This window comes from Agrobacterium sp. CCNWLW32, from assembly GCF_037083425.1.
GTDB classification, from domain to species: Bacteria; Pseudomonadota; Alphaproteobacteria; order Rhizobiales; family Rhizobiaceae; genus Agrobacterium; species Agrobacterium radiobacter.
Genome location: NZ_JBAOJM010000002.1, coordinates 110,612 through 168,282, shown reverse-complemented (window position 1 = coordinate 168,282; position 57,671 = coordinate 110,612). Strand labels below are relative to the sequence as shown.

The following is a 57,671-nucleotide window of genomic DNA, read 5'->3' as shown; positions in this document are numbered from 1 at the left end:
TCTGGTATTGTCGGATATGGCGGCGCCCACCACCGGGCACCAGAAGACCGACCATATCCGCACCATGCATCTGTGTGAAGTCGCTGCCGATTTCGCCGTTCAGGTGCTGGCGGAAGGCGGCCATTTCCTTGCCAAGACCTTCCAGGGCGGCACGGAAAAGCAGTTGCTGGACATGCTGAAGAAGAACTTCAAGCAGGTGTTGCACGTCAAGCCGGCGTCCTCACGCTCGGAATCGGTGGAAATGTTCCTGCTTGCCAAGCACTTCAAGGGCCGCAAGAACGAGCCGGTTGACGCATCCGAAGCCGACGAGGCGGCGGAAGACTGATTACTCCGCCGGTTGCGAGACCTTGCCGCGGTGGCCGGAGACGGCCGCCCCGGCATTGCCGTTCATGCGGATGATCGGCACGATGGCGAACAGCGATACCAGCGCCACGATGGTGAAGGCGACGTGGAAATCGGCAAGCTGCAGATGCGAGCCTGACATCATGCTGCTGACTTCCAGAATGGAGGCGGCGAAAGCCACGCCCAGCGCCAGGCTGATCTGCTGCAGTACAGACGCCATCGAGGTCGCCTGACTGGCCTGGCTGTCCTCGATATCGGAATAGCTGAGCGCGTTTGACCCCGTGAAGAAGAAGGAACGGGCAAACCCCGCCGTGACAAGGAAGATCATGATCAGCGGATAGGGCGTTTCCGGCGTGAAGAAGCTGTTGGCAAGCGTTGTGAAGGCGCCGACGATGCCGGCCCCAATCAGCGTCGATCGGAAGCCTGTCGCCGCAAAGACCCGCTTGGCCATGAATTTCGTGGTGATCGCACCGATTGCGCCTGCAAAGGTGATCATGCCTGACTGGAACGGGTTCAACCCGAAACCGATCTGCAGCATCAGTGGCATCAGGAAGGGAATGGCGCCCGTGGAAATGCGGAAAACGGTGCCGCCGACGGAAGCCGCCCGGAAGGTCGCGTTCTGGAATATGCGGAAATCCAGAATGGGGGCAGGGTGGCGTGCGGCGTGGCGCATGTAAAGAAAACCGCAGATGAAACCGATGATCGTCGAGGCGATGCCGATGGCGGGCGGCAGGGCCGGAAGGCTGACGACCGAGAGGCCGAATACGACCCCGGAAGCGGCGATGCCTGAGAGCACGAACCCTTTGCCGTCCATCGGCGGTGGGTTGGTGGTTTCGATTTCCGGCAGGAAGATCGTCGAGAGCCAGATGCCGATGACGCCGATGGGCACGTTGATCAGGAAAATCCAGTGCCATGAAAAATAGGTGGTGATGAAGCCGCCGATGGGCGGGCCGGTCAGCGGTCCCACAAGTCCGGGTATCGTCAGCAGCGCCATGGCTGAGACGAGCTCGCTGCGCTTGGTCGTGCGCAGCAGCACGAGGCGGCCGACGGGCGTCATCATCGCACCGCCCATGCCCTGCAGGAAACGCGAAAGCACGAATTCGAACACCGACGAGGACACCGCGCAGCAGATCGACCCCACGACAAAGACGCCGATGGCGAAACGGAAGATTTTCTTCGCGCCGTATTTGTCGGCCATCCAGCCGCTGATGGGAATGAAGATCGCCAGCGCCACCATATAGGCGGTCAGCGCGAGCTTGAGCGTGATCGGCCCAACATTAAGGTCGGCTGCAATCGCCGGAAGCGAGGTGGCGATGACGGTGGAGTCCATCTGCTCCATGAAGAGAGCGACTGCCAGGATGAGGGGAATGATGCGGTTCATGAGGCTGCCTGCGGCTTTCCGCTGCGACAAAGGATATCGCCGTTCCTCCTACGCCTGATGAGCGGGCTTGCCAACACGTTAATTATCAATTTCTCAAGTTCCGATCAAACCTGCGTGAGGCCGGTTTTCTTGCAACTTTCTCGCTCTATTGTCCGTTGGGTGAGTTCAGTTGGCGATCACGGCCAGTTGGCGATATCGGGAGAAAGATGATGACCCAATCCTTGAGCATGAGCAGACGCGGCCTCATCGGTGCGGCCGGTGCAAGCGTTCTCGGCGCGCCGCTTTTGATGGCGCGCAGCGCAAATGCCCAGACCAACCAGCCGCAGACCTCCATGGAGATCAAACACGCCATGCCGCCGGAAACCAACCGCTTCAAGCTCGGCAATTTCGAAGTGCTCGTGGTGAAGGACGGCTCGCGCGCCGCACCCAATCCCGGCGAGACCTTCGGCACGGATCAGTCTGCGGAAACGGTCGGCAAATTGCTGGAAGACAATTTTCTGCCGAAGGAGCAATTCGTCAATTCCTTCTCGCCGGTTCTCATCAATACAGGCACGGACCTCGTGCTGTTCGACACCGGTTTTGGTGAGGCCGGTCGCGGCGCCGGCAATGGCCGCCTGACCGAGGGCATGGCGGCGGCCGGTTATTCGCCTGAAGATGTAACCGTGGTGGTGCTGACCCATATGCATGGCGACCACATAGGCGGGCTGATGGAAAAGGGCGCGCCTGCGTTCTCCAAGGCGCGTTATGTTTTCGGACAGGCGGAATATGATTTCTGGGCGGACGAGAAGCGTGTCGGCACACCTGCCGAGGGCGGCCATAAGGGTGTTCTGGCCAGCGTCAAGCCGCTGGCGGAAAAGGCGACCTTCATTGGCGATGGCGCCAATGTGGTGTCGGGCATCACCGGCATTGCGGCTTTCGGCCATTCGCCTGGCCATATGATCTTCCGTGTCGAATCGGAAGGCAAGCAGCTGATCCTGACGGCGGACACGGCCAATCATTTTGTCCTGTCACTGCAAAGGCCGGACTGGGAGGTCAAGTTCGACATGGACAAGGCGGCGGCGGCCGCGACCCGCAAGAAAGTCTATGACATGATCGCTACCGACCGGCTGCCCTTCCTTGGGTATCACATGCCTTTTCCGGCTGTCGGTTACGCGGAAAAGCTGGAGACGGGTTACCGTTTCGTGCCGAAATCCTATCAGTTCGATATCTGATATCTGCTGCAATGCAGCAACAGAGGGGACCCGGAAGGCAATTCCGGGTTTTTTCTATTCCCTTCCTGTCATGAACGTGTTACCAGCCCTCGCCAACTTCCAAGCAATCCTTGCAGGGCGCCGGGGTGAACTTTTCGTTCCGGAACGGCCACGCATTTTCATTATGAAGGAATTTGGTCATGGCACGCATCATTCAAACACCCACTGGTTTGGACGCTCTCACATTTGACGATGTGTTGCTGCAACCCGGACATTCCGAGGTTATGCCGGGACAGACGAATATCGCCACCCGCATCGCCCGCGATATCGATCTCAACCTTCCAATCCTCTCTTCCGCCATGGACACGGTGACCGAAGGCCGTCTCGCTATCGCCATGGCCCAGGCCGGCGGCATCGGCGTTATCCACCGCAACCTCACCCCCATCGAACAGGCTGAAGAAGTTCGGCAGGTGAAGAAGTTCGAAAGCGGCATGGTCGTCAACCCGGTCACGATAGGCCCGGATGCGACGCTTGCAGAAGCGCAGGCGCTGATGAAGGCGCATGGCATTTCCGGTATTCCGGTGGTTGAAAATGGCGGCTCCGGCGGCCACAAGAACGGCCGCCTCGTCGGCATTCTGACGAATCGCGACGTGCGCTTCGCTTCCGATCCGCAGCAGAAAATCTATGAACTGATGACCCGCGAAAATCTGGTCACGGTCAAGGAAAGCAGCGTCGATCAGCAGGAAGCGCGCCGCCTGCTGCACAAGCACCGCATTGAAAAGTTGCTGGTGGTGGATGGAAAAGGCAATTGCGTCGGCCTCATCACCGTCAAGGATATCGAGAAATCGCAGCTTAATCCCAATGCCACCAAGGATGCACAGGGCCGTCTTCGCGCCGCCGCCGCCATCAGCGTTGGTGCCGATGCCATCGAGCGCGCCGAGCGCCTCATCGATGCTGGTGTAGACCTTCTGGTCGTCGATACCGCACACGGCCATTCGCAGCGCGTGCTCGATGCCGTTTCGGTGGTCAAGAAGATGTCGAACTCGGTTCGCATCATCGCCGGCAATGTCGCAACCGCTGACGGCACCAAGGCGCTGATCGATGCCGGCGCCGATGGCGTCAAGGTCGGTATCGGCCCCGGTTCCATCTGCACCACCCGCATCGTCGCCGGCGTCGGCGTTCCGCAGCTTGCCGCGATCATGTCGTCGGTCGAGGTGGCCAATGCGGCTGACATTCCTGTCATCGCCGATGGCGGCATCAAGTTCTCGGGCGATCTGGCCAAGGCGATCGCCGCCGGTGCCTCCGCCGTCATGATCGGCTCGCTTTTGGCCGGTACGGATGAAAGCCCGGGCGAGGTGTTCCTCTACCAGGGCCGTTCCTTCAAGGCCTATCGCGGCATGGGTTCCGTTGGCGCCATGGCGCGCGGCTCGGCAGACCGTTATTTCCAGGCGGAAGTGCGCGATACGCTGAAGCTCGTTCCCGAGGGCATCGAAGGCCAGGTTCCCTATAAGGGTCCGGTTTCCGGCGTGCTGCACCAGCTGGCTGGTGGCCTCAAGGCCGCCATGGGTTATGTCGGCGGCAGCAACATCAAGGAATTCCAGGAGCGCGCCACCTTCGTTCGCATCTCCAGCGCGGGCCTGCGCGAAAGCCATGCTCATGACGTGACGATCACCCGCGAAAGCCCGAACTATCCCGGCGCGGTTTGATCTTTCGAGCCGAATCCGTAAAAAGATAGGCTAGTTATTTGGCGCTCCCCGATCTCAAGCCGGATCGGGGAGCGTTTTCACGATTGGGGGAGAAAGCATGTCACCAACGACCGCAATGTTCTGGCCGATGATCGCCCATGTCTTTCTCGTCTTCTTGCTTTACGGCCTGCTGATCATCCGGCGCAACAAATACACCTTCAAGGATCGCGAATCGGCGATCAAGCTGCGTGATCACGGCGAGGAGGCGCACGAAAGCCGTTTGGTGAACCGCAATATCGCCAACCAGTTCGAGCTGCCGGTCCTGTTCCACATCGCCTGCCTGCTGCTTTACATCACGGATGCGGATAATGTCGTCACCGTTGTTCTGGCGTGGCTGTTCGTGCTCTCGCGCTACGTCCATTCCTATGTCCACGTCACCAGCAATCGCCTGCGTCAGCGCGGGGCATTGTTCGGCATCGGCTTTGCACTGGTCGTCTGCCTGTGGGCATGGCTCGCCATATGGTTGGCGCTGGAATAAATCAGCACCGTGAGGTTGCCTCATAAGTGAGACAATCCCGCCTTGCAAAATACTCCGATTTGCGATGGGTCAATTCCATGACGCCGCATCCCCGTTAATCTCTGCCTGCCGTCGAGGATTTCAGGCGAGCAGAGATTAGGGAGTATGTCATGGCTAAGACAATGAAGGCGGCGGTTGTCCGCGCATTTGGAAAACCGCTGACCATCGAGGAAGTGGCGATACCGGATCCCGGTCCCGGTGAAATTCTCATCAACTACAAGGCGACGGGCATTTGCCACACCGACCTGCACGCAGCAACGGGCGACTGGCCGGTCAAGCCCAACCCGCCCTTCATTCCCGGCCATGAAGGTGTCGGTTATGTCGCCAAGATCGGCGCAGGCGTCACCGGCATCAAGGAAGGCGACCGCGCCGGCACACCGTGGCTCTACACCGCCTGCGGATGCTGCATTCCCTGCCGTACCGGCTGGGAGACCCTTTGCCCAAGCCAGAAGAATTCGGGTTATTCCGTTAATGGCAGCTTTGCCGAATATGGCCTTGCCGATCCGAAATTCGTCGGCCGCCTGCCGGATAATCTAGAATTCGGTCCCGCCGCACCCGTGCTCTGCGCCGGTGTCACCGTCTACAAGGGTCTGAAGGAAACCGAAGTCAGGCCCGGTGAGTGGGTGGTCATTTCAGGCATTGGCGGGCTTGGCCACATGGCCGTGCAATATGCGAAGGCGATGGGCATGCATGTCGTTGCTGCCGATATTTTCGCCGAAAAGCTGGCGCTTGCGAAAAAACTCGGAGCCGATGTCGTCGTCAATGGCCGTGCGCCTGACGCAGTTGAGCAGGTGCAGAAGGCAACCGGCGGTGTCCATGGCGCGCTGGTGACGGCGGTTTCGCCCAAGGCCATGGAGCAGGCCTACGGTTTCCTCCGCTCCAAGGGGACGATGGCGCTTGTCGGCCTGCCGCCGGGCTTTATCTCCATTCCGGTTTTCGACACGGTGCTGAAGCGCATCACGGTGCGCGGCTCCATCGTCGGCACACGGCAGGATCTGGAGGAGGCGCTGACCTTTGCCGGAGAAGGCAAGGTCGCCGCCCACTTCTCGTGGGACAAGCTCGAAAACATCAACGATATCTTCCATCGCATGGAAGAGGGCAAGATCGACGGCCGCATCGTCGTGGACCTCGCCGCCTGATGTGAAAATGCGGCCGCGGCGCTCACGCAAATGTGTGACGCCGCTTCCGCCCGCATCGTTCCCCGCAGGGCGATCTGCGCTATCCTTCCGCATCCGTGCGTTCAAGGAGGATAGAGCGATGGACAAGCCCAAGATTACGCAGGCCATGATCGACGCTTATGATGAATATACCCATCTCAGCCTCGACCGCCGCAAATTCATGGAAAAGCTCACCGTGCTGGCCGGCTCCGGTGCGGCCGCCGCGGCAATCGCCCCGCTGCTTTCCGCCAACAGCGCCCGTGCGGCAATCGTAGCACCCGATGATGCGGGGATCGTCGCGGAAGAGGTGACATATCCCGGCCCCGCCGGCGAGATGAAGGGTTACCTCGTTACACCGAAATCGGCGTCTGGCCCCATCGGCTCGGTCATTGTCATCCATGAGAACCGCGGTCTGAACGACCATATCCGTGACGTGGCCAGACGGGTGGCGCTTGCCGGTTTCCGGGCGCTTGCGGTCGATTTCCTCTCCCCGCAGGGCGGCACGCCCGCTGACGAGGAGAAGGCACGGCAGATGTTCAGCGGTCTCGACATGGATGCGACCGTCGCCAACGCCGAAGCGGGCCGGGTATGGCTTGCGGCAAGGCAGGGGGCGAATGGCAAGGTCGGCGCGGTCGGTTTCTGCTGGGGCGGCGGGCTGGTCAATCGTTTCGCGACCAAGTCGGCAGGTTTGAATGCCGGCGTCGCCTATTATGGTCAGCAGGCGCCGGCGGCCGATGTGCCTGCCATCAAGGCGCCACTGCTTTTGCACTATGCGGGTCTCGACGAGCGCATCAATGCCGGCATCGACGCCTACAGGAAGGCGCTGGAGGAAAACGGCAAGACCTTCGAAATCTTCGTTTATGACGGCGTCAACCACGCCTTCAACAATGACACTTCCTCGGCGCGTTACGACAAGGCGGCTGCCGATCTTGCCTGGGGCCGGACGACGGATTTCTTCAAGAAATATCTGGTGTGATGGGGTTTCGAGGTTGCCACTCGGTTCTTATCACCGTTGGCGAAAGGCTCTGGATGTTGTCAATTGACAGTGGATCGAAGGCCTATGCGGCTTCACCCCCTCTGCCCTGCCGGGCATCTCCCCCTCAAGGGGGGAGATCAATCTGCGGCGATGTTTCGTCCATCTTGAAGCTTGAGAATGAAGCGACAAGAGGGCTTCTTGCCGATCTCCCCCCTTGAGGGGGAGATGCCCGGCAGGGCAGAGGGGGGTAAAGCCCGATACCCTCGATCCGCTGATCTAAACGCCACCAGCCCCGCGCTTCAAATGCTCGTCAAGCCTTGGCATTATCTCCACGAAATTGCAGGGCAGGTGGCGATAATCGAGCTGAGCCTTGAGGATGCCGTCCCACGCATCCTTGCACGCCCCCGGAGAGCCGGGCAGCACAAAGATGAAGGTCGCGTTCGCCACGCCGCCGGTCGCGCGTGACTGGATGGTGGCGGTGCCGATCTTGTCATAGGAGATACGGTGAAAGAGGGCGGAAAACCCGTCCATGCGCTTTTCGAACAGCGGTTCCAGCGCTTCTGGCGTCACATCGCGGCCGGTAAAGCCGGTGCCGCCCGTCGTGATGACCACATCCACGCCTTCAGAGAGCGTCCACTCGCGCACGGTGCCGGCAATCGCTTCCTTGTCATCAGGCACGATGGCGCGGGCGGCAAGCCTGTGGCCCGCATCTTCCAGCCTTGCGACGAGCGTATCGCCGGATTTGTCATTCTCCAGCGTGCGGCTGTCCGAAACGGTCAAAACCGCAATGCCCAAGGGGATGAAGGGTCGTTCGCCTGCCATAGCCTAATCCTCAAATGGTCCGAGTCGCCTGAAAGTACCAGCCGGGGCGTTTCTTTCGAAGCGATGTTTGCGCTATCAGGGCCGCTTCAAGGGAATGAAAAATCCCGAAACAGGTTGCACCCGAACCAGACATGCGGACAAGCGCAGCACCTTCCTGCGAGAGTAACCCGGCAATCTCCCCAATTTCCGGAAGCAGCGCCTGTGCTGGTGGTTGCAGATCGTTACGGCTCCGGGCGAGAAAATCCATCCAGCCAATTGTCGCATGGGCGGGCAGGGGCGGATTGGCCTTGTTCCGCAATCGCCGGAAAATCTCCGGTGTAGAGACGGCCTTCAGCGGATTGGCCAGAACCAGGAACAGTTCCGGCAAATTGGTGACCGGTTCAATGTCCTCGCCAATGCCGCGCGCGATCAGGGGTCGGCTCTCAAGGCACATCGGCACATCCGCTCCAAGCTTCAGGGCCATGGAGGAAAGCGCATCCGGTGCCGCCCCGGCGCGCCAGTGCCGCAAAAGCCCTCGCAGCGTCGCCGCCGCGTCCGCCGAACCGCCGCCGATGCCCGATGCCACCGGCAGGTTCTTTTCAAGGTGAATGGCGACCGGGCGTGCTGGCTGACCCGTCGACGCAAGTCTATCGCGCAACAAATCTCTGGCGCGGGTGACGAGATTGTCGCCGCCATCCCCGGCGCGCAGAAGATCGCCGAAGGGGCCTGAGATGGAGAAACTATCGGCATCGGCGTCGCGGATGCGGATCGTATCGCCGGCTTCGGTGAAGGTCACCAGCGTTTCAAGCAGATGATAACCATCCGCTCTCTGGCCGGTCACATGCAGCGCCAGATTGATCTTGGCCGGGGCCGCCTCGATTGTCTCAGCCGCCCCGGTGATGCCCTGCGTCGGCATATGGCGTCAGGATTTCTTGTCCGGAGCAGGGGCCGCCGGGGCAGGAGGAGCCGGCGGTTGCGGCGCTGCATCCTTCTTGGCGGTATTTTCGGCGTCCTTCTCCACCGGCGGCAGGCCGTTGGCGATCTTTTCCTTCACCTTGGCCTTGTCCACATCATCATTGTCGCCGATCAGCGCGCGGTTCCATTGATAGACCGCCTCGATCTTGCGACCCACGCGCCAATAGGCGTCGCCAAGGTGGTCGTTAATGGTCGGATCGCCGGCCTTGAGCTCGATTGCCCGTTCCAGCTCGGTTACCGCCTCATCGAAAGCGCCGAGGCGATAATGCGCCCAGCCGAGCGAATCGACGATATAGCCGTCATTCGGCCGAAGCTCGACCGCGCGGCTGATCATCTTCATGGCTTCATCGAGATTGATGCCCTTGTCCACCCAGGAATACCCCAGATAGTTCAGAACCTGCGGCTGCTCGGGGTTCAGCTCCAGCGCCCGCTTGAAATTCGGTTCGGCCTTGTCCCATTCCTTCAGCCGCTCATAGGCGATGCCGCGCTGGAAGAAGACCGTCCAGTCGGATTTCTGCGGCACGGAGCCGATCACCTCGATGGCCTTGTCGTAGTTTTCGGCCATTGCCCTGTAGTCCTTGGCATCGGAAAGCACGCTGCCATAGGCGAGATAGGAACGGATGTCCTTCGGATCGGATTCGAGGAGGGATTTGAGATGCTTGCGCGCCTCATCCACCTTGCCCGTCTGCGCAAGCGTCAATCCGAGCTGCAGCTCGGAGATGCGATACATCGGGGAATCTTTCGGCACCTCGCGGTAGAACGCAATGGCGCGGTCAGGCTGTTTCAGGGCTTCAGAAAGGCCGCCGAGAAGGATGAGCGTATCCGGGCTCTTGGGATCGAGCGCGCGCGACGTCTGCAGATAAAGCGTCACTATCTCTTCGGCGCCTTCGCGGTTCAACGCGCCGGCGATGGAGAACATGACGCTGGCCGCACCTTCCACGGCATTGGTGATCTGCTGCTCCGGCTTTTCACCATTTTCGATGGACTGGCGAAGTGCTTTCAGCGGCGCGTAGTTCGGCGCGAAAGTGTCGCCGACCGCAATCGCGTCCAGCGCCTTCTGCTTGTTGCCGGCGGAAGCTTCGAGCCGGGCAAGCGCCATGACCGCCCGCATATAGGTGTCGGAGGCGGTTGCCCCGCCTTCGCGGTCCGTCACCGCTTCGTTCAGGCTCTTGCGGGCGGCTTCAGTATTGCCGGAAACAAGGGCGATGGCCGCCGCATTGTATTTCTGGAAGATCGAAATCCAGCCCGGGCCCTTCATATTGTTGACGAGCGCCAGCGCTTCCTTCGGCTTGCCGGAACCGGCACGCGCCCAGGCGGTCAAAAGCGTATTGACCATGCGGTCGAGATCGTTCGGACCGGTATATTTCAGGATCTTCTCGGCCTTGGCGAATTCCTTGTCCTTGATGGCGTCCAGACCGCGCACGATGGTCGTGACACGCTCCACCGAGGTATCGTCCTTCATCGAATCGGCGATCTTGGCGCCGGCTTCGAAATTGCCGCTCAGAAGTTCGGCGATCATCAGCCGCTGGCGGATTTCCGTATTGGCCGGATCGAATTCAAGCGCCTTCTTGTAGAGCGAAATCGCGGTCGGATAGTCCTGATCGACATCGGCATTGCGCCCGGCGAGGAAGGCGCCGGAGAAGGTATTTACCTTGCCGGGATCGAACGTAACGGCTTTGTCTTCCGGTTTCGCCTTCGTCTCCGCAAAGCCGGGGCTTGCACCCGCGCCGATTGCGAGAGCAGCGGCGAGAGCCGCGCTGCAGAGAAGACGGAGTGCTGGTTTACGCCGCATGAGGGAACCTTTGCCTTTGTGCAGAAGCACGGAAAAATCAGTTTCCATTGTTGGTCACGATAGAATGGCTTTTTTGAAGCAACGCCGCAAGAAATTATGGCCCCGGCCACAATCACACCTTGCGGAGAAGCTGGCCCGGAACCTCGGGCGGATGGTCTTTTCCATCCGCCGTTCGCCCGGCCTCTAGCGTCAGTTCAGACGCTCGATGCAGAAGTCGATCACTTCCAGAAGCGCGTCTTTCCACGGGCTCTGCGGCAGCGGCGCGAGCGCGTCACGGGCAATGGTGCCATAATGCGTGGCGCGGCCGATCGTATCGCCAAGACCGTTATATTTGGTGATCAGGCCAAGCGCCTTTTCGAGGTTCTCGTCGCTGCTTTCGCCTTTTTCAATGGCGGTGCGCCAGAAGGCGCGCTCATCCTGCGTGCCGCGGCGATAGGACAGTATGACCGGCAGCGTGATCTTGCCTTCGCGGAAATCGTCGCCGGTATTCTTGCCGAGATCGGCGGACTTTCCACCGTAATCCAGCACGTCGTCAACGAGCTGGAAGGCGAGGCCGAGATTCATGCCGTAGGATTTCAGCGCGCTGCGGGTCGCCTTGTCGGTTTTGGCGACGATGGGGCCGACTTCCGCCGCCGCCGCGAAAAGGGCGGCCGTCTTGGCGCGAATCACCTGCAGATAATCGTCTTCGGTCGTTTCCATGTTCTTGGCGACCGAAAGCTGCAGCACTTCGCCCTCGGCGATGACGGAGGCGGCGGTGGACAGCACGTCGAGCGCATCGAGAGAGCCGACATCCACCATCATGCGAAACGCCTGGCCGAGCAGGAAGTCGCCGACGAGAACGCTCGCCTGGTTGCCCCAGATGGTGCGGGCTGTGGATTTGCCGCGGCGCAGATCGCTCTCATCGACCACATCGTCATGCAGAAGCGTCGCCGTATGCATGAATTCCACGCTGGTGGCGAGCTTGATGTGGTTGTCGCCCTCGTAACCGAACATCGAGGCCGAGGCGAGCGTCAGCATCGGCCTCAGGCGCTTGCCGCCGGAGGAGATGAGATGATTGGCCACTTCGGGTATCATCTGGACATCGGAACCGGCCTTGGAAAGGATAAGCTGGTTCACCCGTTCCATGTCGGGGCGGGTCAGGTCGACAAGCGGCTTGACGGATGCGAGTTTGTTTTTGCTTTCTTCAAGCGGTATGACGACGCCCAAGGGACAGGACTCCAGTTCGAATTTGAATTCGACAATAAAAACTGACGCCTTGCGCGGCAAGGGGCGAATTGCCGCTAGCCATTCAAAAAGATGGGAATTTAGGGCTTATCCATGCGTGAACTGATCCGTACCAACGATGCAGTGCTTCTGTCCTTCGCTGAAAGCCTGATGAAGGATGCCGGCATCCACTGCCTCATTGCCGATCAGGCGATGAGTATTCTGGAGGGATCGCTCGGCCTTTTGCCCCGTCGGTTTCTGGTGGAGGAAGATCGGGCGGACCAGGCCCGCCGCATTCTCATCGATGCCGGGCTGGGCGACGAGTTGCGCAACGAAGAGGCTTGAACGGCGGTGGGCGGCGGCATTTCCGAAACGATCGATGCCTTTCACCGGGGCCGGTTTCACATCATCCAGCCGAAGGGCAGGGGGCACCGGGCCGGAATGGACGCCATGCTTCTGGCGTCACTGGTGGCGGACGATCGCGCCTGCCGGATCGCCGATCTCGGCGCGGGTGCGGGAGCTGCCGGCATGGCAGTTGCGGCGCGGCTCGAAAAGGCCGAGGTGACGCTCTACGAACGCGCGCCGGAAATGGTGCAATTTGCCCATCGCAGTCTCGAATTGCCCGAAAACGCTGCTTTTTCCGCCCGTGTCAGCGTGCGCGAGGCCGATGTGACCCTGCGAGCGAAAGCACGCATTGAGGCGGGATTGCCCGATGACTATTTCCATCACGTCATCATGAACCCGCCCTATAATGACGCAGGCGACCGCCGCACGCCGGATGCCCTGAAGGCCGAGGCCCACGCCATGACGGAGGGTCTGTTTGAAGACTGGATCAGGACCGCGGGTGCGATCATGGTTTCGGGCGGGCAGCTTTCCCTGATTTCAAGGCCGCAATCGGTGGCGGAGATCATCGCCGCCTGCGGCAGCCGTTTCGGCGGCATCGAAATCACCCTCATCCATCCGCGTGCCCGTGAGGACGCGGTGCGCATGCTCGTCACCGCCATCAAGGGTTCGCGTGCGCGGCTGTCCTTCCGCGCACCGCTCATCATGCATGAAAACGGCAGTCACGCCTTCACCCCCTTCGTGGATGACCTGAACAATGGCCGCGCCGCCTATTCGCGTAATGTAAGGGCAATCCGGCCGGCGCCATAAATATCGGGGTTCCGCCAGCCGCAAACCATTGTGTTTTGCGGGGCGATACATACATCCGTGACGAACGGATAAATGCTGCGAGGATTGAATAGTGGGTTTTTTGAAGTATCTGGTGCCGAAACGCTTTCGTAAAAAAGAGCTCGTCATCCCGGTGGTGCGCATGCATGGCGCGATCATGGCCGGCGGCAACCAGTTCCGCCCCGCGCTCAATCTCGCCTCCTACGCCCCCCTTCTGGAGAAGGCCTTCGCCGTCAAGGATGCGCCGGCCGTCGCCATTTCTCTCAACTCGCCCGGCGGTTCGCCGGTGCAGGCAAGGATGATCTATAACCGCATCCGCCAGCTTGCCGAGGAGAAGGAAAAGAAGGTTCTGATCTTCGTGGAGGACGTTGCAGCCTCCGGCGGTTACATGATCGCGCTTGCCGGCGACGAGATCATCGCCGATCCCACCTCCATCGTCGGTTCGATCGGTGTCGTTTCCGGTGGTTTCGGTTTTCCGGAAATGCTGAAGAAGCTCGGCGTGGAGCGCCGTGTCTATACGGCCGGCGAGAACAAGGTCATCCTTGATCCCTTCCAGCCGGAAAAGGAAGGCGATATCGACTACCTGAAGTCGCTTCAGGTCGAAATCCACAATGTTTTCATCGACATGGTCAAGATGCGCCGCGGCTCGAAGCTGAAGGACGATGAGGCGATCTTCTCCGGCCTGTTCTGGACCGGCATGCGTGGTCTCGACCTCGGCCTGATCGACGGGCTGGGCGACATGCGCGAGATTCTGCGCCGCCGTTACGGTGAAAAGGTCAAGCTCCAGCTCGTTAGCGGCGGGCGCTCGCTGTTCGGCAAAAAAGTGCCGGGCGTGAATACGGCCCTCGGCCTCAATGCCGAAAGGCTCGCGGCAGGCGCCGTCTCGGGGCTTGCGGAAGTTGCCGAAGAAAAGGCATTGTGGTCGCGTTTCGGTCTATGATGTCGCGGGAATAGAGCCTTATGGCGCAGCTTATTACAATCATTCTTCTGGTGGTGGGATCCGTCATCCTTTACCGCCGCTTCGTCCGCGATGCGGAAAAGCTTTCCGCGAAATCGAAACAGCGCGAGAAGGAACGCGAGACCGGCGCCATCGGCACGCTGATCAAGGACCCGGAAACCGGCGAATACCGCGTGAAGCGCGAGGATGAGACGTAAGGCGGCGTCGAAGCGCATAAATCCTTGACCCCTTCGCCATGCCGTGGCACCAGTCCGCATCCGAAGTAAGTAAGTGCTTACTTCTCCTCCTAACGCCGCGATGACTGCAATGACCGATATTCCAGACCATATGAACCCCAAGCGTTCCTTTCAGGCGCTTATCCTGACGCTGCACAACTACTGGGCCGACAAGGGCTGCGCGGTGCTGCAGCCCTACGATATGGAAGTGGGCGCGGGCACGTTTCATCCGGCGACGACGCTCCGCGCGCTTGGTCCGAAGCCGTGGAAGGCTGCTTATGTGCAGCCGTCGCGCCGCCCGTCCGACGGCCGTTACGGCGAAAACCCCAACCGCCTGCAGCACTATTACCAGTATCAGGTCATCCTGAAACCCAACCCGTCCAATCTGCAGGAACTCTATCTCGGTTCGCTGAAGGCGATCGGCCTCGATCCGCTGCTGCATGACGTGCGCTTTGTCGAAGACGACTGGGAAAGCCCGACGCTCGGCGCCTGGGGTCTCGGTTGGGAATGCTGGTGCGACGGCATGGAAGTGTCGCAGTTCACCTACTTCCAGCAGGTCTGCGGCATCGAATGCTCGCCGGTTACGGGCGAGCTGACCTATGGTCTGGAACGCCTCGCCATGTATGTTCAGGGCGTCGACAATGTCTACGACCTGAATTTTAACGGCCGCGAGGGTGAAGAGAAGATTTCATATGGCGATGTCTTCCTGCAGGCCGAGCAAGAATATTCCCGCCATAATTTCGAATTTGCCGATACGGCCATGCTGCATCGCCATTTCATCGACGCCGAAAAGGAATGCCTGGCGCTTCTCGCCGCCGGTGCGCCCGGTGATAACGACAATCAGCGCCTGCATAAATGCGTATTCCCGGCCTATGACCAGTGCATCAAGGCAAGCCATGTCTTCAATCTTCTGGATGCACGCGGCGTGATCTCGGTGACGGAACGCCAGAGCTATATTCTGCGCGTGCGCACGCTGGCGAAAGCCTGCGGCGAGGCCTTCCTGCTGACGGATGCGGGCGGGCTGAACTGGAGCCGGGCTGCCTGATTTTTGGTGGTAAGCTGTTGTCCAAAGTTTTGATGAATTTGAAAGGCCGTTCTTGACGGCCTTTTATTTTGTGTGGATTGGTATGCTGAATAAAGCGATGGGTTTAACCGTGAATAATATTAGAAATTTCTGTTTTTTATTTGTGCTTACACTCGGATCCATTCTCGGCAACAGCGCGGCTGCGGAAACGACGGACTGGATGAGCGGCAACGATGCCTTTGCCCGTGCCGACAAGCTGCGTTCTTTCGGAATGATCGTCACCCGCATGGAGTGCAAGGATAGCGGCCAGCGCTCTCTCGATGTGGGCAGCGCGCTCGTCCGCATGCACTACACGCGCAATACGAAAATGCTCGACTGGGTCATAGACGGCTGGAATCATCTGGAGGGAAACAAGGAGTATTGGGCCGAGCGAGGCTACAGGCTTGCCTCCTATACTCTTTTTGTACGCAAGGTATCCGGTCTGAAATTATATTGTACCGTCTTTTATAAATAACGGGTGTTTGCTTACCGCAGCGTGTCGCTTCCGGCAAAAACGGACAGAATGAGCGAAGCCCCATGACTTTGCGGTAATGAGCGGCTATCGTGCGCGCAACGAAGCTGGGAATCGCAATTCATGTTCATCACGCTGGCAATCATCGCGGCAATCGCGCTTTATGTCGTCTTCATCTATAACGGTCTGGTCAAGGCGCGGCAGATGAAGGAAGAGGCGTGGTCGGGCATCGACGTGCAGCTGAAGCGCCGAGCCGATCTCATTCCCAACCTCATCGAGACCGTGAAGGGTTACGCGGCGCATGAAAAAAGCACCTTCGAAGAGGTGATCGCCATGCGCAACCGGGCGCAGGCCGTGCCGGCGGGGGATGTTGAAGGTCGTGCCCAGGCCGAAGGGCTGCTGTCGCAGGCGCTCGGCAAGCTCTTTGCGCTGGCCGAAGCCTATCCCGATCTCAAGGCCAATACGAACTTTCTGGAATTGCAGCGGTCGCTGGAAACCATCGAAGGTGAACTCCAGATGTCGCGCCGTTATTACAATGGCGCTGCCCGCGATCTCAACGTCAAGGTGGAAAGCTTCCCGTCCAATCTGGTTGCAGGCCAGTTCGGATTTTCCAAGGCGCCCTATTTCGAGATCGAGAACCCGGCCGACCGCGCCGTGCCGACCGTGAAATTCTAAGCGCATTGCTTCTTCGGCGGCTTAAAACCTCCCGTTCAAATTCCGATAATCCGGCTCTTCGCCGCATTCTTTGACAAGACGACAATCATGATCGAACTGACCATTACACCGCCCGGCCACCCGCTTTCCGGCAAGGTCGAGCCGCCCGGCTCCAAATCCATCACCAACCGCGCGCTTCTGCTGGCTGGCCTCGCCAAGGGCAAAAGCCGGCTGACCGGTGCGCTGAAAAGCGATGACACGCTTTATATGGCCGAAGCCCTGCGCGAGATGGGCGTCAAGGTAACCGAACCGGATGCCACCACCTTCGTGGTGGAAGGCACCGGTGTTTTGCAGCAGCCGGAAAAGCCGCTTTTCCTTGGCAATGCCGGCACCGCCACGCGGTTCCTCACTGCGGCGGCAGCACTTGTGGATGGCGCCGTCATCATCGATGGCGACGAGCACATGCGCAAACGCCCGATCATGCCGCTGGTGGAAGCCCTGCGCTCCCTCGGCGTCGAAGCGGAAGCGCCGACCGGCTGCCCGCCCGTCACCGTCTGCGGCAAGGGCACAGGGTTCCCGAAAGGCAGCGTCACCATCGACGCCAACCTCTCCAGCCAGTATGTGTCGGCACTTCTGATGGCTGCTGCCTGCGGCGACAAGCCTGTCGATATCATTCTCAAAGGCGAGGAAATCGGCGCGAAGGGCTATATCGATCTCACTACATCCGCCATGGAAGCTTTCGGCGCGAAGATTGAGCGGGTCAGCAACGCCATCTGGCGCGTGCATCCGACGGGTTACACGGCAACCGATTTCCACATCGAGCCGGATGCCTCCGCCGCCACCTATCTCTGGGGCGCGGAACTTCTGACCGGCGGTGCCATCGATATCGGCACGCCCGCCGACAAATTCACCCAGCCGGATGCCAAGGCCTATGAGGTCATGGCAAAGTTCCCGCATCTGCCCGCCGAAATCGACGGCTCGCAGATGCAGGACGCTATTCCCACCATCGCGGTTCTGGCCGCCTTCAACGAGACGCCAGTGCGTTTCGTCGGCATCGCCAATCTGCGCGTCAAGGAATGCGACCGCATCCGCGCTGTCTCGCTCGGCCTCAATGAAATCCGCGACGGTCTGGCGCATGAAGAAGGCGACGACCTGATCGTGCATTCCGATCCGGCTCTCGCGGGCCAGACGGTCGATGCTTCCATCGATACCTTTGCCGACCACCGCATCGCCATGAGCTTTGCGCTCGCGGCGCTGAAGATCGGTGGTATCGCCATCCAGAACCCCGCCTGCGTGGGCAAAACCTATCCCGCCTACTGGAAAGCGCTCGCCTCGCTGGGCGTCGACTATACCGAAAAGGAAAGCGCTGCCGAGCCGCAGCACTGAAGCCATTGAGGAGGGACCGCCCGTGAAGACCATCGCCGCAAGACTTCTCGCGTTGTTCGTCTTCCTGGGCGCGGCCTTCCCGGCTTTTGCGGAGGAATTCATCCGCTCCTACCATTCCGTCATCGAGGTGGCGGCGGATGGCAAGCTGGCGGTGACGGAAACCATCACCGCCCGCGCCGAGGGCCGGAACATCAAGCGCGGCATCTTCCGCGATTTCCCGCTTTATGCGTTGGATGCGAACAACCGCCGCACCAAGGTGGATTTCAACGTCGTTTCGGTGGAGCGCGATGGCGCGCCTGAAAACTGGCGCACCGAAAATATCGATGGCGGCATCCGCATCTATACCGGCAGCGCCGACCGCTTTCTGCCGACTGGTGAGCATATCTTCCAGATCACCTATACCACCGCCCGGCAGATCCGTTATTTCAGCGATTATGACGAGCTGACCTGGAACGTCACCGGTAATGGCTGGCAATTCCCCATGGGCGAGATTTCCGCGACCATCACTCTGCCGCAGGGGGTCAAGGCCACGGATACCGCCGTCTTCACCGGCCCGCTTGGCGCCAAGGGCAAGGATGCGCGGATTCTGAACGAAGGCAACGAGGTGTTCTTCGCCTCCACCCGCCCGTTTTCGGTGGGCGAGGGCATGACGGTTGCCGTCAAGCTGCCCAAGGGCGCCATCGCCGCACCTGATACCTCGCAGGAGGCAGGCTGGTGGCTGCGGGATAATCTCGCCATTCTGCTTTCGGGCGGCGGGCTTTTCGCCGTGCTCCTCTATTATCTGAGGGCCTGGTTCGCCGTCGGCCGTGATCCCGCAAAAGGCGTAGTCGTGCCGCGCTGGGATGCGCCGGAGGGGCTTTCCCCGGCTCTGGTCAACTATGTCGATAACCGCGGTTTTTCCGGCGCGGGCTGGACGGCGCTCTCCGCCTCGGCCCTTGATCTTGCGGTGAAGGGTTTCGTCGTTCTGGAAGACCTGAAGAACGCCATCGTCATCAGGCGCACGGAAAAGGCAACCGCTGCCGATCTGCCGACCGGGCAGAAGACGCTGCTTGCCTCCATCGGCGGTGCGGGGGAGACGCTGACCATCGACAAGGCCCATGGTGCGGAGGTCGAAAAGGTCGGAACGCAGTTCCGCGCGGCGATAGAGAAAGAACATCGCGGCAAATATTACCGCAGCAACGCCGGTTACACCGTGTTCGGCATCTTCTTCAGCATCGCCATCATCGTTGCGACGCTGGTGTTCGGCGATCTCGATGAAAGCGCCATTGCCGCCGTTCTGGTTTTCGGCTTTTTCGCCTTCTTCTTCAGCATCCTGTCGATCGGCATCGGCCGGCAGTTCTCGCGTGGCGCACCGCTGCGCAAACGCATCGGCGGCATCGTCATGCTGGCCTTTGCCGGTTTTGTGGCCTTTTCCGCCATCGGCGGCATTGCCACGCAAATCCTGCTGGATGTGACACATGACGCCAAGTCGCTGGCGCTGGCCGCCATTGGCGGCATCGTGCTCACCAATGCGCTTTTCCTGTTTTTGATGGGCGCGCCGACGCCGCTTGGCCGCAAGCTGATGGATGGCATCGAAGGTCTCAGAACCTATCTGACGCTGGCGGAAAAGGACCGGATGAATACCGCGGGTGCCCCCGCCATGTCGCCGCAGCATTTCGAGAAATTGCTGCCCTATGCGGTGGCGCTCGGCGTCGAGAAACCGTGGAGCCGCACCTTCGAGGCCTGGCTTGCGACTGCCGCTGCCGGTGCCGTCGCGGCTAGCTATGCGCCCGGCTGGTATTTGGGCGGCAATTACGGCAGCTTTGGCGACAGGATCGGCGGCTTCTCCACCTCCATGGCAAATACCATCGCCTCCACCATTCCCCAGCCCGTCAGTTCCTCCGGTTCCAGCTTTTCCGGCGGTGGCGGTGGTGGTTTCTCCGGCTCGGGCGGCGGCGGCGGTGGCGGCGGCGGCTGGTAACGCCCGCCGGCGGTAATTTAACCGAATGCCTTGGTGACTTTTGCCGCGTTGCTTGCTAAGCCGACCGCAATCGTCCGACAACAGATAAAGTCCTGATCCCATGCCTGATCTTCTGCTTGAACTCCGCTCCGAGGAAATCCCCGCCCGCATGCAGCGCAAGGCGGCTGGCGATCTGAAGAAACTCGTCACCGACGCGCTTGTGGAGAGAGGGCTGACCTATGAGGGTGCGCGCGAATATTGGACGCCGCGCCGTCTGACACTGGATATTCGCGGCCTCAACGCCCGCTCCGCCGATGTGCGCGAGGAAAAGAAGGGGCCGCGCACCGATGCCAATGAAAAGGCCATCGAGGGCTTTCTGCGCGGCGCTGGCCTCAACGATATCTCGGAAGCGCAGGTCGTTTCCGATCCGAAGAAGGGCGATTTCTATATCGCCATCATCAACAAACCCGGCCGCCCGGCGGAAGAGATCATCGCCGAGGTGATGCCCGGCATCATCCGCTCTTTCCCCTGGCCGAAATCCATGCGCTCCGGCCCGGCCTCCATGCCGAAGGGCTCGAGCTATGCTGGCATTGAAGGCAAGGGTTCGGAGAGCCTGCGCTGGGTGCGCCCGCTGCAATCCATCGTCTGCCTGTTCGGCCCCGAACATGACGAAACACAGGTCATTCCCTTTGTGATCGACGGCATCGTTGCCGGCAACGTCACCTATGGCCACCGTTTCCATGCGCCCGGCCCGATCACCGTGCGCCGTTTCGAGGACTATGTCTCGAGCCTTGAAAAGGCGAAGGTCATTCTCGATGCCGAGCGCCGCAAGGATATCATCCTGCACGACGCCAAGGACCTTGCTTTCGCCAATGGTCTCGACCTGGTGGAAGACGAAGGCCTGCTGGAAGAAGTTTCCGGCCTCGTCGAATGGCCACAGGTGCTGATGGGCACCTTCGAGGAAGACTATCTGCAAATCCCGGCGGAAATCATCCGGCTTACCATCAAGACCAACCAGAAGTGTTTCGTCACCCGCGCGCAGGGTGCGGAAGAGGGGCTTTCCAACCGCTTCATCCTGATCTCGAATATCGAGGCAAGCGATGGCGGTAAGGAAATCATCCATGGCAATGGCAAGGTCGTGCGCGCCCGCCTTTCGGATGCCCGCCATTTCTGGAACCGCGACCAGGGCGATCTGCCCGATCTGGAAACGCTGAAGGAATCGGCTGCGAAGTTCGGCCTCGATCTCAAAAAGCCGCTCGACCAGCGTATGGCCAAGCTCGATGCGCTCAATGTCACCTTCCATGCCAAACTTGGATCGCAGGGCGAGCGTGTAACGCGAATTCGCGAACTGGCGAAGGCGCTGGCCCCGGTCGTCGGCGCCGATGCCGCTCTGGTGGACCGCGCTGTGGTGCTGGCGAAAGCCGACCTGCGTACCGAAGCTGTCGGCGAATTCCCCGAGCTTCAGGGCCTGATGGGCCGCAAATATGCGACGCTGCAGGGTGAAAACGAGAGCGTGGCCGCCGCGATCGAAGACCATTACAAGCCGCAGGGTCCCTCCGACCGCCTGCCGGCCGATAAGGTGGCGATTACGGTCGCTCTGGCCGACAAGCTCGACACGCTCGTCGGTTTCTGGGCCATTGATGAAAAGCCGACGGGTTCGAAGGACCCCTTCGCGCTGCGCCGTGCGGCGCTCGGCGTCGTGCGCATTCTGCTCGAGAAAAACGTGCGCCTTTCGCTGCTGAGCGTTGCGAAGGATCCGGACCTTCTCTCCTTCTTCCATGATCGCCTGAAAGTCTACCTGCGCGACCTTGGCGCGCGTTACGATCTGATTGACGCCGTTCTGACGCCGGAATCCGACGATCTGCTGATGATCGCTCGCCGTGTCGAGGCGCTCACCGCCTTCATCACCGGCGAGGACGGCCGCAACCTTCTGGCAGGCGCCAAGCGGGCCACCCAGCTTCTGGCCGCCGAGGAAAAGAAGGGCACCGTGGTGGCCGATGGCGTTTCGGAAGAATTGTTGAAACTCGATGCCGAAAAGGCGCTCTATGCGGCGATCAGGACCGCGTCTGCAGATGCTGCGAAGGCTGTTGCGGGCGAAGATTTCCGCTCGGCCATGCAGGCGCTTTCGACGTTGCGCGCGCCCGTGGACAAGTTCTTCGAGGATGTGCTCGTCAATGACGAGGATGCGGCCATCCGTGCAAACCGTCTGGCGTTGCTGAAGGCCATCCGCGAAGCCACCGGAACGGTTGCGGATTTTTCGAAGATCACGGGGTGAGGGGTTTCGGGGTAGCCGTACATGTCAGTGTGCGCGGTTCACCCCCCTCTGTCCTGCCGGACATCTCCCCCACAAGGGGGAGATCGAATCGTGGCGACCTCTAGATTATCTTTATGTTACGGCTTTGGCGGGGAGTGTCCCACTTGCCGATCTCCCCCCTTGTGGGGGAGATGTCCGGCAGGACAGAGGGGGGTACTTTGAGGCTTGCGCTTTCGCAGGATGACCTACCATTGACCCACACGCCTCCCAAGATTCTCATCAGCGCCTGCCTCCTCGGCCAACCCGTACGCTATGACGGCAAAGGCAAACCCTTCTCTCACCCGGCAATCGAGCGCTGGCAGAGCGAGGGCAGGCTGGTGACAATCTGTCCGGAAATGGCGGGCGGCATGCCCGTGCCGCGCCCGCCGGCGGAAATCGAGAAAGGGGCCTCCGGTCTCGATGTGCTGGAAGGCCGCGCCCGTGTGCTGGAAGTAACCGGCGGCGATGTCACGGCTGAGTTCATCGCCGGTGCGGAAAAGGCGCTCGCCTTCGCCAGGGCCAATGGTTGCACCCACGCGCTTCTGATCGACGGCAGCCCGTCATGCGGGTCGCTTGCGATTTACGATGGTTCGTTTTCTGGCGTTAAACATGCGGGCAATGGTGTGACGGCGGCGCTGCTCGAAAAGGCCGGTATTGCCGTATTTTCACCTGCCGATATTGACCGGCTGGATGCGCTTTCTCGTTGAGACGAGGCCACGCAGACACGGCATGGCTCATTTCCGAACGTGCTGATACTCTCCTCCGTCATTCTCGCCCTTGAGGCGAGATCCATTCCCCGCTGAAGATGTGGGTGGGTCGAGCCCGAGGATGACGCCGAATGTGTGGGGAACATGTTGGAGAGCACGCAAAAATGCCGGGTCTGTGCCCGGCATTTCTGTTTCAATCGCATGAGACCGTTCGTGGTCACCCCGCCATGCGCATCTCGTGCGCCATGCCATGAAGCTGATGGCCGGAGGAGACGCGGAAGCCGCGGATGAGGTTCAGCAGCTCTTCGGTATCCACCGCCAGCGCTTCCGCCGAAGCCGTGGTTTCTTCCGCCATGGCGGCATTGTGCTGGGTGGCAACATCGAGCTGGTTGAGCGAGGAAGAGATCGATCGCAGCGTCGTATCCTGTTCGGCAGCCGAATGGGCAATCTTGCTGACGATCTCGTTGGCGGATTTGATCTGGTCCGAGATGCGCTTCAGGGCATCGCCGGCCTCGCCGACAAGCCGCACGCCATTTTCCACCTGGGCGGAAGAGCGGGCGATCTGGTCCTTGATCTCCTTGGCGGCGGCGGCGGATTTTTGCGCCAGTTCGCGCACTTCCTGCGCCACCACGGCAAAGCCCTTGCCAGCCTCACCGGCACGCGCCGCTTCAACACCGGCATTCAGCGCCAGAAGGTTGGTCTGGAAGGCGATGTCGTCGATCACGCCGATGATGTTCGAAATCTGGTCGGAGGACTGCTCGATACCGCTCATCGCGGTAATCGCTTCTTCCACCACCCGGTCGCTGCGCATGGCTTCGGAGCTGACGGTGGTGACGCGCTTGGCAGCGTCGGCCGCCCCTTCCGCCGTCTGGCGCACCGCGACCGTCAGCTCGTCGAGCGCTGCGGAGGTTTCTTCCAGATTGGCGGCCTGCCGTTCGGTACGCTGTGAAAGCTCGTTTGAAGCCTTGCGGATTTCTTCCTTGGAGCCGCCAATATCGATGCTCTTGGAGTTCACCTTGGCCATGGCGGCATCGAGATGGGTCAGCGCCTCGTTGAAATTGTCGCGCAGCGCCGCGTAACGGCTGCCAAGATCGCCGCAACGCACGGTCAGATCGCCGCCAGCGAGCTTCTCCAGGGACTCGCCGATGGTGGCGACGACGCGTGCCTGCAATTCGGCCTCGTCACGCTGCATGTCGAGATTGTTCTGGCGCTCGGCATTGAGCTGCCGCTGCTGTTCTTCCTCACGGCGCTGCATGGCGTGGCGCTCGCGCACCTTGTCCTGAAGCGAGGCGGTGGCCTTCGCCATCATGCCCACTTCGTTGGTGAGGCCGGTATGGGGAATGGCAAGCGAGACGTTCTCATTGGCCACTTCGCCAAGCGCGCGGTGGATGTCGCCGAGCGGCTTCGAAATGCCACGGATGACGTAGAAAGCGGCGGCAAGCGCCAGCACGAAGATCAGCGCGCCGATCGACAGCGCCTTCATCACATCGCCGCGAACCTGCGCGTTCAGATCATCGATGTAAACGCCGGTCACGACCACCACCTGCCAGGGCTCAAAGGCAAGGGCATAGGAGCTCTTGGCGTAATCATTGCCTTCCATACCGGGCTTCGGGCCGTAGAAATCCGTTTGGCCGCCGCCATTGCGGCCAAGCCGCACCAATTCGTCACGATAGGCGAAACCCTTGCTGTCAGGCTTGCCCTTGAAGCTTTCGCCGACGCGCTTGGCATCGGGGTGGAACTTCATCGTCACGTCGTAGTCGTAACCGAAGAGATAGCCGTCGGGAGTGAAGCGCATGGCGCTGACAGTCGCGTAAGCCTGCTTCATGGCCTCGTCGCGCGAAAGCGTTCCGGCCTTTTCCTTGTCGTGGAAGGATTGCAGGATGGAGATCGCCGATTGCACCTGCGTCCGCAGCATGCCGTAGCGTTCCTCATAGATAGCATCGGTGGCGGATTTCAGCTGGTAAAACGTCGCCACGGCGAAGGCGGCCATCAGGGCCACCACGAGAACGATCAGTTGACGGGAAATGGAAAGGTTCTTCATGGGCGCTCACAAGCGTTTGGAATCGCGCGCCTGAAAATGCCGCGCGGTACCGATGTTTCAGAGAAGGGAGAGGCGCATGATGCGCGATAAAAGGCCAGAAAAGCGCGTGTCCCCGCCGTGGCCTCATCCTGTGCTGCATCGCACTATAAACCCACTTAGCGGCTAAAAATTTGAATAAATATTTAATTAGCGAAGGCTTTATCAGGCCTTATAGGCAGAATACGCGGCGGAGAAAGCAACATTCCCCGCATGGTTGCAGCGTCATTTCGGGAATACAGCGATGACGCGATTATTTGACGTTCGTCATCAAAAACGTCTTCGGCCGGTCAGTTGCCGCGCAATTTGAAATCCGGGAACTGGGGCGCGCCGATCACCGAGGCGCTGGCAGGCTCGGCTGCATTTTCGGTGGAAAGTTCCTTGACGGCTGCCGTGGTCGTCGTCACGTCGATGCCGGCCGGTGTCGAAACCGTCTCAACCGGATGTGCCGCGGGTTCCGACTCGTCATAGGTCGCGATGGCGGTGCTGGAGGTTTCCGTCATCCATGCGGGATTGGTGCTGACGAAGGTGACGGGCGCACCGCCAAGCCAGGCTTCGGTGCGCACCAGGGTGCGCTTGCCGTCGACTTCGCGCATTTCCGTGTGCTGCGTGCCAGGCTCAATGGAGGGAACGGCATAACCTTGTGTTGCGGCTTTGCCCTTCACGGGCTGGCAGCCCGCGCAATCACGACGAACGAAGCTGCCATTGGCCACGTGCACGCCGTTTATATATTCGATCGAAGATGCCATCGCCGACCCGCCGGTCAGCGCGATAACAGCTGTCAGAAAAAGACGATGCATCGAAAACCCCCGAAATGACGGCGCGGCCTCGTGATCGAGGCACAGTGCGCCATTCAATATTCCGGCAAGTATTACCGATGTTTCGTTTCCATCGGGTCAGCAAACTTGGTAAAAATTGAACGAAATATTCGCTCCCAACCCCGTTTTCCTTAAGGATCAGGCCTTTTCGCGCGCGACAGCCTGCCAGCCGATATCGCGGCGGCAAAAGCCGTTTTCCCACTCCACCTTGTCCGCCAGCGCATAGGCGCGGGCCTGCGCTTCCGTCACTGTCTTTCCAAGGGCGGTGACGTTCAGCACGCGTCCACCCGTCGCCACCAGACTGCCGTCCTTCAGCGCGGTTCCGGCATGGAAGACCTTCGCCTCTTCGCTCGCCTCGGGAATATGGGCGATCGGCGTATTCTTGTCGTAAGCGCCGGGATAACCCTTCGAGGCAAGAACGACAGTCAGCGCTGCGTCGTCGCGCCATTCCGCCTCAACCTTGTCCAGCGTGCCGGTGGCGGTGGCGTAGAGGATCGGCAGCAGATCGCTTTTCAGGCGCATCATCAGCACCTGGCATTCGGGATCGCCGAAACGGACGTTATATTCGATGAGTTCCGGGCCCTTGGCGGTAATCATCAGGCCGGCGAAGAACACGCCGGAGAAGGGATTACCATCCTTGGCCATGCCCGAGATCGTCGGCTCGATGATTTCCTTCATGGTGCGCTCCACCATGGCCGATGTCATGACGGGGGCGGGAGAATAGGCGCCCATGCCGCCGGTATTCGGGCCGGTATCGCCATCGCCGACACGCTTGTGATCCTGCGCGGTGGCGAGCGCCAGCGCGGTCTTGCCGTCGGAAAGGCAGAAGAAGCTGGCTTCTTCGCCGTCGAGGAAGGCCTCCACCACCACTTCGGCGCCAGCTGCACCGAAAGCGCCGTCGAAACAGTCGTCGATGGCGGTAAGCGCTTCCGCTTCGGTCATGGCCACGGTTACGCCCTTGCCGGCGGCAAGTCCGTCCGCCTTGATGACGATCGGCGCACCCTGTGCACGAACATAGTCCTTGGCCGGTTCGGCAGTCTTGAAACGCTGGTAAGCGCCGGTCGGAATATCGTAGCGCGCACAGAGATCCTTGGTGAAGCCCTTGGAGCCTTCAAGCTGGGCCGCCGCTTTCGACGGTCCGAAGGTGGCGATGCCGGCGGCACGCAGATCATCCGCCAGACCCGCAACCAGCGGCGCTTCCGGGCCGACGACAACGAAGTCGATTGCCTTTTCTTTCGTAAAGGCGATGACGGCCGCATGGTCTTCCACATCAAGCGAAACGAGTGTCGCGTGGTCGGCGATGCCTGGATTGCCGGGGGCGGCATAAAATTCTTCAAGCAAGGGAGACTGGGCGATTTTCCACGCCAGCGCATGTTCGCGTCCGCCGGAACCGATCAACAGAACTTTCATGGTCAATACCCCTGCAAATTCGCCAGTAACCTTGTGTCAGGGGCGTTAAGGGCAGGGGGGCGAAAGGTCAAGGAGAAAGCGCCGCAAATGCCCGTCTTTCCCTTGAAGTCAGCCTTTCCTGTGGAATCGTTCCCGCCTCTTGTTGTCACGCCACAATCAGACATTATGTTCGCCGCTCCAGATGTGACATCAGAGAACCTCATGACCGCAGATAATGCCCGCCTCACCACGCTCATCGCCTCCGAAATCAACGCCCGCCCCGATCAGGTGAAGGCGGCGGTGGCCTTGCTGGACGAGGGCGCGACCGTTCCCTTCATCGCCCGTTACCGCAAGGAAGTGACCGGAGGGCTTGATGACACCCAGCTGCGCACGCTTTCGGAACGTCTCGTCTATCTGCGCGAACTCAATGCGCGCCGCGCCTCCATCGTCGATTCCATCACCGGTCAGGGCAAGATGACCGACGAGCTGATGGTCAAGATCATGCAGGCCGGGACCAAGGCGGAGCTGGAAGACCTCTACCTGCCCTATAAGCCGAAACGCCGCACCCGCGCGGAAATCGCCCGTGAACGCGGTCTCGGCCCGCTTGCGGAAGCCATCTGGGAAAACCGCGCTGCCGATCCGGCGAAATTGGCGGAAGCTTATGTGCAGGGCGAAGTGGCCGATGTGAAGGCGGCGCTTGAGGGCGCGCGCGACATCGTGGCTGAAACCATGACGGAAAATGCCGATCTGCTCGGCCGCCTGCGTGATTACATGCGCCAGAACGCCACCTTCCGCGCCAAGGTCGTGGACGGCAAACAGGCGACGGGCGAAAAATTCTCCGATTATTTCGATCATTTCGAGCGCTGGGCGACGGTGCCCGGCCACCGCGCGCTGGCCATGCTGCGCGGCTGGAACGAAGAAATTCTGACGCTGACGATCGATGTCGATGCGGATGATCCCTCACCGGTGAAACCCGCGCAGCGCACCATCGCCGCCGCCTTCGATATCCGCAATGTTGGCCCCGCCGATCAATGGCTGATGGAGGTCGCTGGCTGGACCTGGCGGGTGAAGCTTTCCATGTCGCTGTCGCTCGATCTGATGCGCGAGTTGCGCGAGCGGGCGGAAGAGGAGGCGATCAATGTCTTCGCCCGCAATCTGAAGGACCTGCTGCTGGCAGCCCCCGCCGGCTCCCGCGCCACCATGGGGCTTGATCCCGGCATCCGCACCGGCGTGAAGGTTGCGATCGTGGATGGTACCGGCAAGCTCCTGGACACCAGCACGGTCTATCCCTTCCCGCCGAAGAATGATGTGCGCGGTACGCAGGCGGAACTCGCTTTGCTCATTCGCAAACACAATGTCGAGCTGATCGCCATCGGCAACGGCACGGGCAGCCGCGAGACGGAAAAGCTGGTGGCCGATCTTCTGGCGCAGATGCCGGCTTCCGCTTCCGGTGCAAAGCCCACCAAGGTCATCGTCTCGGAAGCGGGCGCATCCGTTTATTCCGCTTCGGAGCGGGCGGCAGCGGAGTTCCCCAATCTCGACGTTTCGTTGCGCGGCGCCGTCTCCATTGCCCGCCGTCTTCAGGATCCGCTGGCGGAACTGGTGAAGATCGAACCGAAATCCATCGGTGTCGGCCAGTACCAGCATGATGTCGATCAGGGCCGTCTCAGCCGCTCACTCGATGCTGTGGTGGAAGATGCGGTGAACGCCGTCGGCGTCGATCTCAACACGGCCTCGTCGCCGCTTCTGGCGCGGGTCTCCGGTCTCGGCAGCTCGATTGCCGATGCCATCGTCGCCCATCGTGACCAGACCGGGCCGTTTGCCAGCCGCAAGGAATTGCTGAAGGTGCCGCGCCTCGGCCAGCGCACCTTCGAGCAATGCGCGGGCTTCCTGCGCATCCCGAACGGCAAGGAGCCGCTGGATGCTTCCTCGGTTCACCCGGAGGCCTATGGCGTGGCGAAAAAGATCGTTGCCGCCTGCGGCCGCGATCTGCGTTCGCTGATGGGCGACAGCGCCGCGCTGAAGGCGCTTGATCCGAAGACTTTCATCGACGAGCAATTCGGTCTGCCCACCGTAAAAGACATCATCGCCGAACTGGAAAAGCCCGGCCGCGACCCGCGCCCGAGCTTCAAGACCGCGACCTTTGCCGAAGGTGTGGACGAGATCACCGATCTGAAACCGGGCATGCTGCTGGAGGGTACGGTCACCAATGTCGCCGCCTTTGGCGCCTTCGTGGATATCGGCGTGCATCAGGACGGGCTTGTGCATGTGTCGCAGCTTGCCGATCGTTTCGTGAAAGACCCGCATGAGGTCGTCAAGGCGGGCGATGTCGTCAAGGTACGAGTCGTGGAAGTGGACGTGAAGCGCAAGCGCATCGGCCTCACCATGCGTAAGGATGGCGGCGAGGCAGCGCCGCAGCCGATGCGTGAAAAGGGCAATGCCAGCGCCATGCGCCACGCGACATCAAAACCGAAAGAGCGCAACGAGGGGTCGCAAACCGGTGGTGCGCTTGCCGCCGCGCTGGCTGAAGCCATGAAGCGGCGCTGACCCTGGGTTGAAATGATTTTTTACCAAAAAGCCTCGCCGTATACCCCGGCGGGGCTTTTTCCTTGATGAAATCGTTCAATTTTTTTGAAATAAGACTATCTTGAAACTTGTGCCGAAAGGAATACGGTCTGCAAAATTGATAAGTGAGACTTAGCAATTGGGGGTGCCATGGCGTCGTCTCTGCATGTTCTTCTCGAAAAGATAATCAAGATCGGTGATCTCACCGTCAACAGCCCGGGCGGCAGCCGCACTTTCGGCAACGGCACGGGAAAAAAGGTGGTTCTGAACTTCACCGATGAAGCCGCCATGCAGGAGATAGCCGCCGATCCGGCGCTGAAGCTCGCTGAAATGTACATGGAGGGCCGGGCGAAGGTCGCAGAAGGCGACATCTACGATTTCCTCGCACTGGTCAAAGGCAACACGCTGAGCGAGGCGCTGTCCTTCGGCATGGTCTGGCGCGGCATGGCGCGCATCATCGCCGCCCGCATCAAGATGCATCTGCCGGTCAATCACAACAAGAGCAATGTCGCCCATCATTATGACCTGAGTGCCAAGCTGTTCGATCTCTTCCTTGATGAGGACTGGCAATATTCCTGCGCCTATTTCAATCCGCCCGGCATCAGCCTTTATGAGGCGCAGGTCGCCAAGAAACGGCATATAGCGGCCAAGCTGATGACCGAGCCGGGCCAGAGCGTGCTGGAAATCGGCTCCGGCTGGGGCGGCATGGCGATGTATATCGCTGAAAGCGCCGGTGCCGACGTGACCGGCATCACGCTCAGCGAGGAACAGCTGCGCGTTTCCCGCGATCGTGCGGCAAAACGGGGCCTTGCCGGTAATGTCCGCTTCGAATTGCAGGATTACCGCTATCTGCCGGCCTCGAAGAAATATGACCGCATCGTTTCCGTCGGCATGTTCGAACATGTCGGGCCGACGCATTATCGCGATTATTTCGACAAGGTGGCGGAGGTGCTGGACGACAGGGGCGTGATGGTGCTGCATTCCATCGGCCAGCCCAGCCCTGCACTGGCGACCAATCCCTTCATCGAAAAATATATTTTCCCCGGTGGGTACATACCCTCGCTTGCCGAGGTGCTGCCGTCGATCCAGAAATCCGGGCTGCTGGTGAAGGATATCGAAATCCTGCCCATGCATTATGCGCATACGCTCAGGCATTGGCGTGAGCGTTTCGTGGCGCGCAAGGCGGAAGCGATAGCGCTTTACGACGAACGTTTCTTCCGCATGTGGGAATTTTATCTGGCGGGGTCGGAAATGGCCTTTACCCACGAAAATTTCCATATCTTCCAGATCCAGCTCGCCAAGGACCGCGATGCCGTTCCGCATAATCGCGACTACATTGCGCAGAACGAGGCGAAGCTGCTGGAGTTCGAGAAGACCCGTGCGCCACTCGAGAAGGTGACGTTCTAAGGTGTTTCCCCGTCATGCCGGCTCAGGGCCGGAATGACGGGGAAGTAGCCGCCGGTTTGCTTTCCCGCTCTGGTTAATGAAATGGAAAGACAATCCCTCTAATTCTACGGGCACCTTGTCTGTATTGCGTTTCTGGGGTTCTTTCATGTTCAAGCCATCAGCGGCCGCCGCCGCCTGTGTCCTGTCGCTTTTTGCCGTGGGCAATGCCCATGCGGAAGGCTGGTTTTCGGGCGACTGGTATCTGAAGCTCGGTGGTGCGGGTTTCACCGCGCCGAAATATCAGGGCGACAACAAGAATGAATTCGGCTTTTCGCCCATCATTTCGCTCGGCCGTCAGGGGCAGGGCGCACGTTTTACCTCGCGCAACGACAGCGCCTCGATTTCGCTTCTGGACAATGGCCCGATCAGCATGGGTCTGGCCGGCAAGCTGGTTTCCCCGCGTGACGAGGGCGATTCCGCCGATCTCAAGGGCATGACCCGCATCAAGCGCGGTGGCGAGCTTGGTGGTTTCGCCGAGGCTTATCCGACCGACTGGCTGCGCGTTCGCGGCGAAGTCCGTCAGGGTATCCGCAGCCATAGCGGCGTGGTCGGCGATGTTGCCGTCGATGCCTTCACCGATATCGCCCCCGGCATCCAGATTTCCGCCGGCCCGCGCGCCACATGGGTGAGCAGCAAGTACAATGAGCGTTATTACGGCGTCAGTGCCGCACAGACGGCCGCCGGTGCGCCATCGCCCTATAGCCCGGGCGGCGGCCTGCATTCCGCCGGCATCGGCGCCGCCATCACCTGGAAGGTCACCGAGAACGCCGAAGTCGGGTCGTTTGCGGAATATCGCCGCCTGACCGGTGATGCCGCCGATAGCTCGCTGGTGCGCGAGCGCGGCTCGAAAAACCAGTTCATCATCGGTGTTCAGGCAAGCTATAAATTCAATTTTTCGCTGCCCTGAGACAAGAAACCGAATGTCTGAGGTTGATGGCCCGCAGGAAACCGTTGCGGGCCTTGATGTTTCTGCCAATCCGCGTTCGACGTCATCCTCGGGCTTGACCCGAGGATCCATTGATTTCAACGGGTTGTGGATCCTCGGGTCAAGCCCGAGGATAACGTCGGTGAGGTTTTCGCTTTGCCGGTGGCGTGTTGCAATCCGCCAAGAACCGCGCATCTTTGCACTTTGAAATCCATTCCGATTTTCCCGCCGATGCTGTAGAACCATCCCTATGGTTCACCACAGCGATTTGTCAGACCGCGTTTCCGACGCGCCATCCAACAACTGGGTCTATCGGATTTTGCCGAGGTCCCTCTGGCCCTATGCGCAGCTTGCACGATGGGATCGCCCCATCGGCTGGCAATTGTTGATGTGGCCGTGTTTCTGGTCCGCGGCCCTTGCGGCCAATGTGGCGGTGGCAAGCGGCGGCTTTTCCTGGGCGACACTGATCTGGCATCTGGCGCTGTTCTTCATCGGGTCGGTGGCGATGCGCGGTGCGGGCTGCACCTATAATGATCTGGCCGACCACAAGATCGACATGGCCGTGGCGCGCACCCGTTCGCGGCCGCTGCCTTCCGGCCGCGTGAGCCGGATGCAGGCCAAGGTCTTCATCGTCCTGCAGGCGCTTGCCGGGCTCGTCGTGCTTTTGCAGTTCAACAGTTTCGCAATCGCGACCGGCATATTCTCGCTGGTCTTCGTGGCGATCTATCCCTTCGCCAAGCGCTTCACCAATTGGCCGCAATTTTTCCTCGGCCTTGCCTTTTCCTGGGGCGCGCTGATGGGCTGGGCGGGACAGTTCGGATCGCTCGCCTGGCCGGCTGTCCTGCTTTATGTCGGCTCCATCGCCTGGACGATCGGTTATGATACAATCTACGCCCATCAGGACAAGGAAGATGACACCGCGGTGGGCATCGGTTCGACCGCCCTGCTGTTTGGCGAGAACACACATCGCTGGCTGGTTTTCCTTTATGGCACAGCACTTGCCATGATGTTCCTGTCGTTCTGGATGGCGGACGTTAACATCATTGCCTATAGCGGCCTTGCCGCTGCCGCGCTCATGCTGTTCCGCCAGGTCTGGGTGCTCGATATCGATGACGTGGACCAGTGCCTCGTGCTGTTCAAATCCAACAACCGCGTCGGCGTGCTGATTTTCGCAGGCCTGATCCTGCCGCTCCTGCTGGCGTAAGCCGTGAAAACACGGAATGAAAAAGCCCGGTCGCGTCATCCGCGCCGGGCTTTTTGATTTGTCTGGCTGAAGATTATCAGCTGCGGGCGATGATTTCCTTGCCCTCGATCTTCATGCTCATGCCGAGCGAACCGGTGGAGCGGCGAACGAGGAAGCGGGGACGGCGTTCCGCGAAATAGGAATGGCGGCGGCGCGGACGGGTATTCTGGGTGCGCACCTTGCCGAGATGTTCTTCCAGCGGACGGGCAACGCCATCGGCTTCCACCATCAGCATGGGAATGCGGTAGGCTTCAGACCAGCTGCGCCAGTCGGCGGCGATATCGCAGAGATCGTGAGCGACGAGAAGCGGAACGCAGAGATCCGGATCGTCATGGTGCAGTTCCAGGGTCACCGTCACCTGTCCGTCGCCATGGTCGATGGCGCGGGCGGCAACACCCTTGAAAGCGCGGGCAGGCAGGGCGAAGGACAGAGGCAGGCCGGAAGAGGACAGAACCTTTCGCAGAACGGCGCCCCGTTCATCGAGAGTGACGGCGACATCGGTCGCGCCATTGCCTTTTCCATAGGTGACCTGTTGCGGAAAACGTGCCGGGTCGAGTCTGAGAGTGGCGACGGCCCAGTCGGGCTTCAGAACGGTCTTGGTCATGTTTATTCTACCCTTGTTTTACCTGAGAGCCGGTTTCCGGTCTTCTCATCGGGACTTTTCGTCCTCTGATGTCGGGAGAATATCCGCCGCATGTTCGAGACTGCTTAAAAATCGCGGTTAAGAAAACTTTGCATTCCCAAATGGTTAGCAAAACACACTGTGGCATGGTTTCGCTTAGGTAAAGCAGATCGAGACAATGCGGTTTTTATCCCGATCGGAATTGTGCTCTTTCAAGCTACGGGCAAGGCGCGTCATGCATAGTCATGCCAAGGCTTGCCGTGCGTCCGGATGGGCGCGCGATGGGTGGTTCAAAACCGGAGCTTTTGGTGTCCCCCGAGGGGATGCGCTGTGCTCCAGAGGGCATACGGATGGTATCGACTTATCTCAGCTACGACCTCATCAACCGCGATATGAAGGCAAGCATCTCGCGCGTGTCGCAGCAGGGGCTCGTGGAGCGGCAGACGAAATATTACAAGGAAAACATCGGCAATGTGAAAAGCGTCGATGAATTCCTCGATAACTACCAGCTTTATTCCTATGCCATGGATGCCTTCGGTCTGGGCGAGATGACCTATGCCAAGGCCTTCATGAAAAAGGTGCTCGACAGCGACCTGAACGACCAGAACAGCTTCGCCAACAAGCTGACCGACGAGCGTTATCGGGAATTTGCCGCCGCCTTTAATTTCAGCTCTTCGACAAAGACCGTGCAGACAGACGCACAGCTCGACAAGATGATCGGGCTTTATGATACGTCGATCACCAATCTGAACAGCAGCCTTGCGGAAGAGACACGTTATTACAAGGCAATCATCGGCACGGTGACGAATGCCGACCAGCTGCTGCGCAACGACCGCACCCGCGCCTATATCTTCCAGGTCTTCGGCGTCGATGAGAAGACCTATTCTTATGCCCATATCAAGGGATTGATGACGAGCGACGTCAACGATCCCAATAGCTACATCAACCAGAAATACGGCGCGGCCTATAATGACGCGGTCGAAAAACTGACGATGAAGGGTAATATCGAACTGTATGCGCAGGTCACCACCCGAATTACGGCCATCGATACCGAACTTGCGGGCACGGGTCTGACAAACGAAGAGCGCACGAAGCTCGAGGCGGAAAAGGTGACCCGCCAGGACCAGCTGACCCAGCTTGAGGCCGTTTTGCCACCGAAGGATGAGTGGGAGGCGAAGCTTGCGGCGATCAAGGCGGAACAGACGACGCTGTCGAACACCGTCACCCAATATAACAAGATGGCGCAGATCGCTAACGCCTTCGAGTTCAAGAATGACGGCACGGTAACTGCCGGCGGGGCACAGACGGCGGACAATCTGAAAGCCATCACGGACTCCTATATCGGCAGCGCAGCGCGTGTGACGCCGACCGTCGCGACGCTGAACCGCGATTACTTCGAATCGAAGATTGGTTCCATCACGACAGTAGAGGAACTGATGTCGGATGCGCGGCTTGTCAATTACATCAGAACGGCTTTCGACCTGAACGACCTGACCATCGTGCCGGCAACGATCAAGAACATCCTCACAAGCGATCTCAGCGATCCGAACAATTACATCGCGACCATGGGCAAGAACGACAAGCGTTACCTCGCCCTGAAAAACGCGTTCAACTTTCTACCCGACGGGACGCTCGCGGCCGGCACGACGCCGCAGACAACGACACAGACCGCGACGACCACCAGCGGTTACATGACCCATTACAATGATGCGGACGAGGCAGCTGACGCAAAGGCGCTCACGCTGTTCAAGAGCAGCATTGGCAAGGTCACAAGCGTCAATGATTTCCTCGGAACCAATGCGGTGTATACCTATGCGCTGAAGGCCGTCGGCCTCGATCCCGCCAAGGTGAACATTTCTGATATCCAGAGGGTGCTGACCAGCGACCTTCAGGATAAGAAGAGTTACGTTTATACGCTGAAGGACGATCGGTATGTGAAGCTTGCCGAACTCTTCAACTTCACCAAGGACGGTTCGGTCGGTGCACCCATTCTGGCGCAGTCGGAAATCGAGCTGCAGACCATGTCGGCCGACTACATCAAGAAGAAATCGGCTTTCGGTACTGCTAAGGACAAGGAAGCCGCCACGAGCGAGGCGAAATATTTCTCGGGCGAAATGCAGAAGATCAAGACGCTCAGTGAATTTCTGGCCAATGACCGCCTGACCAAATTCGCGATGGAATCGCTCGGCATTGACCCCACGAGCGTGACGAAAGAACAGCTGCAGAAGATATTCACGTCAAATCTTGATGACAAGGACAGCTACGTCAACAAGGAGATGGATCCGGTCTTCCGTCGCCTCGTCACCGCCTTCAATTTCGACACGGACGGCAAGCTCCTTCATGAAGACCGCAGCCTGATCCAGACCCGGCGCGGCCTCTATGAAACGCTCGACAATTATCTGACCCAGACGCTGGAAACGCAGGCGGGCGAAGAAAACGCCGGCGTGCGACTGGCGCTCTATTTCAAGCGCATGGCGGCCGGGACGACATCCTATTATTCGATCCTTGCCGATACCGCGATCCAGAACTTCATCAAGACTACCTTCGGCATTCCCGATGAACTCGGTAATGCCGGCGTCGATACCCAGGTGGCGATGATGAAGAAATATTTCGACATCAAGGATTTTCAGGACCCGGATAAGGTCAAGAAGCTGATCGCCCGTTTCACCATCATGTACGACAATCAGCAGAACGTCGCCGATCCCATCATGACCCTGTTCAATGGCAGCGGCTCGGTGGGTATCAGCGGCGATACGTTGCTGGCGGTCGCGACGCTACGGGCACGATAGCTCGAAAAGAGGAAGGCCGGACATGTCCGGCCTTTGCCATACCCACTATCCCCTCACCACCCCGGCAGCATATGCCCGGCGCGCAGGCGCGGCATCTTGGGGTAGGTCTTCACATCATTGTCCATCTCGTCGGCAACGCTCATCGGCGAGATATTGTCGAGGCAGGCGGTGATGTGGTCGGTAATGGCATTCACCAGCGAAGGCGAGAGACCGGGGCGTTTCATCAGGCCGATCTGCACCGGCGGCAGCGGCGGGAAACCATCGGCGGCAGTCAGAACCTTCATGCCGGTGCGCAGCGCCGATTCCGGCAGCACCGAGACGGCCATACCGGCCAGCACGGCGGCGGCGACCACGGTGGAAGACCAGCTGGTAAACAGTACCTGATAATCCCGCCCATCGGCATCGAGGGCCGAACAGGCGAGCTGACGCCAGTGGCAGTCGCGCCGGCCCACGGCGAGCGGCACCGGCGCGTCATCCTTCAGCGGATGGTTGGCGGAGGCCACCCAGCAGAGCGGTTCAGTGCGCACCACATCCGAAGAGCGCGCGCGTGGATTATGGGTGACGAGGGCAATATCCAGTTCCCCGCGCGCCATTTTTTCGGCCAGGCTGACCGAGGGTTCGCAGACGATATAGAGCTCGACATTGGGGTGAGTCTTGGCAAAACGCCCGATGATCTCAGGCATGTAGCGGTCGGCATAGTCATCAGGTGTGCCGATGCGCAGCGTGCCTTCCAGCCTGTTGTCGTCGAAGGCGGCGATTGCCTCGTTATTAAGGCGGATGATGCGGCGGGCGTAATTCATCAGTTTTTCGCCCTCCGCCGTCAGGCGGTTGCCGCGCCCGTCCTTGGCGAAAAGCTGCTTGCCGATGCGTTCCTCAAGCCGGCGCATCTGCATGGAGACGGCGGATTGCGTCTTGAAGACGCGATCTGCGGCCTTGGTGAAGCTGCCCGTATCAACGATGGCGATGAAGGTGTGCAGCTGGTCTATGTCGAGAGGTGCGGACATGGATGGTCATCCATCAGAATGATTGATGCCTCACATTAGAAACATTCGTTGGACTGATCAATAGTCTTGCGACATTTTGACACCAAGCAAATCAATATCAACCCCGGGCCGACGAGATGTCGAGCCCTCAACCCGAGGCAGCTTCTCGCGCGTGGTGCGCCGGGAGCGGTGCCGCATCGTGCCGTTACGGAAGGATAAGTGTCATGCGCACGGCAGAACGGAGAATGGAACTGGAACTCGCAACCGGCAGGGAAAGCGATGCGCTTCGTCGCCTCGTTGTCGGTGTTGCTTCGACCGTGAAAACCTTTCTGCAGCGCATCTATAACCGTATCTGCGCCAATGAGCTGACGGAACTCGATGACCGCCTGCTTGCGGATGTCGGCCTGGTGCGATCGGATGTGACGAACGCGCTCAATACCGGCCTTTTCGATGACCCGACCGCCCATCTGACCCGGGCTGCACAGCTACGCTCGGTCACGCGGTTTGAGGCGCTCTAAGTTTTGTTCGCGCAACTCTGGCAGACCTCCAGCTGCCGGAACTGCTCCGAGCTGAAAAGTTTTCCCCGCAGGGTGATTTGCCAATAGCCCTGCCTTTGCCCGGTGTCAGGCCCCTCGGCCGCGCCGGGCTTTTTTAATGGCGGTGCAGCTTTAGTGCCAATGCCTCAATATTGATATTCCTCGAAGACCGGCAGCACCGAACCGCCCCAGCGGCCATTATAAAGCGCAAGCAGGTCTTCGGCGAGGGTGGTCTTCTTGGCCAGAACCTCATCCAGCGAGGACAGGAACACGGTCTCATCCTGGCCTTCGCCATTCAGGCGTTTGCGGTTTTTCAGGCCGGTGCGGGAAATGTCGAGCACCTCACGGGCGATGCCGAGGAGTGGCTTGCCGGCGATCTCTGCGGCCAGACCCTTGGCCGGTACGGCGTCGCGTAGCGCAATGACCTCATCGAAACTCCAGCCGGCCGTCAGTGCATCGGCAGCATCAAGCGCTTCCTGATCATAGAGAAGTCCGACCCAGAACGCCGGCAGGGCGCAGATGCGCCTCCACGGGCCGCCATCCGCACCGCGCATTTCGAGGAAGCGCTTCAGGCGCACATCCGGGAACAGGGTGGAAAGATGGTTCGTCCAGTCGCCCATTGTCGGCTGCCACTCGGCGATTTCGCCCTTTAGCGCGCCATTCATGAACTGACGGAAGGTGACATGGGTGCAATCGTGATATTTGCCGTCGCGCACGATGAAATACATCGGCACATCAAGCGCCCATTCCACATAGTCCTTGAAGCCGAAGTCATCTTTGAAGGTGAAGGGCAGCACGCCCGAGCGGCGATTGTCGGTGTCGCGCCAGATATCGCCGCGCCAGGAGAGCAGACCGTTCGGCTTGCCTTCGGTGAAGGGCGAAGAGGCTAAGAGCGCGGTTGCCAGCGACTGCAGCTTCATGGAAACGCGCATCTTCTGGCGCATGTCGGCTTCAGAGGAGAAATCGAGATTAACCTGAATGGTGCAGGTGCGGTACATCATGTCGAGACCTTTGGTCCCGACCTTCGGCATATAGCGCGTCATGATCGCGTAACGCGATTTCGGCATATGCGGCGTTTCGTCATAGCTCCACAACGGGCTGCCGCCGATGCCGAGGAAACGAATGCCCATCGGCTCGGCCACTTCGCGCACGGTCGCCAGATGCTGATTGGATTCCTTGCAGGTCTGATGCAGGTTTTCGAGCGGCGCGCCTGACAGTTCGAACTGGCCGCCCGGCTCGATGGAGATGGCCCCCATGCCGTGCTGTTCGCCAAGGCCGATGATGTTCTCACCGTCCATGATCGGCTCCCAGCCGAGCTTTTCCTGCATGCCCTTCAAAAGGGCCGAAATGCTGGCTTCGCCGAAATAGGGAACGGGACTGTTATCCTTGCGGAAAAAGGCGAATTTTTCGTGTTCGGTGCCGATGCGGAAATCGGCTTCAGCTTTGCAACCGCCTGCCAGATAATCTGTAAGCTCCGTGACGGAGGAGAGGGGTGTCTGGTCGGTCGTGTCGCGTGCCATGGCTTACCTTGTTATGACGTCTCTGTTACGGCGAGGCATATGATTGGCAGATAGGGCCGGATCGTATCCGGAGGCAAATGAATTTCTTTTAAAGATGCATGAAGCGCAATGGTGCCTCTCAGTTCCAGTCGCCGATAACAGCCTGAATGACTGCAAGTGCGGCGACGGCGGCCGTATCGGCCCTCATGATTCGCGGCCCGAGCGGAATGGGGGTAACGAAGGAAAGGCCGCGCAGAAGCTCCCGCTCCTCTTCGGAAAATCCGCCTTCCGGGCCGACCAGCAGGGCAATTTTGCGTTCCGTGACGGATTGCAGGATCGGCAACGGATTTTGCCCCGCATCGCCTTCGTCGCAATAGATGATGCGCCGGTCGTGAGGCCAGGACTCGAGCATGTCCTTCAGTTTCACAGGTTCGGCCACGTCGGGCAGGGACAGTATGCCGCACTGCTCGGCGGCCTCGATGGCGTTGGCGCGCAGCTTTTCGGTGTTGTGAATCTTGCCCTGAACATGCTGCGTCATCACCGGCTGCAACAGGCCGGCGCCCATTTCCACCGCCTTCTGCACCAGATAGTCCATGCGCCCGACTTTCAGCGGCGCGAAAAGATAATGCAGGTCAGGTGCGTGCGGCTGCGGACGTGTCTGCTCGAGGGGAACGAGCACGATCTTCTTGCGGCTCGGAAAGGTAAGTCTCGTTTTCCATTCGCCGTCACGCCCGTTGAACAGCAGGATTTCCGCGCCGTCGGTCATGCGCAGCACATTGGCGAGATAGTTGAACTGTTCGGTTGTTGCCTCCTGCGCGACGCCTTCGGCAAGATTGGCTTCGATATAAAGGCGTTGCATCCGGAAATTAGCGCGCATGGAATTTTTCGGTTTTAGAGAAAGAGGAAGGACATGAGCCAATAGAGCAGCGCTGCAAGCGTTGCACTTAAGGGAACGGTGACCAGCCAGGCGGCGATGATCGTCATGAAGTGGGAGCGCCGGACGAGATAACGGCGGCGCACCTCGGAGGGATTGTCGGCATATTTTTGGGCGCGGCGGATTGTCTGGCCGGCTCCCGCCTGAACGAGCTCCTGCCGCCGCCGTGACGATTGCGTATACCATTCACGGAAGAAGCCAACGCCGAACACCGCGCCGATGGCGGTGTGGGTGGTGCTGACCGGCAGGCCGAAGCGCGATGCAACGAGGACAGTGAGCGCCGTGGCCACGGAAACGCAAAACGCGCGCATCGGATTGAGCTTGGTGATCTGTTCACCGACGAGGCGGATGAGGCGCGGGCCATAAAGAAGAATACCGCAGGAAAGCCCGAAGGCGCCGACCAGCATCACCCACAGCGGTGCGCGGGCGGAGGTGCTCACCGCCTCATCATGCAGGGCGCGCACGATGGCCACGACAGGGCCGATGGCGTTCGAAACGTCATTTGCCCCATGCGCGAAGGACATCAAGGCGGCGGCGAGAACGAGCGGCCATTGGAACAGGATTCGAAGCGACTGGTTGCGGTTCTCCAGCCCTTCCGATTGTTTGTGGATGATCGGCACACAAAGCCGCCACGCCACAAGCCCGGTCACCAGCCCTATGAGGCTGGCATGGCCAAGCGACACATGCATGAGCTGCCGCAATCCGACCCAGATGAGATAGGCCATGAAGACGCCCGCCATCAGGCCGATGAGAACCGGAACCCACAGCCGGGCCGAGCCGATCTTGTCTTCGCGGTAAATGATGAATTCCTTGATGAAAGCAAGGATGGCGACGGCGATGAAGGCGCTGATGAAGGGTGCGAGTACCCATGCGAAGGCGATGCTGCCGAGCGAAAGCCAGTCGACCGCTTTCGCCCCATAGGCGGCCATTCCGGCGCCCGCAACCCCGCCGACCACCGTATGGGTGGTGGAGATCGGCGCTCTTGTCCAGGTCGAGATATTGACGAGAAGGCCGGCGGCGAGAAGCGCCGACAGCATCGCCCAGGAAAAGGCGGTCCTGTCGGGGATGGTCTCGACGTTGATGATGCCGCTGGAAATGGTCTCCACGACATTGCCGCCGGTGATCAATGCCCCGGCGATCTCACAGATGGCGGCGACGATGAGCGCAACGGCAAGCGGCATGGCCTTGGCGCCGACCGCCGGGCCGACATTGTTCGTCACGTCATTCGCGCCGATATTGATGGCCATATAAGCGCCGATGGCGACGGCGGCGATGATGATGACGGCACCCGCAGTGCCCGTGACGAAAGCGCCCGCGAAGACCGCCGCGAGGACAACGAACATGAACCCCGCGCCAAGGCCGGCAAGCTGCTGCGTGACGTGCAGCGTCGCCTCTTCGACACGGGTGAACTTGTCGAGATCCTTGTCGAGCGTCGGCTTCATGTTTGATGGCGGCTTCGTTGCCATTCACACCTCGTTTGCCAGCATTCCCTTTCGTCCGGCAGCGTCGCAGGTTGAAGGCAATTTACAGAAAGACTGTTACATCTCGCACATCTTTCCAAAAGGAAAGACGATAAAAGCCATGTTGGAAAAACAAACTGCACATTGCCACATCAGGGGCGGGCGCGCTATTTCGAATGCGCCATCCGCTTGTCGAAAGCGAGCATAAGCGCCTTCAGTTCCGGCTCGTTGACGCGCTTGCCAGCTTCTTGCGGACTGACCCATTCCAAACGTCTCGATTCCTTCTCGGGAAAGCTTTCCTGCATTTCCGAAACTTCGAGCAGATGCACCTGCACCCTGCATGGCACGTTGACGCCGCTGTTCAGCTTTTTCTCGTAGTCGTAATAACCGAAGGGCGCCTTTTCCACCGTGCCTTTGACACCGGCTTCCTCATAGGCTTCCTGCTCGGCCACCGCATGGGCCTTCTTGTTGGCCATCGGCCAGCCCTTGGGAATGACCCATCGGCCCGTATCCCTGCTGGTCAGCAGTAAGACTTCCGGCCCCGGATTTTTTTTCGACAATCGATAGCACAGCGCCGCATATTGCTGTCGCGGCGGTCTGCGCAACATCAAGCCAACATCTGTCGCCAATCGATTCAAAATCTTCAATCCGAATAAATCCTCTTTGCCGGGTAGTGATAATTGCTAATATAGAGATGCCGCAGATTCCGCCAATCCCCCTTTACCCATAACCCACTACTGTCTTCATGCTGATGAAGCCTTTGGGCGCAGGGGATGTGGTAGATTTGCGAACAAAGTTCTGACCGGGCGGTTCCCCGCAGCCGGACAGCCGATGCGGTAATACTCTCTCTGCCTGCCTTCAAGCCATTCAGAATGCAAAGCCGCTATGAATTGTGGTCGGGGCTGCTTTAATCAGGGGTTATACCCCAGTGCCGGAGGCCCTCGACCACACCGTCCGCTTCTCTCGCAGCCGCGTGAAAAAAGCGTGTTTCCTGATGTGCCAGCGAGACAAGCTCCGGCAGGGCATTGCCGACGATCACGCCGCGAATATTCTTCAACTCGAACATCGCCCGATCATTGCCAGTATCGCCCGCAACCACTGATTCGTCGAGGCCGATGCGTAATTGTCCACATAACCATGTGAGCGCTGCGCCCTTGTCCGCGGCTTTCGGCAAGATGTCAAGGTCGCGATCGCTGGAGTAGACGAGACGGGCGTCGATATCAGCCGCTACAAGCGCTGCTTCGATCTCCCCGAGCGCGGCGTCATCGGCGTCATGCAGGAACCAGCTCGATTTCAAGCCGTGCTGATAACGCTCCTCCTGCATCGTCACACCCGGCAGGTCGGCCATCACCTCGGCGATCTTTTGCGGGTCGAAACCGGTGCCGAGGGAATGGGTATAGGCGCTTTCCAGCTCGCTGCGCGCCTTCGCGTGCAGCATGGTGCCGACGCCGCCGATGATATAGTCCGGCTGCGGCAGCGGCACGTCTTCCAGAAGGGTAAGCTGGTCGTCGATCAGCCTGCCGCTGTTGAAAACGAGAACAGGGCGCTGATCGTCCGGCAGCGACTGCCAGAAATCGCGGAACCGGCGCGTGGCGTCATTATTGCCGACGACGGTTCCGTCGAGATCGGTGGAAAAAAGACGAAGTGGTTTCAATCGCCGTCGTTCCATGGTTCTGCCCAGTCGGCTTCTTCCAGAACCGGCATCATGGTCCTGCCTTCCACAAGGGCGAGCAGCTGCTGGGCAATGCCGGTCCAAGTGAACAGGCTGCGCGCCTTGTGTGCCCCCATGCGGGAAAGTCGCCCGTAAAGCCGCTCATGCTTGAAGGGCTTCATCATGGTGATTCCGAGGTCTTCCTTGTCGAAAGGATCGGCAAACAGCGCATGGCGGCCATAGCTCACGGCCCGGAACAACCCGCCATGGATGGTGACAACGGTTGGCGTTCCGCTCGCCATCGCCTCGATCGCGGTCATGCCGAACGGCTCATAGCGGCTGGAAAGCACGAAAAGATCGGCGGCGCGATAGATATCCGGCAGGTCTTCATCCGCGACATAACCGGAAAACGCGACCTTGTCTTCCAGGCCGAGCGCTTTCACCCGCTCCTTTAGCTGGTTGAGGATCGTGGTTTCCTGTTCGTCCATATTCTCACCGCCAACGGCGAGATGCAGACGGGCTTCCGGTTCACGCTCCGCAAGAACGGAGAAGCCGTCGATCAGCAGATCATAACCCTTGTTGGTGGCGAGCCGCCCGAGCGCCAGCACCACCTTGCCCTCGAAGCCGAAACGCTGCCGGATCATCTGCCGCGTCGCATCCGAAACCGGGAAGAAACGGTTGTCGTCATAACCCGGCGGGATCATGTGGATATGCTTGCGTTTTTGCCCGTAATCCTCAATCAGCACGTCGAGCTGTACCGGAGTGGTTGCGATCACCATGTCGCAGCTGCGATAGATGATAAGCTCGTGCTGAATGCGTTCCCTGAAGTTGAATTCCAGTTCGAACGTATCGGCCTTTTCCGGATAGTCGGTCTCCATCTGGCGCTTCTTCCAGATGCCGAGCGAATGCGGCGTGTGCAGATGCGGGATTTTGAGCGCTTCGGAGAGCCTCTGGCCTGCCACGCCGGCGTCCCAGTAATGGCTGTTGATGAAAGAATAATTCAGGTCGTTCTTCTTGATGAAACGCAGCGCGTTTTCGCACCATTCCATCAGGTGACGGTGGAGATATTCCTTGGGAATGAAATCGCGCCCGCCGCAGGGAATGCGCACCACACGGACGCGCTCGTCAACCTCATCGAATTCCGGCTGGTCTTCGAAACGGCGGGTATAAAGATCGACGGTGTAGCCGAGCTGGCCGAGTTTGCGTGCAAGCTCAAGCACATAAACCACCTGTCCCCCGGTATCGGCCGCGCCAAGTGGCGGGTGCGCGGCGACATAGCCATGCGTCGACATGAGAGCTATCCGCGGATAGCGTTCAGTTTCGCTCGTGGTTGTCATGGGTCCCATCTTGGTAAATTTTTCCAATTAACCCGATAAAAAGACCGAAGAGCACAAAAGGTTCCATCAAAAATCGAATAAAATGGATGGCGCATTTCGCAAGATGGTGTTTTCAGCCGCTGCGCTGCTGCTGTCGCAAACGGGAAATCCGGTCCCATTCCTGCGCCTGATGCGCCTTGGATGTCGTCTCGACGATGAAGTCGATATGGGCCTCCGCCGCCGCTCTTGCCGCTGCCGGATCGCCGGCGGCGATGGCGTCGTGGATGGCGATATGCTGCCTCAACACCTCGTCATGGGCGCCTGCGACGGTGAAGATGAGATGGCGATTGTAAAAAATGTCGTCGCTCAGAAGCCGGTAGCAGGAGCGTAGCGTGTGCATCAGCACGATATTATGCGCTGCCTCACCAATGGCATTGTGAAACTCCACATCGCCCGAAAGCTCCTCTTCGAAGCGGCCCGCCTCATGCGCCTCACGCATCCTGTCGACGATGGCGGCAAGGTTGCGCCGGTCCGGCTCTGTCGCCCGCTGTGCGGCAAGTTCGGCGGTCATTCCTTCGATATAACGGCGATATTCGAGGAAATCCCGCGTCGCCCTGCTGTGGCGGGTGATCAGTGCGCTGAGCGGGTCTGAAAAGACCGCGCCGACAATATCGGCGACATAGGTGCCGCCGCCATGTCTGCTCACGAGAAGGCCGCGGGTCTCAAGCTCCTTCAGCGCTTCCCGCAGGATCGGGCGTGATACATCCAGCTTCTGCGCCAGTTCCCGTTCGCCCGGCAGCCGGTCGCCATCCCGCAAGATGCCGTCGAGGATCAGTTCCTCAAACCGCAGCACGACCTCCTGCGATGTGCGGCTGTGCTCGATGCGCGCAAAAAGCGTTTCGTCCATCGCAGAAGTCTCCGGCGAGATGCCGCCCCGTATTTGATGCCGTGCAAAGTACCAGCGAAGCGTCGCACTGGTCAAATATTCTATCCAGTTCTTCGTGTGCCTTTTCCTGCCTGCGGCAACACGGCATCTGCCCTTTGAAACTGGCTTTTGTTAAAGCAGCAGCTGGACAGGGTGATGATGGCGGATTCTTCCGCCAGATGGATCAAAACAATTACATTGGCTTCGATTGCGGTGTTTTCATTGCGATCGATGGCTTAGAAATCCGGGACAAGAAGCGGGGACGATATCGCAATGGCCAAGGGTAGATTTGCATTCGCAAGCGCGCCGGAAAGGTCGCTGGCACTGGGCGAGGTGCATGCGCGGCCGACCGTGCTGCTCGCCCCATCGCGCATCATCATCCAGCTCGCCTTCATGATGGATGGCGGCTCGGCCGTGCATCACTCGGTCATCGCGGAAATGTCGCGCAGCCGTGGTGTCGCACCACCGGAACGAGATGCCCGCCACCATGCCATGCCCTGGGGGCAGGGGACTCTTCGCTGGGAGCGGCATACCGAGTTCTCGACCTGGTTCTGGGATGGCCCCGCACCGGAAAAATTTGGCGGCGAAATCGCGGGCGATCCCTTCGGCGACGGCTTTTCGCCACCCGGCTCGCTAATCTCGGGCGTGCGGCTGGAAATCCGTCCTGAGAACGGTGTCACCTCCCAGGCGGAAGCGATGTTCGAACCGACCAGCCTCTGTCACAGCGATGTGCGCGACGGGCAGGCCGCTATCCTCACCGATTTCCGCCAGGATCGCGACGGGCTGACGCAGATATTGGTGATCGACCGGGGCCTCACCGATTACAGCCGCGGCGCGCTGGTGCAGCGGCTGCTGGATATCGAGACCTACCGCACGCTCGCCATGCTTGGCCTGCCGATGGCGCAGACGCTGTCGCCGGAAATCCGCCGCATCGAGGATGGTCTGACCGGCATCACCCAACGCATGAAAAACGGTGCGCGCGACGAGGCCGATGCGCTGCTGGCGGAGATGACCCGGCTTGCGGCGGAACTCGAAGCCAATGCCGCGCTCAGCCTCTATCGTTTCGGCGCCAGCCGCGCCTATGACGGCATCGTGCGCGAACGCATCCGGGCGCTGGCGGAAACGCCGGTGCAGGGCCATGAGACCATGGGCAGCTTTCTGGAACGGCGCATGGCGCCCGCCATGCGCACCTGCCAGTCGGTGGAGGAGCGGCAGGCCAACCTGTCGCGCAAGCTCTATCGCGCCACGGCTCTGGTTCGAAGCTGGATCGATGTGGAACTGGAGCGGCAGAACACGGTGTTGCTCAACACCATGAACAAACGCGCCGCCATGCAGCTTCGCCTGCAGCAGACGGTCGAAGGCCTCTCGGTCGCCGCCATCTCCTATTATGTCGTCGGCCTCATCGGTTATCTCACCAAGGCGATCAGCCATGATGTGCTTCCGGTTGATCCGGCCGTGGTCACCGGTATCTCCGTTCCCGTCGCCGTGCTTGGCGTGTGGTGGGTCGTGCGCCGCATCCGCCGCTCCCATGCAGAGGGCGGGCACTAAGGGACCACCTAGTCTCCCTCATTCCTGTGCTTGTCACAGGGATGAGGAAGGCGGCGGCGCCTTCAACCCTGCTCCCAATAGGGCGAAGGCCCATAAAGTCCGGCCAGATAGTCGATGAACAGCCGCACCTTCGCGGGTAGGAACTGCCGGCTCGGATAAACCGCCGACAGCGTGACATTGCGCGATCCCTCATAACCGGGCAGCACTTGTACCAGCTTCCCGCTGCGCAATTCATGGCCGATATCCCAGGTGGAACGCAGCGCAATGCCAAGTCCTGATATCACCGCCTCGCGGATCACTTCGCTCGAATTGGTGACCAGCATTCCCTCCGGCCGGATGCTGAGCGCACCGCCCGGCCCCTCCAGTCGCCACACGTCGTTATTGTGCGCCGGCAGGCAGCGGTGTTTCTTCAGATCCTCGATTGTCGCCGGCATGCCGTGGGCCGCCACATAGTCCGCCGAGGCGCAGAGCACGCGGCGCACCGGCGCCAGACGGCGGGCGACGAGGCTGGAGGAGTTGAGATCGGCAATACGGATAGCCAGGTCGTAACCACCCTCGATGATATCGATGAACTCGTCGCTGAGCACCAGATGGACCGAGAGGTCCGGATGCCGCTCCATGAATGTCTTCAGATGCGGCGCGATATGCATGCGCCCGAAGGAGGTGGGTGCGGAAACCTTCAGTGTGCCGTTGACGGTGTTGGCGCGGCCGGAGACGAAATCCTCCGCTTCCTCCAGCCCTTCCAATACGGCCAGCACCCGCTCGTAAAAGCCCTGTCCCGCTTCGGTCAAAGAAATCTGCCGCGTGGTGCGCTGGAAAAGTCGTGCGCCGAGCTTTTCTTCCAGCCGCTTGATGCGCTTGGAAATGACGGCGGGCGAATAACCAAGCTCCTTGGCGGCAAGCGACATGCTGCCGGAGGCGGCAACGCTTGCGAAGACTTCCAGATCGCCCAGATTTGTCATAGTTGCCCTTGATTGTTTCCGGAATGGAAAAAATCCATATCATTTGATTGCGCCGTTTCAAAGTGGTAAAGAAACAATACCAGTTGGTGAAATGGCATGGAGGAGGGGCGGTGACACAGCCGATAAAGTTTCTGGAGCCGCGCGCGAAGGTGGTCGCAGATCGCGACCGCATCATAGCGGATCTCAAGGATATTCTGCCGGCGGACTGTCTTGTGCACGAGCCGCGCGAACTCGTGCCTTTCGAAACCGATGCCTTTGTCTCTTATCGCCGCCTGCCGCTTGCCGTGGCGCTGCCGAAGACGACCGAGGACGTGGCGGCGGTGATGAAATATTGTCATCGCTACGGCATTCCAGTCGTGCCGCGCGGCGCAGGCACCTCGCTTTCCGGCGGGGCGATCCCGCAGGAGGATGCGGTGGTGATCGGCCTTTCGAAGATGAGCGCGATCCTTGAGCTTGATTTTTACAATCGCACGGCGCGGGTGCAGGCGGGAGTTACCAATCTCTCCATTTCCGATGCGGCCGGCGCTGAAGGCTTCTTTTATGCGCCTGATCCCAGTTCGCAGCTGGCCTGCACCATCGGCGGCAATATCGGCATGAATTCCGGCGGCGCGCATTGCCTGAAATATGGCGTCACCACCAATAATCTGCTCGGCGTGAAAATGGTGCTGGTGGATGGCACTGTTCTCGAATTGGGTGGCAAATATCTCGATGCCGGCGGTTACGACCTGCTCGCCCTCGTCTGCGGCTCGGAAGGCCAGCTCGGCATCGTCACCGAGGCGACGGTACGGCTGATCGCCAAGCCGGAAGGCGCGCGCCCGGTGCTGTTCGGCTTCGAGACCTCGGAAGAAGCGGGCTCCTGCGTGGCCGATATCATCGGTGCGGGTATCATCCCTGTTGCCATCGAGTTCATGGACAAGCCGGCCATCGAGATCTGCGAGGCCTTCGCCAAAGCGGGATATCCGCTGGATGTCGGCGCGCTTCTGATCGTGGAGGTCGAAGGCTCCGAGGCGGAAATGGACGCCATGCTTGCCGATATCGTCACCATTGCCCGAAAACATGGCGTGAAGACGGTGAAGGAATGCCAGTCGGCCATGGAGGCTGCGGCGATCTGGAAAGGCCGCAAATCCGCCTTCGGCGCAACGGGCCGCATCGCGGATTATATCTGCATGGATGGCACGGTGCCGCTTTCCCAGCTTTCTTATGTGCTGAAAAAGACGAGCGAGATCACCGACCGTCTCGGCCTGCGCGTCGCAAACGTCTTCCATGCCGGTGATGGCAACATGCATCCGCTCATCCTGTTCAATGCCAATGATCCTGAAGACGCGGCCCGCGCGGAAGAGGCAGGCAATGAAATATTGAAGCTCTGTGTGGATGCGGGTGGCTGTTTGACCGGCGAGCATGGTGTGGGCATCGAAAAACGCGATCTGATGCGCCACCAATATGGTGAGGCCGATCTTGCCCAGCAGATGGCGGTGCGCGCGGCTTTTGACGAGGGTTGGTTGATGAATCCTTCCAAGGTGTTTCCGCTGGAGGGGAGGGAGTGATGGGTGTGAGTTTTATGGTCTCTGTGGGTACGGCTCTCCCCCCTCTGCCCTGCCGGGCATCTCCCCCTCAAGGGGGGAGATCGGCAAGACGCCCGCGCATCGCTTCATTCGCAGCGTTCGAGAGTGGAGTGAGAGATCGCCTCGATTCGATCTCCCCCCTTGAGGGGGAGATGCCCGGCAGGGCGGAGGGGGGTATCCCTTGCGAAAACTTCGCTGTCCCATGCCCGGAGCCCGCAACCCCATGCTGACGCCGTACGCAGAAACCCAGGTCGCCGATATCATCCGCGACCACGCGACCCGAAGAATCCCGCTGAAAATCTTCGGCGGCAATACCCGCTCCGGTTTCGGCAATGCCGTGGCGGCGGAAACCGGGCTGAGCTCCCGCGCAATGGCTGGCATCGTTTCCTACGTCCCCGCCGAAATGGTCATGACCGTCAGGGCCGGCACGCCACTTGCCACCATCGAAGCCGCCCTTGCACAAAACCGGCAGATGATGGCCTTCGAGCCGATGGACCACCGCCCGATCATGGGCACAGAAGGTGAGCCGACCATCGGCGGCGTCTTTGCCGCCAATGCCTCCGGCCCGCGCCGTTATGTGGCGGGTGCCGCCCGCGACAGCCTGCTCGGCATCCGTTTCGTCAATGGCAGCGGCGAGATCATCAAGGCCGGCGGCCGGGTGATGAAGAATGTCACCGGGCTCGACCTGTCGAAGTTCCTTGCCGGATCTTTCGGCACGCTCGGTTTTCTCACGGAGGTGACTTTCCGCGTATTGCCGAAACCGCCTGCGGAAAAAACCGTGGTCGTTTCCGGTCTCGACGATGAGGCGGCGACACGCATCATGGCCGCGGCGATGGCGCTGAGCGTCGAGGTCTCCGGAGCGGCGCATCTGCCCGAAAGCGTGCGTTCCCGCTTCATCGATGGCGACCTGCCGGAAGGTCCGGCGACAATTCTGCGGCTGGAAGGGCTCTCCGCCTCGGTGGAAGCGCGCGCCCGTAAACTCCTCTCCGTCATGGACCGGGTCGGGCCATGGGCGCTGCTGGAGGGCGAAGAGAGCGGGCTTTTATGGCGGCAGGTGTGCGATGTTGCGCCCTATGCCGGTCAGAATACCAAGCCGCTGTGGAAAGTCTCCGTTGCACCTGCCGCCGGCCACCGGCTCGTCGCTGCGCTACGCATGGAAGCGGGCATCGATGCCTTTTATGACTGGCAGGGTGGTCTTGTCTGGATGCAGATGGAGGCGGACCCGGAGGCCGCTTTGCTGCGCGGCGCTATCAAGGCGCTGGGCGGCGGCCATGCCACGCTGGTGAGGGCAAGCGATGCCGTGCGCGCCACTGTGGCGGCCTTCGAACCGCGCCCGGCGGCGGAGGCCATCCTGTCTGCACGTATCAGGGAAAAACTCGATCCGGCGGGCATCTTTAATCCCGGCAAGATGGCCGTAACGATGCAAAGGGCGGTCTGAACCATGCAAACATCCTTCACGCCGCAGCAACTGGCCGATCCGCATGTGGCGGAATCCGAAAAAATCCTGCGCAAATGCGTGCATTGCGGTTTCTGCACTGCCACCTGTCCCACCTATGTGACACTCGGCAACGAGCTGGACAGCCCGCGCGGCCGTATTTACCTCATCAAGGACATGCTGGAAAACAGCCGCCCGGCCGACCGTGAGGTCGTCACCCATATCGACCGCTGTCTTTCCTGTCTTGCCTGCACCACCACCTGTCCCTCCGGCGTGGATTACATGCATCTTGTCGATCATGCCCGCGCCCACATCGAACAGACGTACAAGCGCCCGTTCATGGATCGGCTGATCCGCAATCTTCTGGTCGCGGTTCTGCCCCATCCCACCCGTTTCCGGCTGGCCTTGCAGCTGGCAAGGCTGGCGCGGCCTTTCGCGGGCCTGCTTGCCAAAGCCCCGGCGCTAAAACCGCTGCAATCCATGCTCGCTCTCGCCCCCGCTGCTGTTCCTGCGGCCTCCGCCTCCACCCGTCCGGGAGAAAGACCGGCCGAGGGCGAAAAGCGCGGGCGCGTCGCCATCCTTACCGGCTGCGCCCAGCCGGTGCTCGACCCCGGTATCAATGAGGCAACGCTGAGGCTTCTCGCGCGGCTTGGCATTGAGGTTGTGGTGCCGAAGGGCGAGGGCTGCTGCGGCTCGCTGGTGCATCATATGGGCCGGGAGGAAGAGGCGCTCGCTCAAGCAAGGCGTAATGTCGATGTCTGGACCCGGGAGATGGAAAATGGCGGCCTTGACGCTATCATCATTACCGCGTCGGGTTGCGGCACCACCATCAAGGATTACGGCCACATGCTGCGGCTTGATCCCGCCTATGCGGAAAAAGCCGCGCGGGTTTCGGCGCTGGCGAAGGACATCACCGAATATCTCGCCGGTCTCGATCTGCCGCAAAGGCAGAGCCAGGGCCTGACGGTTGCCTATCATTCCGCCTGCTCCATGCAGCACGGCCAGAAGATAACGCTCGCACCGAAACAGCTGCTGAAGGCGGCGGGTTTCATAGTGCGTGATCCGGCGGAGGGGCATCTCTGCTGCGGCTCAGCAGGGACCTACAACATCCTGCAGCCGGAGATTTCCGGCAAGCTGAAGGCCCGCAAGGTGAAGAACATCGAGGCCACACGGGCGGATGTCATCGCCACCGGCAATATCGGCTGCATCACGCAGATCGGAACCGGCACTGATATGCCGATCCTGCACACGGTGGAGCTGCTGGACTGGGCTTATGGCGGGCCGAAACCGGCGAGGCTTTCGGTTTAGAGCGCCGTTTGCCGATAAGGCAGCGATCCGGAATGACGGCGCGTGACGATAGGTTGGGGCCGGTGCGCCTTTCGGAGGCTTCTCCTCATCCCTGTGCTTGTCACAGGGATCCAGCCAGCCCAAGGACTTGGGCTGAAAGGACTCTCCCCGCCGCGCAGACGCGCGCGACGGCTGGATTCCTGTGACGAGCACAGGAATGAGGGAAGAGGGTGGTTACTCCGATACTAGAACTTATACGCCACGCCGAAATTCACCGCATTGGTAATGATATCGGTCTTCAACGAGCCGCCATTGTCGATATCGACGTCGACGAAGGAATAAGTGCCCTTATATTCCACGAAGGTCGACCAATTGTCGGTGATGCGGTAGCTGAGGCCGGCCTGCGCCTGCAGGGTTGCGCCGCCGAACTGGTATTCGAAGGTCTTGCCCGAGGGACGATATACTTCCACATGCGGCACATTGATGCCGACGCCGGCGCCGACGTAAGGGGTGATCGGCAGGGATTCCAGCGGAAAGCGGTAGAGCGCGTTCAGCGTCAAAAGGTTCAGGCCGTCGGTGAATTCGAAATGCGACCAGCCGGAGCGGGCAAGCGTCTGGTCGTCGGCATAGACCTTGTCATGGGTGAAATCGAGCGAAATACCGAAATTCCGGAGCTGGCCCTCATCGAACCAGTAGGTGCCGCGCACGCCCCAATAGGGCGGGTTGGAAAAGGACTTTCCTTCCCATCCGGCCCGGAAATCCGGCCCGTCGGAAACCTTCACATCGCTGTGCGGCGCGCTTTGCCAGCCGCCGTAACCGGAAATTTCAAGTTCGCCCGCTATTGCGGCAGAGAAGGAAACGCCGCTGCAGAGCAGGGCGCAAACAAATAAAGTATGGCGCGACATGAAGTGAATCCAGATTGATATCAGTAATTCACCAAAGCGTTTTTTGATAACATTTGAATGACAGAAACGAAAAACGGGCGGTCTATTGACCACCCGTTTTAAGGCCGTTCCGTCATCCCCCTGAGAGAGGTCCGGCGCCTGGCGTCCCCCGCCAAGTCTCAATTTCATTGAAGTGAGCCGGATTGTACCGCTGCAAGGCGGCAATTCAAGCGGATACGCCGCCATTCCGGCCCTGCAGCGGCCGGAATGACTGAACCGTTGCCATCATATCACTATGACCCTGGTTCCCACATTCACGCGCTCGTAAAGATCGGTGACATCCTCGTTGCGCATGCGGATGCAGCCGGAGGAATTGTTGCTGCCGATCGTCCAGGGCTGATTGGTGCCGTGAATGCGGTAAAGAGTCGAGCCGAGATACATGGCGCGCGCGCCCATCGGGTTGGCCGGGCCGCCTTCCATGAAGGCCGGCAGGTAATGTCCCTTGGCCGCCTCGCGGGTGATCATTTCCTTCGGCGGGGTCCAGCTCGGCCACTCTGCCTTGCGGGTCACCTTGTGGGTTCCGGCCCATTCGAAACCGGGCTTGCCGACGCCGACGCCGTAACGCCGGGCCTTGCCATCGGCGAGCACGAGATAGAGGAAGCGGTTCGGCGTATCGATGACGATGGTGCCGGGCTTCTCAGCGGTGTCATAGTTCACGATCTGCGGCAGGAATTGCGGCGCGATCTGGGTGCGCACCGGTGCGTTCGGGCGGACGGCGGCATTCTGCACCCGTGCCGGGCGCTGCGATGTGACGCCGGAGCTGGGTCGCTGCGGCATGGCGGCCGCCTGGCGCTGCTGGAACAGCGGCTGGCGTGCGGCAGGCGCGCGCGGATAGACCACGGGTCGAACATTGCCGCGGCCACCGAGCTGGGTTACCCAAGGGGCAGAAAGGTCCGGGCTGACGACGACGGGCGGACGCTCGCGATAACGCTCATTGGCCATGGCGGCCGGGACGGCGAGGGTGGAAACGAGGCTCAGCGCCAGAAAAACGGACTTCATCGGCATCGGGTGGACTCTCTCTGCGGGATGTCGCAACTATGAATTTGCGGGACTGTTCGTCCGCTTTGCCGGACACGTTCGCACCTCGACGCCAGCGAATCGTAAATGGCTGTTCATTAAAAAGCGCTTGATTAGGGAAAGCTGGATTTAAGGTTAGCGCCCGGTTTTGAAACGTGGTGAATGAGTGGTAAGCGCGCAGGTTCACACCGCTTGCGAGCGGTAGCGAAAGGGATTGTCGGCACAATGAGCGAAGCGGGACTTGAAACGGGCGCGGATGGCCTTGTGCGGTGTTTCTGGCAGCAGGGGCTGGAAGATTACAGCCGTTATCACGACGAGGAATGGGGTTATCCCGTCACCGATGATCGCCGCCTGTTCGAGAAGATCTGTCTGGAAGGTTTTCAGTCCGGCCTTTCCTGGCTGACGGTTCTGCGCAAGCGCGAGCCTTTCCGTCTTGCCTTCGCCAATTTCGAATTCGAAAAGGTGGCTGAGTTCGGCGAGGCCGATATCGAGCGCTGCCTTGCCGACAAGGGCATTATCCGCCATCGCGGCAAGATCGTTTCGACCATCAACAATGCCCGCCGCGCCGTGGCGCTGCGCGACGAATTCGGTTCGCTCGCGCGTTATTTCTGGGGTTTCGAACCCGCTGCCGCAGAAAGGCCGCAAAGGCTCGACTATGCGACGTTAAGGGCCAACCCCACCAGCGCCGCCTCCACTCGTCTTTCCAGGGATCTGAAGAAGCGGGGCTGGACTTTCGTCGGCCCGACGACCGTCTATGCATTCATGCAGGCCATGGGTATGGTCAACGATCATATCGAAGGCTGTCATTGCCGCCAGCCGATAGAGGTCATGCGGCGGGAGTTTGTACGTCCATGAAGGTAACCTCCCTTCTCCTGGCTCTCACCATGGTCGTGGCCGCCGTGCCGCATTCCTCCTTCGCCGAAGAAGGCCGCAATGTCGACGGCATCTGGCTGGATGACGGCGAAAGGCTGAAGGAAGTGGCGCTGCCACCGGCCGGCCCGCTGAAGCTTGACGGCTGGACGCGGCGCGGGCGCGGCGATGTCTATCGCCTGAAGGTGAAGGCCGGGCAGACGGTGAAGATCGAGCTTGCCGCCTCCAGCGAATTCGTCCTGATGGCGGTCTTCGATTTTTCGACGCCGGATGAGGATGCGATCTTCTTCAGCGATTCCGAAGGCAAGGTCGCGACGCTGACGCCGAAGGCGGATACGGAATGGCTGATCCGCCCGACGCTTATTCTGGGATCACCGCGCCGTGGGCTGGGCGCGCACTACACGTTGACGGTCAGCACCGGAAAATAACGGCCCGCCTTTTGTTCAGGCCGCCTGGGTCAGCACAATCAGGCCGAAACTCAGAACACAGAGCAGCACGAGTGACAGGCTGGCGGCGATGATGACCTTGCCGCCGGCATGGCGCAGGCTGCGGATATCGACCGAAAGGCCCAAAGCCGCCATCGACATGATGGTGAGGATGTTGGAGAGCGAGGCGACGGGGCCGATCAGAGCCTCGGGAATAAGGCCGAAGGACCGGGCCATGATCATCAGCACGAAGCCGATGATGAACCACGGAACCATCTGCTGCAGCTTCAGGCGTCCCTTGTCGGACCGGCCGTGGATAACGGAGAGGGCAGCGATCACGGGCCCCAGCATCAAAACGCGGATGAGCTTGACGATGGTGCCGGTCTGCACGGCGATCGCGCCGAGCGGGGCGGTGGCCGCCAGAACCTGCGGCACGGCATAGACCGTCAGGCCGGCGAAAATTCCGTATTGGGTGGCATCGAGACCCAAAAGCTGCGGCAGGAACGGCATCAAAAGAACGGCGGCGACGCCGAGAACCGCGGTAAAGGCAATCGAGGCGGCAACATCTTCCGGCTTGGCGCCAATGGCGGGCGCTGCGGCGGCAATGGCGGAATTGCCGCAGATGGAGTTGCCGCAGGCAATCAGCGTCGCGAGCTTGGGTGGCAGGCCCAGCATTCGTCCGGCCGCGTAGCTCACGACCAGCGACAGCGCGACGATCAGCGCAATGCCGCCGATCAGCAAGCCGCCTGCGCCTTTGAGGATGGAAAGGCTCAGGGATGCGCCAAGAAGCGCCACCGCGATTTCGAGCAGCGTCTTGGCGCTGAACTTTATACCGGCCGAAGCGACGGCAGGCAGAGACACCAGCGAACGCAGCAGCGTGCCGATCAGAATGGCGAGCACAAGATCGCCAAGCCATGCGTGGCCCGCAAGCCGCACCTGAAAGCGCTCCGCCAGAATGGCGGCGCAGCTGACCGCCGCGCAGATGAGAATTCCCGGCAGAAGCGGGGTAAGCCAGCGGAGCGAAAACTGAAAGGGATGAGCGAGGGTGCGATGTTGTGCCATGGCCAGACAATGCCGCAGCCGCCTGTTTTATTCTATCAAATAATATGGCATATATTATTCGATAAAATCGAATGAATGATCATGACCTTTGAACAGCTCCGCATCTTCATCGCCGTTGCCGAACGCGAACACCTCACAAGGGCCGCAGAAGCCATCGGTTTGACCGCCTCCGCCGTCAGCTCCGCCATCAAGAATCTCGAAGCATTTTATAATGTCGAGCTGTTCCATCGCGTCGGCCGCAACATTGAATTGACCGAAAGCGGTCGGGTTTTTCTGGGTGAAGCCAAGGCGACGCTGGCGCGTGTGCGCAATGCGGAATTGATTCTCTCCGAAATGGGCGGGCTGACGCGTGGTGAAATCACCGTCTGCGCCAGCCAGACCATTGCAAGCTACTGGCTGCCGCCGATCCTGATGCAGTTCAAGAAACTCTATCCCGGCGTGACCG

Annotated in this window: 51 protein-coding genes (2 of these 51 running past the window's edge); 30 read left to right on the top strand and 21 right to left on the bottom strand. The window is 60.1% G+C overall.

Features of this window, described 5'->3' with window-relative positions:
* Positions 1-325, top strand: partial view of an RlmE family RNA methyltransferase gene (locus V6R85_RS04720; protein WP_003503282.1) — the 3' portion only. 416 nt of this gene lie to the left of the window's left edge; the window shows 325 of its 741 coding nt (coding positions 417-741); its start codon lies off the left edge, out of view; its stop codon occupies positions 323-325.
* Here the strand turns inward: V6R85_RS04720 and V6R85_RS04715 are convergent, their stop codons facing one another.
* The gene (locus tag V6R85_RS04715; RefSeq protein ID WP_111833701.1) at positions 326-1,723 is read right to left on the bottom strand and encodes an MDR family MFS transporter; all 1,398 of its coding nucleotides are present in this window, start codon (positions 1,721-1,723) and stop codon (positions 326-328) included.
* A 209-nt stretch (positions 1,724-1,932) separates the two neighbouring features.
* On the opposite strand from V6R85_RS04715, the gene V6R85_RS04710 reads away from it, so the two are divergent.
* The 5 genes from V6R85_RS04710 (at position 1,933) to V6R85_RS04690 (ending at position 7,308) form a co-directional block, all read left to right on the top strand.
* Entirely contained in the window at positions 1,933-2,934 is a 1,002-nt protein-coding gene (locus V6R85_RS04710; RefSeq protein WP_031234390.1) for an MBL fold metallo-hydrolase, read from the top strand.
* A gap of 179 nt (positions 2,935-3,113) precedes the next feature.
* Positions 3,114-4,619 (top strand): IMP dehydrogenase, encoded by a 1,506-nt coding sequence (gene guaB, locus V6R85_RS04705; RefSeq protein WP_020812622.1) that lies wholly within the window; start codon positions 3,114-3,116, stop codon positions 4,617-4,619.
* Positions 4,620-4,734: 115 nt separating this feature from the next.
* Positions 4,735-5,136, top strand: a complete 402-nt coding sequence (locus V6R85_RS04700) for an MAPEG family protein (protein WP_003503274.1) — start codon at positions 4,735-4,737, stop codon at positions 5,134-5,136.
* Between the two features lie 149 nt (positions 5,137-5,285).
* The gene (gene adhP, locus V6R85_RS04695; protein ID WP_003503273.1) at positions 5,286-6,314 is read left to right on the top strand and encodes an alcohol dehydrogenase AdhP; all 1,029 of its coding nucleotides are present in this window, start codon (positions 5,286-5,288) and stop codon (positions 6,312-6,314) included.
* Between the two features lie 118 nt (positions 6,315-6,432).
* Complete coding sequence (locus tag V6R85_RS04690; RefSeq protein WP_111833700.1) at positions 6,433-7,308, top strand: dienelactone hydrolase family protein; 876 nt, start codon at positions 6,433-6,435, stop codon at positions 7,306-7,308.
* A 276-nt stretch (positions 7,309-7,584) separates the two neighbouring features.
* On the opposite strand, the gene moaB is transcribed toward V6R85_RS04690, so the two are convergent.
* The 4 genes from moaB to V6R85_RS04670 all read right to left on the bottom strand — a co-directional run bounded on the left by moaB (position 7,585) and on the right by V6R85_RS04670 (position 12,082).
* Positions 7,585-8,130, bottom strand: coding sequence for a molybdenum cofactor biosynthesis protein B (moaB, locus tag V6R85_RS04685; RefSeq protein ID WP_060722926.1), 546 nt, complete (start codon positions 8,128-8,130; stop codon positions 7,585-7,587).
* 10 nt (positions 8,131-8,140) lie between these two features.
* The gene (locus V6R85_RS04680; protein WP_111833699.1) at positions 8,141-9,025 is read right to left on the bottom strand and encodes a 4-(cytidine 5'-diphospho)-2-C-methyl-D-erythritol kinase; all 885 of its coding nucleotides are present in this window, start codon (positions 9,023-9,025) and stop codon (positions 8,141-8,143) included.
* A 6-nt stretch (positions 9,026-9,031) separates the two neighbouring features.
* Positions 9,032-10,876, bottom strand: a complete 1,845-nt coding sequence (locus V6R85_RS04675; RefSeq protein WP_087744258.1) for a tetratricopeptide repeat protein — start codon at positions 10,874-10,876, stop codon at positions 9,032-9,034.
* Between the two features lie 189 nt (positions 10,877-11,065).
* Positions 11,066-12,082 (bottom strand): polyprenyl synthetase family protein, encoded by a 1,017-nt coding sequence (locus V6R85_RS04670; protein ID WP_003503263.1) that lies wholly within the window; start codon positions 12,080-12,082, stop codon positions 11,066-11,068.
* A gap of 111 nt (positions 12,083-12,193) precedes the next feature.
* Between V6R85_RS04670 and V6R85_RS04665 the strand changes: the two genes are divergently transcribed.
* The 11 genes from V6R85_RS04665 to V6R85_RS04615 all read left to right on the top strand — a co-directional run bounded on the left by V6R85_RS04665 (position 12,194) and on the right by V6R85_RS04615 (position 22,936).
* A complete protein-coding gene (locus V6R85_RS04665) occupies positions 12,194-12,424 on the top strand; it encodes a putative signal transducing protein (protein ID WP_003503261.1) in 231 nt (76 codons plus the stop codon).
* 6 nt (positions 12,425-12,430) lie between these two features.
* The gene (locus V6R85_RS04660) at positions 12,431-13,231 is read left to right on the top strand and encodes a tRNA1(Val) (adenine(37)-N6)-methyltransferase (protein WP_111833698.1); all 801 of its coding nucleotides are present in this window, start codon (positions 12,431-12,433) and stop codon (positions 13,229-13,231) included.
* An 88-nt stretch (positions 13,232-13,319) separates the two neighbouring features.
* On the top strand, positions 13,320-14,189 hold the full coding sequence (locus V6R85_RS04655) for a S49 family peptidase (protein ID WP_035212555.1): 870 nt from the start codon (positions 13,320-13,322) through the stop codon (positions 14,187-14,189).
* 20 nt (positions 14,190-14,209) lie between these two features.
* Positions 14,210-14,404, top strand: coding sequence for an NfeD family protein (locus V6R85_RS04650; protein WP_003503256.1), 195 nt, complete (start codon positions 14,210-14,212; stop codon positions 14,402-14,404).
* Between the two features lie 100 nt (positions 14,405-14,504).
* Entirely contained in the window at positions 14,505-15,467 is a 963-nt protein-coding gene (locus V6R85_RS04645) for a glycine--tRNA ligase subunit alpha (protein WP_162695459.1), read from the top strand.
* 52 nt (positions 15,468-15,519) lie between these two features.
* Positions 15,520-15,960, top strand: coding sequence for a hypothetical protein (locus V6R85_RS04640; protein WP_111833697.1), 441 nt, complete (start codon positions 15,520-15,522; stop codon positions 15,958-15,960).
* A 120-nt stretch (positions 15,961-16,080) separates the two neighbouring features.
* On the top strand, positions 16,081-16,632 hold the full coding sequence (locus tag V6R85_RS04635) for a LemA family protein (RefSeq protein WP_020813593.1): 552 nt from the start codon (positions 16,081-16,083) through the stop codon (positions 16,630-16,632).
* A gap of 87 nt (positions 16,633-16,719) precedes the next feature.
* Positions 16,720-17,997: a 3-phosphoshikimate 1-carboxyvinyltransferase gene (locus tag V6R85_RS04630; protein WP_003503247.1), complete on the top strand. Its 1,278-nt coding sequence runs from the start codon at positions 16,720-16,722 to the stop codon at positions 17,995-17,997.
* A 22-nt stretch (positions 17,998-18,019) separates the two neighbouring features.
* Entirely contained in the window at positions 18,020-19,957 is a 1,938-nt protein-coding gene (locus V6R85_RS04625; RefSeq protein WP_099085637.1) for a DUF2207 domain-containing protein, read from the top strand.
* 100 nt (positions 19,958-20,057) lie between these two features.
* Complete coding sequence (glyS, locus tag V6R85_RS04620; RefSeq protein WP_111833695.1) at positions 20,058-22,211, top strand: glycine--tRNA ligase subunit beta; 2,154 nt, start codon at positions 20,058-20,060, stop codon at positions 22,209-22,211.
* Positions 22,212-22,441: 230 nt separating this feature from the next.
* A complete protein-coding gene (locus V6R85_RS04615) occupies positions 22,442-22,936 on the top strand; it encodes a DUF523 domain-containing protein (protein ID WP_003503242.1) in 495 nt (164 codons plus the stop codon).
* Positions 22,937-23,153: 217 nt separating this feature from the next.
* Here V6R85_RS04615 and V6R85_RS04610 read toward each other — a convergent pair whose 3' ends face one another.
* The 3 genes from V6R85_RS04610 to purD all read right to left on the bottom strand — a co-directional run bounded on the left by V6R85_RS04610 (position 23,154) and on the right by purD (position 27,241).
* Entirely contained in the window at positions 23,154-24,977 is a 1,824-nt protein-coding gene (locus V6R85_RS04610; RefSeq protein WP_003503241.1) for a methyl-accepting chemotaxis protein, read from the bottom strand.
* A 326-nt stretch (positions 24,978-25,303) separates the two neighbouring features.
* Positions 25,304-25,813: a plant virulence effector HPE1-like domain-containing protein gene (locus tag V6R85_RS04605; RefSeq protein WP_111833694.1), complete on the bottom strand. Its 510-nt coding sequence runs from the start codon at positions 25,811-25,813 to the stop codon at positions 25,304-25,306.
* Positions 25,814-25,969: 156 nt separating this feature from the next.
* Entirely contained in the window at positions 25,970-27,241 is a 1,272-nt protein-coding gene (gene purD, locus V6R85_RS04600) for a phosphoribosylamine--glycine ligase (protein WP_111833693.1), read from the bottom strand.
* Between the two features lie 201 nt (positions 27,242-27,442).
* Between purD and V6R85_RS04595 the strand changes: the two genes are divergently transcribed.
* The 4 genes from V6R85_RS04595 to ubiA all read left to right on the top strand — a co-directional run bounded on the left by V6R85_RS04595 (position 27,443) and on the right by ubiA (position 33,360).
* Positions 27,443-29,767, top strand: a complete 2,325-nt coding sequence (locus tag V6R85_RS04595) for a Tex family protein (protein ID WP_003503236.1) — start codon at positions 27,443-27,445, stop codon at positions 29,765-29,767.
* Positions 29,768-29,935: 168 nt separating this feature from the next.
* Entirely contained in the window at positions 29,936-31,192 is a 1,257-nt protein-coding gene (locus V6R85_RS04590) for an SAM-dependent methyltransferase (protein ID WP_060722936.1), read from the top strand.
* Between the two features lie 145 nt (positions 31,193-31,337).
* On the top strand, positions 31,338-32,138 hold the full coding sequence (locus V6R85_RS04585) for a MipA/OmpV family protein (protein ID WP_003503231.1): 801 nt from the start codon (positions 31,338-31,340) through the stop codon (positions 32,136-32,138).
* Between the two features lie 268 nt (positions 32,139-32,406).
* Complete coding sequence (ubiA, locus tag V6R85_RS04580) at positions 32,407-33,360, top strand: 4-hydroxybenzoate octaprenyltransferase (RefSeq protein WP_080865853.1); 954 nt, start codon at positions 32,407-32,409, stop codon at positions 33,358-33,360.
* Between the two features lie 76 nt (positions 33,361-33,436).
* Here ubiA and V6R85_RS04575 read toward each other — a convergent pair whose 3' ends face one another.
* Positions 33,437-34,003, bottom strand: coding sequence for a DUF6101 family protein (locus V6R85_RS04575; RefSeq protein ID WP_003503226.1), 567 nt, complete (start codon positions 34,001-34,003; stop codon positions 33,437-33,439).
* Between the two features lie 368 nt (positions 34,004-34,371).
* Here V6R85_RS04575 and V6R85_RS04570 point away from each other — a divergent pair, with 368 nt between their 5' ends.
* Positions 34,372-36,810, top strand: a complete 2,439-nt coding sequence (locus V6R85_RS04570) for a DUF1217 domain-containing protein (protein ID WP_111833692.1) — start codon at positions 34,372-34,374, stop codon at positions 36,808-36,810.
* A 53-nt stretch (positions 36,811-36,863) separates the two neighbouring features.
* Here V6R85_RS04570 and V6R85_RS04565 read toward each other — a convergent pair whose 3' ends face one another.
* Positions 36,864-37,814, bottom strand: coding sequence for a LysR substrate-binding domain-containing protein (locus tag V6R85_RS04565; protein WP_020010502.1), 951 nt, complete (start codon positions 37,812-37,814; stop codon positions 36,864-36,866).
* 203 nt (positions 37,815-38,017) lie between these two features.
* Here V6R85_RS04565 and V6R85_RS04560 point away from each other — a divergent pair, with 203 nt between their 5' ends.
* The gene (locus tag V6R85_RS04560) at positions 38,018-38,311 is read left to right on the top strand and encodes a DUF1127 domain-containing protein (RefSeq protein WP_060722940.1); all 294 of its coding nucleotides are present in this window, start codon (positions 38,018-38,020) and stop codon (positions 38,309-38,311) included.
* 164 nt (positions 38,312-38,475) lie between these two features.
* Here V6R85_RS04560 and V6R85_RS04555 read toward each other — a convergent pair whose 3' ends face one another.
* The 7 genes from V6R85_RS04555 to V6R85_RS04525 form a co-directional block, all read right to left on the bottom strand.
* Positions 38,476-39,849, bottom strand: coding sequence for a glutamate--cysteine ligase (locus tag V6R85_RS04555; RefSeq protein ID WP_111833691.1), 1,374 nt, complete (start codon positions 39,847-39,849; stop codon positions 38,476-38,478).
* A gap of 118 nt (positions 39,850-39,967) precedes the next feature.
* Positions 39,968-40,705 (bottom strand): 16S rRNA (uracil(1498)-N(3))-methyltransferase, encoded by a 738-nt coding sequence (locus V6R85_RS04550; protein WP_162695458.1) that lies wholly within the window; start codon positions 40,703-40,705, stop codon positions 39,968-39,970.
* Between the two features lie 14 nt (positions 40,706-40,719).
* The gene (locus tag V6R85_RS04545) at positions 40,720-42,228 is read right to left on the bottom strand and encodes an inorganic phosphate transporter (RefSeq protein WP_060726040.1); all 1,509 of its coding nucleotides are present in this window, start codon (positions 42,226-42,228) and stop codon (positions 40,720-40,722) included.
* A gap of 161 nt (positions 42,229-42,389) precedes the next feature.
* Positions 42,390-42,830: an NUDIX hydrolase gene (locus tag V6R85_RS04540; RefSeq protein ID WP_035212549.1), complete on the bottom strand. Its 441-nt coding sequence runs from the start codon at positions 42,828-42,830 to the stop codon at positions 42,390-42,392.
* A 299-nt stretch (positions 42,831-43,129) separates the two neighbouring features.
* Entirely contained in the window at positions 43,130-43,876 is a 747-nt protein-coding gene (locus V6R85_RS04535; RefSeq protein ID WP_099085626.1) for an HAD family hydrolase, read from the bottom strand.
* Positions 43,873-45,219, bottom strand: coding sequence for a glycosyltransferase family 4 protein (locus tag V6R85_RS04530; RefSeq protein ID WP_336377023.1), 1,347 nt, complete (start codon positions 45,217-45,219; stop codon positions 43,873-43,875). The genes V6R85_RS04535 and V6R85_RS04530 overlap by 4 nt, the downstream gene beginning before the upstream one ends.
* 103 nt (positions 45,220-45,322) lie before the next feature.
* On the bottom strand, positions 45,323-46,096 hold the full coding sequence (locus V6R85_RS04525; protein WP_020010510.1) for a FadR/GntR family transcriptional regulator: 774 nt from the start codon (positions 46,094-46,096) through the stop codon (positions 45,323-45,325).
* A gap of 291 nt (positions 46,097-46,387) precedes the next feature.
* Here V6R85_RS04525 and V6R85_RS04520 point away from each other — a divergent pair, with 291 nt between their 5' ends.
* Positions 46,388-47,662: a DUF3422 family protein gene (locus tag V6R85_RS04520; protein ID WP_111833689.1), complete on the top strand. Its 1,275-nt coding sequence runs from the start codon at positions 46,388-46,390 to the stop codon at positions 47,660-47,662.
* A 62-nt stretch (positions 47,663-47,724) separates the two neighbouring features.
* On the opposite strand, the gene V6R85_RS04515 is transcribed toward V6R85_RS04520, so the two are convergent.
* Positions 47,725-48,624, bottom strand: coding sequence for a LysR family transcriptional regulator (locus V6R85_RS04515; RefSeq protein WP_003503202.1), 900 nt, complete (start codon positions 48,622-48,624; stop codon positions 47,725-47,727).
* Positions 48,625-48,734: 110 nt separating this feature from the next.
* Here V6R85_RS04515 and V6R85_RS04510 point away from each other — a divergent pair, with 110 nt between their 5' ends.
* From V6R85_RS04510 to glcF, 3 genes are all read left to right on the top strand, one after another.
* Entirely contained in the window at positions 48,735-50,168 is a 1,434-nt protein-coding gene (locus tag V6R85_RS04510; RefSeq protein ID WP_080865868.1) for an FAD-linked oxidase C-terminal domain-containing protein, read from the top strand.
* 241 nt (positions 50,169-50,409) lie between these two features.
* Positions 50,410-51,624 carry an FAD-binding protein gene (locus V6R85_RS04505; RefSeq protein WP_111833688.1) on the top strand — a complete coding sequence of 405 codons (1,215 nt, stop codon included), beginning with the start codon at positions 50,410-50,412 and terminating at the stop codon, positions 51,622-51,624.
* 3 nt (positions 51,625-51,627) lie between these two features.
* Entirely contained in the window at positions 51,628-52,929 is a 1,302-nt protein-coding gene (gene glcF, locus V6R85_RS04500) for a glycolate oxidase subunit GlcF (protein WP_060726046.1), read from the top strand.
* Positions 52,930-53,153: 224 nt separating this feature from the next.
* On the opposite strand, the gene V6R85_RS04495 is transcribed toward glcF, so the two are convergent.
* On the bottom strand, positions 53,154-53,813 hold the full coding sequence (locus V6R85_RS04495; protein ID WP_080865871.1) for an outer membrane beta-barrel protein: 660 nt from the start codon (positions 53,811-53,813) through the stop codon (positions 53,154-53,156).
* A gap of 264 nt (positions 53,814-54,077) precedes the next feature.
* The gene (locus V6R85_RS04490; RefSeq protein ID WP_003503197.1) at positions 54,078-54,857 is read right to left on the bottom strand and encodes a L,D-transpeptidase; all 780 of its coding nucleotides are present in this window, start codon (positions 54,855-54,857) and stop codon (positions 54,078-54,080) included.
* Between the two features lie 237 nt (positions 54,858-55,094).
* Here V6R85_RS04490 and V6R85_RS04485 point away from each other — a divergent pair, with 237 nt between their 5' ends.
* Positions 55,095-55,724, top strand: coding sequence for a DNA-3-methyladenine glycosylase I (locus tag V6R85_RS04485; RefSeq protein ID WP_336377022.1), 630 nt, complete (start codon positions 55,095-55,097; stop codon positions 55,722-55,724).
* Positions 55,721-56,167 carry a hypothetical protein gene (locus tag V6R85_RS04480; RefSeq protein WP_087743401.1) on the top strand — a complete coding sequence of 149 codons (447 nt, stop codon included), beginning with the start codon at positions 55,721-55,723 and terminating at the stop codon, positions 56,165-56,167. The genes V6R85_RS04485 and V6R85_RS04480 overlap by 4 nt, the downstream gene beginning before the upstream one ends.
* Positions 56,168-56,182: 15 nt before the next feature.
* On the opposite strand, the gene V6R85_RS04475 is transcribed toward V6R85_RS04480, so the two are convergent.
* Entirely contained in the window at positions 56,183-57,226 is a 1,044-nt protein-coding gene (locus tag V6R85_RS04475) for a YeiH family protein (RefSeq protein ID WP_065694890.1), read from the bottom strand.
* A gap of 81 nt (positions 57,227-57,307) precedes the next feature.
* On the opposite strand from V6R85_RS04475, the gene V6R85_RS04470 reads away from it, so the two are divergent.
* Positions 57,308-57,671, top strand: the 5' end (the start) of a protein-coding gene (locus V6R85_RS04470; protein WP_026363679.1) for a LysR substrate-binding domain-containing protein. The gene runs 554 nt beyond the window's last position; 364 of the gene's 918 nt are visible here — the first part of the coding sequence; its start codon is at positions 57,308-57,310; its stop codon lies off the right edge, out of view.

What these genes read in the sequence shown, in the direction of transcription:
- V6R85_RS04590 (WP_060722936.1), top strand. Translation starts at nt 29,936, where the DNA reads ATGGCGTCGTCTCTGCATGTTCTTCTCGAAAAGATAATCAAGATCGGT.
- V6R85_RS04565 (WP_020010502.1), bottom strand. Translation starts at nt 37,814, where the DNA reads ATGTCCGCACCTCTCGACATAGACCAGCTGCACACCTTCATCGCCATC.
- V6R85_RS04560 (WP_060722940.1), top strand. Translation starts at nt 38,018, where the DNA reads ATGCGCACGGCAGAACGGAGAATGGAACTGGAACTCGCAACCGGCAGG.
- V6R85_RS04610 (WP_003503241.1), bottom strand. Translation starts at nt 24,977, where the DNA reads ATGAAGAACCTTTCCATTTCCCGTCAACTGATCGTTCTCGTGGTGGCC.
- V6R85_RS04665 (WP_003503261.1), top strand. Translation starts at nt 12,194, where the DNA reads ATGCGTGAACTGATCCGTACCAACGATGCAGTGCTTCTGTCCTTCGCT.
- V6R85_RS04635 (WP_020813593.1), top strand. Translation starts at nt 16,081, where the DNA reads ATGTTCATCACGCTGGCAATCATCGCGGCAATCGCGCTTTATGTCGTC.
- moaB (WP_060722926.1), bottom strand. Translation starts at nt 8,130, where the DNA reads ATGGCAGGCGAACGACCCTTCATCCCCTTGGGCATTGCGGTTTTGACC.
- V6R85_RS04715 (WP_111833701.1), bottom strand. Translation starts at nt 1,723, where the DNA reads ATGAACCGCATCATTCCCCTCATCCTGGCAGTCGCTCTCTTCATGGAG.
- V6R85_RS04585 (WP_003503231.1), top strand. Translation starts at nt 31,338, where the DNA reads ATGTTCAAGCCATCAGCGGCCGCCGCCGCCTGTGTCCTGTCGCTTTTT.
- V6R85_RS04480 (WP_087743401.1), top strand. Translation starts at nt 55,721, where the DNA reads ATGAAGGTAACCTCCCTTCTCCTGGCTCTCACCATGGTCGTGGCCGCC.
- V6R85_RS04490 (WP_003503197.1), bottom strand. Translation starts at nt 54,857, where the DNA reads ATGCCGATGAAGTCCGTTTTTCTGGCGCTGAGCCTCGTTTCCACCCTC.
- V6R85_RS04525 (WP_020010510.1), bottom strand. Translation starts at nt 46,096, where the DNA reads ATGGACGAAACGCTTTTTGCGCGCATCGAGCACAGCCGCACATCGCAG.
- V6R85_RS04645 (WP_162695459.1), top strand. Translation starts at nt 14,505, where the DNA reads ATGACTGCAATGACCGATATTCCAGACCATATGAACCCCAAGCGTTCC.
- V6R85_RS04595 (WP_003503236.1), top strand. Translation starts at nt 27,443, where the DNA reads ATGACCGCAGATAATGCCCGCCTCACCACGCTCATCGCCTCCGAAATC.
- V6R85_RS04545 (WP_060726040.1), bottom strand. Translation starts at nt 42,228, where the DNA reads ATGGCAACGAAGCCGCCATCAAACATGAAGCCGACGCTCGACAAGGAT.
- V6R85_RS04605 (WP_111833694.1), bottom strand. Translation starts at nt 25,813, where the DNA reads ATGCATCGTCTTTTTCTGACAGCTGTTATCGCGCTGACCGGCGGGTCG.
- V6R85_RS04700 (WP_003503274.1), top strand. Translation starts at nt 4,735, where the DNA reads ATGTTCTGGCCGATGATCGCCCATGTCTTTCTCGTCTTCTTGCTTTAC.
- V6R85_RS04495 (WP_080865871.1), bottom strand. Translation starts at nt 53,813, where the DNA reads ATGTCGCGCCATACTTTATTTGTTTGCGCCCTGCTCTGCAGCGGCGTT.
- V6R85_RS04680 (WP_111833699.1), bottom strand. Translation starts at nt 9,025, where the DNA reads ATGCCGACGCAGGGCATCACCGGGGCGGCTGAGACAATCGAGGCGGCC.
- V6R85_RS04575 (WP_003503226.1), bottom strand. Translation starts at nt 34,003, where the DNA reads ATGACCAAGACCGTTCTGAAGCCCGACTGGGCCGTCGCCACTCTCAGA.
- V6R85_RS04475 (WP_065694890.1), bottom strand. Translation starts at nt 57,226, where the DNA reads ATGGCACAACATCGCACCCTCGCTCATCCCTTTCAGTTTTCGCTCCGC.
- glcF (WP_060726046.1), top strand. Translation starts at nt 51,628, where the DNA reads ATGCAAACATCCTTCACGCCGCAGCAACTGGCCGATCCGCATGTGGCG.
- V6R85_RS04570 (WP_111833692.1), top strand. Translation starts at nt 34,372, where the DNA reads ATGGTATCGACTTATCTCAGCTACGACCTCATCAACCGCGATATGAAG.
- V6R85_RS04540 (WP_035212549.1), bottom strand. Translation starts at nt 42,830, where the DNA reads ATGTTGCGCAGACCGCCGCGACAGCAATATGCGGCGCTGTGCTATCGA.
- adhP (WP_003503273.1), top strand. Translation starts at nt 5,286, where the DNA reads ATGGCTAAGACAATGAAGGCGGCGGTTGTCCGCGCATTTGGAAAACCG.
- V6R85_RS04690 (WP_111833700.1), top strand. Translation starts at nt 6,433, where the DNA reads ATGGACAAGCCCAAGATTACGCAGGCCATGATCGACGCTTATGATGAA.
- guaB (WP_020812622.1), top strand. Translation starts at nt 3,114, where the DNA reads ATGGCACGCATCATTCAAACACCCACTGGTTTGGACGCTCTCACATTT.
- V6R85_RS04550 (WP_162695458.1), bottom strand. Translation starts at nt 40,705, where the DNA reads ATGCGCGCTAATTTCCGGATGCAACGCCTTTATATCGAAGCCAATCTT.
- V6R85_RS04650 (WP_003503256.1), top strand. Translation starts at nt 14,210, where the DNA reads ATGGCGCAGCTTATTACAATCATTCTTCTGGTGGTGGGATCCGTCATC.
- purD (WP_111833693.1), bottom strand. Translation starts at nt 27,241, where the DNA reads ATGAAAGTTCTGTTGATCGGTTCCGGCGGACGCGAACATGCGCTGGCG.
- V6R85_RS04520 (WP_111833689.1), top strand. Translation starts at nt 46,388, where the DNA reads ATGGCCAAGGGTAGATTTGCATTCGCAAGCGCGCCGGAAAGGTCGCTG.
- V6R85_RS04505 (WP_111833688.1), top strand. Translation starts at nt 50,410, where the DNA reads ATGCTGACGCCGTACGCAGAAACCCAGGTCGCCGATATCATCCGCGAC.
- V6R85_RS04515 (WP_003503202.1), bottom strand. Translation starts at nt 48,624, where the DNA reads ATGACAAATCTGGGCGATCTGGAAGTCTTCGCAAGCGTTGCCGCCTCC.
- glyS (WP_111833695.1), top strand. Translation starts at nt 20,058, where the DNA reads ATGCCTGATCTTCTGCTTGAACTCCGCTCCGAGGAAATCCCCGCCCGC.
- V6R85_RS04530 (WP_336377023.1), bottom strand. Translation starts at nt 45,219, where the DNA reads ATGGGACCCATGACAACCACGAGCGAAACTGAACGCTATCCGCGGATA.
- V6R85_RS04630 (WP_003503247.1), top strand. Translation starts at nt 16,720, where the DNA reads ATGATCGAACTGACCATTACACCGCCCGGCCACCCGCTTTCCGGCAAG.
- V6R85_RS04675 (WP_087744258.1), bottom strand. Translation starts at nt 10,876, where the DNA reads ATGCGGCGTAAACCAGCACTCCGTCTTCTCTGCAGCGCGGCTCTCGCC.
- V6R85_RS04555 (WP_111833691.1), bottom strand. Translation starts at nt 39,849, where the DNA reads ATGGCACGCGACACGACCGACCAGACACCCCTCTCCTCCGTCACGGAG.
- V6R85_RS04710 (WP_031234390.1), top strand. Translation starts at nt 1,933, where the DNA reads ATGACCCAATCCTTGAGCATGAGCAGACGCGGCCTCATCGGTGCGGCC.
- V6R85_RS04485 (WP_336377022.1), top strand. Translation starts at nt 55,095, where the DNA reads ATGAGCGAAGCGGGACTTGAAACGGGCGCGGATGGCCTTGTGCGGTGT.
- ubiA (WP_080865853.1), top strand. Translation starts at nt 32,407, where the DNA reads ATGGTTCACCACAGCGATTTGTCAGACCGCGTTTCCGACGCGCCATCC.